Below are 56,312 nucleotides of genomic sequence, written 5' to 3' on the forward strand. Positions count from 1 at the left end.
CCGTGCAGAGCGACGTGTTCGCCCACGCTGTCGCCCAGGCCGTCACCGCGGCCGGCCGCGACGACATGCTCCCTGTGCTGACCGGCGTACGCCTCGAGATCGACGGCTCCACGATCTCGCTGCTGGCCACCGACCGTTTCCGGCTCTCCCAGCGCGAGCTCGGCTGGGACCCCGGCACCCCCGACGAGTCGCTGGCCGCCCTCGTGCCGGCCAAGGTGCTGGGTGACACCGCCAAGTCCCTCACCTCCGGCAGCGAGGTCACCATCGCGCTGTCCGCCGGCGGCACCGGCGAGGGCCTCATCGGGTTCGAGGGCGTCGGGCCCGGCGGCGTACGCCGCACCACCACCCGGCTCCTCGACGGCGAGTTCCCCAAGGTCCGCAGCCTGTTCCCGGCCGAGAAGCTCACCACCGCCCGGGTCGACAAGCAGGCCCTCATCGAGTCGGTCAAGCGCGTCGCCCTGGTCGCCGAGCGCAACACCGCGGTGCAGCTCAAGTTCAGCGACGGCGTCCTGACCCTCGATGCGGGGTCCGGCGACGAGGCCCAGGCCTCGGAGTCGATCCAGGCGACGATCGAGGGCGAGGACATCACCACCGGGTTCAACCCCCAGTTCCTGCTCGACGGTCTGGGCGCGATCGACCAGCAGGTCGTCGAGCTCGCCTTCACCCAGGCCTCGAAGCCGGTCGTCCTCAGCGGCATCACCGACGACGACGGGGCCGACTCCGGATTCCGCTACCTGCTGATGCCGCGCCGCCTGCTGTCGTAGATCCTGGTCCAGGACCACCGCACACTCACCGCACGGCCAGCACTCAGGAGGCAGCCATGGAGATCGGACTCGTCGGACTCGGCAAGATGGGCGGCAACATGCGCACCCGCCTGCGCAACGCCGGTCACACCGTCGTGGGCTACGACCGCAACCCCGACCTCGCCGACGTCGACAGCCTCGCGGCCCTCGTCGAGGCCCTTCCCGCCGACGGCCCGAAGGTCGTGTGGGTGATGGTCCCGGCCGGCGAGCCGACCAGGGCGACCATCGCGGAGCTCAACGACCTGCTCGGCGAGGGCGACCTCGTCGTCGACGGCGGCAACTCCAAGTACACCGACGACCAGGCCAACGCCGAGCTGCTCGGCCAGCGTGGCATCGGCTTCGTCGACTGCGGCGTCTCCGGCGGGGTCTGGGGCCTGCAGAACGGCTACGCCCTGATGTACGGCGGCTCCGACGACGACGTCGCCAAGGTGCAGCCCGCCCTCGACGCGCTCAAGCCCGACGACGGTGGCGCCGTCCACGCTGGCTCCAAGCCGGGCGCCGGCCACTTCGCCAAGATGGTCCACAACGGCATCGAGTACGCGATGATGCAGGCCTACGCCGAGGGCTGGGAGCTGCTCGAGGCCGTCGACCTGGTCGAGAACGTGCCCGCCGTCTTCGACTCGTGGCGCACCGGCACCGTCATCCGCTCCTGGCTGCTCGACCTCCTGGTCGCAGCCGTCGAGGAGGACGAGCACCTCGACAAGCTCCGTGGCTACGCCGACGACTCCGGCGAGGGTCGCTGGACCGTCGAGGCCGCCATCGACAACGCGGTCCCGATGCACGTCATCGCCGCGTCGCTGTTCGCGCGCTTCAGCTCGCGCCAGGACGACAGCCCGGCGATGAAGGCCGTGGCCGCGATGCGCAACCAGTTCGGTGGCCACGCCGTGCACACCGCGCCGCCCGCCGGTGGCGACGCGAGCCCCGACGCCTGACCTGCAGCACCTACAGCGCCAGGACCAGCCGTACGGCGCCGAAGGCCAGCCACGCGCCCACCACGGCGACGACCCACGGCCTGCGCACCAGGACGTCGAGGTCGGGCAACGGACCGCGACGGACGAGGGCGACCACGACCGAGACGACCAGGGCCACCGCCATGGCGACCGCGACGGGGCCGAACGGGTGGGCCGCGACGGAGTCGTGCCACTGCCCGTGGGCGAGGTAGACCCAGGAACGCGTCAGACCGCAGCCCGGGCAGGGCAGGCCGGTCAGGCGTCGGAACGGGCAGATGACCGGTCCGTCCTCGACGTGGTCGGGCGAGATCCAGAAGGCCGCGCCGAGCGCGGCCGCAGCCCCGGCCGCCACCAGGACGGTGGTGACCGGGGCGTGGTGGGGCCTCAGGTCAGCTGAGGGGGCGGCCCTGGGCATCGGGCACCTTGCGCAGGATGATCAGGACGAAGTCGATGATGGACCAGATCCCGAGTCCGCCGCAGGTCAGCAGCTTGGCCACACCGAGACCGGTGTAGCCGAGGTAGAAGCGGTCGACGCCGAAGCTGCCGAGGAAGAACGACAGCAGCACCGTCGTCAGCCACTCCTTGGCCGAGAACAGGCCGGGGACGTCCTTGGCCAGGAACCACTGGCCTCCGTTGTCGGCACGGACCTGGGTGTCGGGCTTGACGGTGCCCGCGGTCGCCATCTGGGCGAGCTGGCCGACCTGCAGCGGGCCCTGCTCCTGGCCCATGTGGGAGATGAAGTAGGCGCCGCCGGCGGGGGCGCCGTACCCCTGCTGGCCGTAGCCACCCTGCTGCGGCTGGCCGTAGGGGGATGTCGGCGGGCCGGCGGGCGAGGCCGGCGGGGGCTGCGACGAGCCGTAGGGGTCCTGCGGGGGCTGCTTGGCCAAGGGGTCTTCGCTCATGGCCGAACCATAGGCCCCGTAGGCTCCGATGAAACCTGACGCGCTCAATCGGAATCCAGGAAGGATCGTCGCGGTGCACGTCTCCCACCTGGCGCTGCACAACTTCCGGTCCTACGAGCTGGTCGACGTGCCCCTCGGACCCGGCGTCACGGCGTTCGTCGGGCGCAACGGGCAGGGCAAGACCAACCTGGTCGAGGCCGTCGACTACCTGTCCCGGCTCTCGTCGCACCGGGTAGCCGGCGACGGCCCGCTCGTGCGAGCCGGGACCGAGCAGGCCCTCGTCCGCGCCGCGGTGGTGCGCGACGGGCGGACGGCTGTGCTCGAGGTCGAGATCAATGTCGGCAAGTCGAACAAGGGACGAATCAACAAGTCGACATTGCCGCGGGTGCGTGACCTCGTGGGTCTCGTCCGGACGGTGGTCTTCTCCCCGGAGGACCTGATCCTGGTCAAGGGCGACCCCGGCGACCGGCGGCGGTTCCTCGACGACCTCCTGGTGCTGCGCACCCCCCGGCTGGCCGGCACGATCAGCGACCTCGAGCGGGTGCTGAAGCAACGCGCGACCCTGCTCAAGACCGCCGGCCACGCCCGGCGCGGGTCCTCGAGCCAGGACGCCGCCCTGTCGACCCTCGACGTCTGGGACTCCCACCTCGCGCGCGTGGGTGCCGAGCTGCTCGCGGAGCGGCTGACCCTCGTGGAGCACCTGCGCCCCTACGTCGGCGCCGCCTACGCGACGGTCGCCCGCGGGGCCGGGCGTGACGACGCGACGATCGCCTACAAGGCGTCCTTCGACCTGCCGCACTCCGCCGTCACCCAGCCGGACCGACCCGACCGCGACGACCTGGCGAAGGCCCTGCTCGCCGAGCTCGAACGCCGCCGCAACGACGAGCTCGATCGCGGGGTCTGCCTGGTCGGCCCCCACCGCGACGACCTGCTGCTCTCGCTGGGCCACTCGGTGGCGCCGGCCGACCCGGACCCCGACGACCCCGCCGCCGGCAACGGTCCGCCTGCCACCCGGCTCCCGGTCAAGGGCTACGCCTCCCACGGCGAGAGCTGGTCCTTCGCGCTGGCCCTGCGCCTGGCGTCGTACGACCTGCTGCGAGCCGACGGCGACGACCCGATCCTGATCCTCGACGACGTGTTCGCCGAGCTCGACGTCGAGCGCCGCGCGCAGCTGGCCGAGCTGGTGGCCGACGCCGAGCAGGTGCTGGTCACCGCCGCCGTCGCAGCCGACGTGCCCGCCGTCCTCGCGGGCGCCCGGTACGACGTGGGCGGGGGGAAGGTGACCCGTGTCGACGGATGAGTCGGCCGAGCCGGGCCCCGAGGCCACGCCCGTCACCCACAGCGACGACGGTCTCGACCTCGCGCGTCAGGTCACCAGTGCCACTGCCGGCTCGACGCCGGCCGCGCGCCGCCGCCGGGCGCGTCGTACGCCGCCACCGGGGGAGGCACGCCGGGGGCGCCTGTCGGGGGCGCACCCCGACGACCGCGACCCCCAGCTGCTCGGCGGCGAGGTGGGACGCCTGGTCGATCGCGGCGGCTGGGAGCTGCAGCTGCGCATCCGCGGGGTCTTCGCGCGCTGGCCCGAGCTGGTGGGGGAGGACGTGGCCGCGCACTGCGTGCCGGAGTCGTTCAGCGACGGCCGGCTCGTCGTACGCACCGACTCGACCGCCTGGGCCACCCAGCTCAAGATGCTGGCCCCCAGCGTGGTGCGCCGGCTCAACGAGGAGCTGGGTGACGGCACGGTCACCGTGATCGAGGTGCTCGGGCCCCACCTCCCGTCGTGGAAGAAGGGGCCGCGCTCGACGCGCGACGGCCGCGGACCCCGCGACACCTACGGCTGAGTCGGCGCGACGGGGTCGAGCCGCGGGCCGGTGCCCGCGCACCGCCGCAGTCGCCGCAGCACCATCACGCCGCCACGCCAGGAGCCGTGTCGCGACACGGCCTGGAGGCCGTAGCGCGAGCAGGTCGGCGTCATCGTGCACACCGGGCGGGCTCTGGGGACCGACACGTTGACCTGGTACGACCGGATCAGTCGGGCCGCGGCGCGGCCCAGCGGACCGACGGGGCGCGCGACCCACGGGTCGACGGCGTCGGCGCGGAAGGCACCGGGCACCACCCGTAGGAGGAGAAGGAGGGGCGAGAGCATGAAGGGCGAGCAGTCGGCGCACGCCGCGCAGTCCACGCACTCCTCCGTGCGCCCCTTGCGGCCCTGCTGCTTGCGGACCGCGCGCCGGTGGCGGTAGCGGGTGACGACGTTGCCCATGGTTGCTCCTGCGCCCGTGGGCCCGTGCCGGGCCCAGCCGGGCCCATCATCACGCAGGCCGGCGGCCCCCGGTGGCACCTGGCGCGAGGCGGCGGGCCGAGGACGGCCCTCGAGCCGCCCTCCCGGGCCGTCCGGCGTACAGGGACTAGGTCATGCCCCTCCCAGGACGCCTGAGAGCCGCCTATGGACCGCTGAGAGCCGCCTCGGACGACACCTCGTCCACAGGCCGGGAGCGGTACCGTGAAATGCGGGCCGTAGAGGGCTATCATGGACGTTGAGGTCGCGACCGGAGTGTCGCGGCCATCATCATGTCTGGCTCCTGCCCGTGAAGAGGTCTCGCGTGTCCGAACAGTCCCTGCCCGAGAGCACGTCCGAGCCCGTCGAGCCGACCGAGCCGACGCCGTCCCTGCCCTCTCCCGAGGAGACGGCCGAGGAGCTGCGGACCGGGTTGCGCAGCAACACCGTCGACGCCGAGTACGGCGCCTCCTCGATCCAGGTCCTCGAGGGCCTCGAGGCCGTGCGCAAGCGCCCCGGCATGTACATCGGCTCCACCGGTGAGCGCGGACTGCACCACCTGATCTGGGAGGTCGTCGACAACGCGGTCGACGAGTCGCTCGCGGGCCACTGCGACCGGATCGTGCTGACCCTGCTCGCCGACGGCGGCGTCCGGGTCGAGGACAACGGCCGCGGCATCCCCACCGACACCGCGCCCGGCCAGGAGCTCCCCGCGCTGACCCTCGCGCTGACCGTGCTCCACGCCGGCGGCAAGTTCGGCGGCGGCGGCTACAAGGTCTCCGGCGGTCTGCACGGCGTCGGCATCTCGGTCGTCAACGCGCTCTCCTCCCGCGTGGTGGCCGAGGTCAAGAACCGGGGACACCGCTGGCGCCAGGAGTTCGCGATCGGCGACCCGACCGGTCCTCTCGAGGAGGTCGGCACCATGGCCGACGGCGAGCGCACCGGCACCACGATCACGTTCTACCCCTCGCCCACGATCTTCGAGACGACCACGTTCAGCCTCGAGACCATCACCACCCGCATCCGCGAGTACGCCTTCCTCAACAAGGGCCTCGAGATCGTCGTACGCGACGAGCGGGTCGGCTCCGACGCCGTCGCCGACGCGGCCGGCGACGACCTGTCGACCGACGGCTCCGACGCCGAGGCGGCTGACCAGCCCGACGCGCTGGGCACCGCTGCGACCGGTGGCACCGAGCAGATCTTCAAGTACGACCGGGGTCTCGTCGACTACGTCGAGCACCTCAACCGCTCCAAGATCCCCGCCAACCCGAGCGTCATCAGCTTCGAGGCCGAGACCCCCGAGTCGGCCGAGAACCACATGAGCCTCGAGATCGCGATGCAGTGGAACACGACCTACTCCGAGTCGGTCCACACGTTCGCCAACACCATCAACACCCACGAGGGCGGCACCCACGAGGAGGGCTTCCGGGCGGCGCTGACGACGCTGATCAACAACGCCGGGTCCGAGTGGGGCCTGATGAAGAAGCCCGAGGACCGTGTCTCGGGTGACGACATCCGCGAGGGCCTGACCGCGATCATCTCCATCAAGCTCGGCGAGCCGCAGTTCGAGGGTCAGACCAAGACCAAGCTCGGCAACACCGAGGCCAAGGGCTTCACCCAGCGCATCGTCAACGACCAGCTGAAGATGTGGCTCGAGCAGAACCCCGCCGAGGGCAAGGACATCGTCCGCAAGGCCCAGGCCGCGGCCCAGGCCCGGCAGGCCGCCAAGAAGGCGCGCGAGCTGGCGCGCTCGCGCAAGGGCCTGCTCGGCGGCGGCGGCCTCCCCGGCAAGCTGTCCGACTGCCAGTCCAACCGCCCCGAGGAGTGCGAGGTCTTCATCGTCGAGGGCGACTCGGCCGGCGGCTCGGCCCGTCAGGGGCGTGACCCGCGCATCCAGGCGATCCTCCCGATCCGCGGCAAGATCCTCAACGTCGAGAAGGCCCGCATCGACAAGGTCCTCGGCAACACCGAGGTGCAGTCGATCATCTCCGCGCTGGGCACGGGCATCCAGGAGGAGTACAACGTCGACAAGCTGCGCTACCACAAGGTGGTGCTGATGGCCGACGCCGACGTCGACGGCCACCACATCAACACCCTGCTGCTGACGCTGCTGTTCCGGTTCATGCGCCCGTTGATCGAGGGCGGCTACGTCTACATGGCCCAGCCGCCGCTCTACCGGATCCGGTGGACCGGTCCGCCGTCCGACCACGAGTTCGTCTACTCCGACGCCGAGCGCGACACGATGATGGCCCACGGCCTCGAGAACGGTCGCAAGCTCCCCAAGGAGAACCCGGTCCAGCGCTACAAGGGCCTCGGCGAGATGAACGCCAAGGAGCTGTGGGAGACCACGATGGACCCCGAGCAGCGCCTGATGCTCCAGGTCACCCTCGACGACGCGGCCCACGCCGACGAGATCTTCTCGATCCTGATGGGCGAGGACGTCGAGCAGCGTCGTTCCTTCATCCAGCGCAATGCCAAGGACGTCAGGTTCCTCGATATCTAGTACGCCGAGCGCCCGGGGTCTCGACAGGCTCGACCACCGGGACGCTCGCTGATCGAGCTTGTCGAGATCCTCTGAACGAAACGAGTGGACATGACCGAGACACCCACCACCCCGCCGGGCGGCCGCATCGAGCCGGTCGAGCTGCAGACCTCGATGCAGCGCGCCTACATCGACTACGCGATGGCGGTCATCGTCGGGCGCGCGCTGCCCGACGTACGCGACGGGCTCAAGCCGGTGCACCGCCGCGTGCTCTACGCCATGTACGACGGCGGCTACCGTCCCGACCGCGGCTACTCCAAGTGCTCGCGCGTCGTCGGTGACGTCATGGGTCAGTACCACCCGCACGGCGACACCGCGATCTACGACACCCTCGTGCGGCTCGCCCAGCCCTGGGTGATGCGCGCCCCGCTCGTGCACGGCCAGGGCAACTTCGGCTCGCCGGGCAACGACTCCGCGGCCGCGATGCGTTACACCGAGTGCCGGATGGCCCCGCTCGCGCTCGAGATGGTGCGCGACATCAACGAGGACACCGTCGACTTCCAGCCCAACTACGACGGTCGCTCGCAAGAGCCCGTCGTGCTGCCGGCGCGGTTCCCCAACCTGCTGGTCAACGGCTCCGCCGGCATCGCCGTCGGCATGGCCACCAGCATCCCCCCGCACAACCTGCGCGAGGTCGCCGACGGCGCCCGGTGGGCCCTGGAGCACCCCGACGCCTCCCGCGAGGAGCTGCAGGACGCGCTGATCGAGCGCATCAAGGGCCCCGACTTCCCCAACGGTGCGCTGATCGTGGGCCGTCAGGGCATCGAGCAGGCCTACCGCACGGGTCGCGGGTCGGTGACCCAGCGCGCCGTCATCGAGGTCGACGAGGACGCCAAGGGCCGCACCTGCCTGGTGATCACCGAGCTGCCCTACATGGTCAACCCCGACAACCTCGCGGTGAAGATCGCCGACCTGGCCGACACCGGCAAGGTCCAGGGCATCGCCGACGTGCGCGACGACACCTCCGACCGCACCGGCCAGCGCCTCGTCGTCGTCCTCAAGCGCGACGGCGTCGCCCGGGTCGTGCTCAACAACCTGCTCAAGCACACCGAGCTGCAGACCAACTTCAGTGCCAACATGCTGGCCCTGGTCGACGGCGTGCCCCGCACGCTGTCGATCGACCAGTTCATCAGCAACTGGGTGGCCCACCAGATCGAGGTCATCCAGCGGCGCACGCGCTACCGCCTGCGCGAGGCCGAGGAGCGGGCCCACATCCTGCGCGGGCTGGTCAAGGCCCTCGATGCCCTCGACGAGGTCATCGCCCTGATCCGGCGCTCGCCCGAGGTCGACGACGCCCGCCAGGGCCTGATCGCCCTGCTCGACATCGACGAGCTGCAGGCCAACGCGATCCTCGACATGCAGCTGCGCCGCCTGGCGGCCCTCGAGCGCCAGAAGATCATCGACCAGCTCGCCGAGATCGAGGTGCTGATCGCCGACCTCGAGGACATCCTGGCCAACGAGGCCCGCCAGCGGCAGATCATCTCCGACGAGCTCACCGAGGTCGTCGACAAGTACGGCGACGAGCGGCGTACGCAGATCATCGCCGCCGACGGCGACCTGTCGATGGAGGACCTGATCCCCGACGAGGAGCTCGTCGTCTCCATCACCCGCGGCGGCTACGCCAAGCGGACCCTGCGCCACCAGTACCGCACCCAGAAGCGCGGCGGCAAGGGCGTGCGCGGCGCGACCCTGCGTGGCGACGACGTGGTCGAGCACTTCATCGCCACGACCAACCACCACTGGCTGCTCTTCTTCACCACGGCCGGTCGCGTCTACCGCACCAAGGCCTACAACCTCCCGGAGGCGTCGCGCGACGCCAAGGGCGGCCACGTCGCCGGGTTGCTCAGCTTCCAGCCCGACGAGTCGATCGCCCAGGTGCTGGCCATCCGCGACTACGACCAGATGCCCTACCTGGTGCTGGCCACCCGCGCCGGTCTGGTCAAGAAGACCCGACTGGGCGACTACAACTCCCCGCGCCAGGCCGGCGTCATCGCGATCAACTTCCGCCAGGACGACGACGAGCTGATCGGTGCCGAGCTGGTGGGTCCCGACGACGAGATCCTGCTGGTGTCGCGCCGCGGTCAGGCCGTGCGGTTCAAGGCCGACGACGGTCAGCTGCGCCCGATGGGTCGGGCCACGTCCGGCGTCACCGGCATGGCCACCGGCGAGGACGACTCGGTGCTCTCGATGTCGGTCATCCGTGCCGACCAGGCCGCCGTCGAGGACGCCGAGGAGAGCGCGGAGGTCAAGATCCAGTACGTCTTCACCATGACCGACGGCGGCTACGCCAAGCGCTCGCGCATCAACGAGTACCGCCTCACCAACCGCGGCACCAAGGGCGTGCGCGCGATGGGCCTGACCAACGCCGACCGCGGTGGACTGGTCGGTGCGTTCATCGTCGAGGACGGCGACGAGGTCATGTCGATCACCGCCACCGGTCAGGTGGTCCGCAGCCCCATCAACGCCGACTTCCGACCGCTGGGCCGCTCGGCCCAGGGCGTCAAGTTCGTCACGCCCAAGAAGGGCGACACGGTCAACGTCGTGGCCCGCTCGGTGGAGGCCAAGGTCGCCGAGGAGGAGGGCATCGCCGAGGAGCCCGAGCCCGGTGCCGAGGAGCGTGTCGACGGCCTCGAGGTTTCGGCGGATGTGGTAGCGGATGACACAATCGCCGACGAGATGTCCGCGACGGACGCCCCCGACCCCGGTGAGGATGAAGCCTGATGAGCGATCGGCCAGCACCACCGGCACAGCCGCCGGCTCCGCCGCGCACCCCTCCCCCGTCGGGACCGCCGGCCGGCTCCGGTGCGATGCCCGGTCCGAGTGACACCGCCGTACGGGCCGGCCTCGCCGAGCGCATCCAGGCCAAGCTCTCCTCGGCGACCCAGTCCGGCGAGGGCAAGGGCCGCGCCAAGGGCGCCGAGTCCCGTGGCCCGGCCACCGCGGCATCGACCAAGCGCTCGCGCTCCCGCGGCCCGCGTCGCGCCCGGCTGCGGCTGACCCGGGTCGACCCGTGGTCGGTGATGAAGACGGCGTTCCTGCTCTCGATCGCCTTCGGCATCGTCACCGTCGTCGCCGTCGCGATGATCTGGGAGGTCATCGGCGCGGCCGGTGTCTGGACCTCGATCAACGACACGGTCAAGGAGGTCATCGACGAGCCCGGCACCGCCGACTTCAACATCGAGGACTACGTCGGCACCCAGCGCGTCCTGGGGTTCACCATGCTGGTCGCCGCGGTCGACGTCATCCTGATCACCGCCATCGCCACCCTGGCGGCGTTCCTCTACAACATGTCCGCCGCGCTGCTCGGCGGCATCGAGGTCACCCTCGCCGAGGACAACTGATCGCCCCTACCGATTGGGAGCCCGCTCCCACGGTGGGATAAAGTCATGCCGCCCCGCACGGGGCGGTGCGGGCCTATAGCTCAGACGGTTAGAGCGCTTCCCTGATAAGGAAGAGGTCACAGGTTCAAGTCCTGTTAGGCCCACTCACGTACGACGCCCGGAGGCGACCACATGAAGAAGATCCTGCTGATCGCCCTGGCTGCTGCCGGCGCGGTCGTCGCCCGCAAGAAGATCACCGAGGGCCGCACCGAGCAGGCCCTGTGGGCCGAGGCGACCGACGCGGTCACCAAGTCCCGCTGACGCTCGCTTCCCTGACGTCCACGTTCCAGGGGCCTTGGCGCAATTGGTAGCGCACCTGCTTTGCAAGCAGGGGGTTAGGGGTTCGAGTCCCCTAGGCTCCACCAGCTCGTCACCCGCTCCTCGCGTCACCTCGCCGCACCGTGTGAGGATGACCCGGTGAGGGTCCGGTCCGTGCTCGTGCCGCTTCTCGTGGTGGCCGCCCTGACCGCCGGCTGCGCCGACGAGTCCGAGCCCGTGGTCGTCCGGCCGAGCGAGGTGGCCGCCGCCACGCCGTCGTACGACGCCCGGCTCGAGCCGGCTGCGGCGGTGATGGCCGTCGTACCGGCCGATGCGACGGTGCTCGAGGTCACCGACTTCGACGAGATCCGCCTCGCCCTGGGCTACGGCAGCCTCAACGGCCGGTCCGAGCCCGCCGTGCTCCGCCGGTTCTGGGCCCAGGCCGAGCGGGAGGCACCCCTGCTCAGCGACGGGATCCTGCGGGCCGGGGGCACCGACCTCGGCGGACCCGGGTTCACCCAGGACGACGTGTCGTGGGAGGCACACTTCACCGGTCCCTCGGGCGCGGGCTACGTCGTGAAGTTCCGTGACGGCCTCGACATGAGCGCCGTACGGCGCGCGACCAAGGCGTCCGGCAGCCCGCTGCGCGGCGCGACCGTGCTGTCCGAGGACCACCTCGCCGCCGTGGGCGCGACCCGTGATCCGGCACAGAGCTGGGCGGCGGAGCCGGAGCTGAGCGTTCTCGTGGGTGGGAAGGCGGGCGCGACCTACGTGTCGCGCGACTGCCTGACCGCGGACGAGGCGTTCGACGGCCGGGGCCCGGCCGCGGCCGAGCTGGCGTCCCTCGACGAGCTCGGAGCGTTCTCGGTGGGCTTCGGCGGCACGCTGATCACCGCTCGCCTCGGCGCCGGCCGGCCCGACGTGTTCGACCGGGCCCGGTTGGCCGGCACCATGGAGAGGACCGAGCCCGGGTTCGAGAAGGGCTACCGCACGCCCGTGGTGGGCGACCCCTCCAGCGGGCGGATCGGCTTCGGTCTGGGCGATGCCCCGGTGGCCGCGCGGCTGGCCCACGAGCGGCGGCTGCCGTTCGCGGTCTGCAGCCCCTGAGGCCTGCCCGCGCTACGCGTCGGTGAAGGCGGCGAGCTCGACCGGGTCGTGGGCGCTGAAGATGCGCAGCCCCGGGTGGTCGGCCTGCACCAGCTCGCGCAGTCGCGCCTGGTTGGCCCGGCGTACGACGTCGTCCTGGGCCAGGAGCCTCTGCACGACCCGCAGCACGCGCGGGGCCGTGGGCGGGGAGGTGAGGTCGCCGCGGTGGAAGTAGGCGTCGCCGGCGTGCACCTGCCAGCCGTCGGCCACCTCGGGGTCGCGGACCGCGACGAGCGTGTGGCCACGGCTGTGGCCGGCCAACGGCACCATGAGCACGTCGTCGCCGAGCACGGTGACCGACTCGAAGCCGTGCCAGTCGTCGCCGCCATCGGCGTGGTGGGTGGCGAAGCGGGCGTCCTGCCACTGCACCGGGAGGTAGCGACCGTGCTCCATGCCGCGGGGGTGGCGGGCGGCCTCGAGCTCGGCGTCGTAGACGTGCACCGTGGCAGCCGGGAAGTCGCCGACCCCGCCGGCGTGGTCGAGGTCGAGGTGGGTCAGCACGATGTCGGTCACGTCGTCGGCCTGGTATCCCAGCGCCTGCACCTGGGCCAGGGCCGTCTCCTGCTCGCGCAGCGCGGGGCGCATCATCGCCCGGAACGCGCGCCCGAGCCGCACCGAGTGGGCCACGTCGGCGGTGCCGAAGCCGGTGTCGACCAGCAGCAGTCCCTCGGGTCGCTCGACGAGCAGGACGTGGGCCACCATCGGCCCGACCAGGCGGGGGGCGAAGGACGCGCAGTTGAGGTGACGGATCACGGATGCATCGTGGCAGAACACCCTCGCGCCGTGGAGGGCCGCGACCGCGGGCCGCGGCCCCTCCGTACGCTGGACGGGTGCGGACCCTGCTGACCCCGAGGATGCTCGGCGCACACCTGCTCGCGCTGATCGCCATGGGGGCTGCGGTCGCGCTGGGCCTGTGGCAGTACGACGCGTGGCAGGAGCGTCGCTCGGCCGAGGCCGTCGACCTGACCCAGGACGACCCGCTGCCGCTGACCGACGTGATCGGCCCGAGCGACGGGTTCCCGGGCGATCGGGTGGGCCAGCCGGTGACCCTGGCCGGCACCTGGGTGCCCGATGCCACGGTGCTGATCTCGGGTCGGGTGCGCGACGGCGTCGACGGCTTCTGGGTCGTCACGCCGGTCGAGGTCGCCGATGCCGCCGTACCGGTGGTGCGGGGGTGGGTCGCCACGGCCGCCGACGCACCCGCTCCGCCCACCGGCAGTGCCGACCTGGTCGGCTGGTTGCAGCCGCCCGAGGGCAGCGGCGCGGTCGACGACGACCCCACCGACGACGTCTTCCCGCAGCTGCGGGTGGCCGACCTGGTGCAGCGCCTGGACGGTGACGTCTACAGCGCGTACGCCGTCGCGCAGGACGGCGTCGGCGGCCTGCCCGCCGCCGACCTGGAGGAGCTGCCCGACGCCGGTCGCTTCACCGCGCTGCGCAACCTGCTCTACGCCCTCGAGTGGTGGGTGTTCGCCGGATTCGCCGGGTTCATCTGGTGGCGCTTCGTGCGCGACGCCCAGGCCGAGGAGCGCATCGACCACCCGGTAGCGTCGGGAGCGTGAAGCTCTTCTCGGCCTACCGCGTGCTGGCCCTCGTCGTCGGGGTGCTGCTGGCCTTCTGCACCGTCGTCGCGCTGATGAAGTACCTGCTGCCCGACGGCAGCAGCCTGCAGCAGTTCGGGTCCGACGCCAGCGTCATGTGGGCCGTGCACGGCTGGGTCTTCATGATCTACGTCGTCGTGGCCTTCCTGCTGTCGCGCCGGGCCGGCTGGACCCCCCAGTTCACGATCCTTGCCCTGGTCGCCGGGCTCGTGCCCTTGCTGATCTTCTGGGTCGAGCACCGCGTCGCGGCGCGGGTCAAGGCCGAAAACCCAGAGCTCGCCGGCACCGCCTGAGCGGTACCGGCGAGCGGTGGGTGCTGCGCGGTCGAGCCCTACTTCGTGGCGTCGGGGTCGATCTCGACGACCTCGGCTGGCTCGTCCGGCGTGGTGACGACGTGCGGCGTCTCGGTGGCGTCGGCGATGGCCTCGCCGGGCCCGGCGCCAGCGGGGTCGTCGGTCGGCGTGACCGGCGACGGCGTGGCCGCCGCGGTGGCGGTCGGCGCAGGGGTCGGCGTGTAGGAGGACTGCCAGTTGTCGCTCTGGCCGCCGCCCTGGAGCTTCTTGGCGACGTAGGCCGCCACGGCACCGAGCAGCGCCACGACCGCGAGGGTCTTGATCTTGCTGCGCTTCTTGGGCTTCTCGCCCTTGACCTGGGCGACCTTGGCCTCGGCCAGGGTGCGCGCGGCGGTGGCCTTCTCGCTGGCGAGGGCGGCGCCGGACGCCACCAGCGGCGCTGCCTTGGCGCGCGCGTCGGCGAGCACGGGGGCAGCCTTGTCGCGGGCGTCGGCGAGTACCGGGACGGCCTTGTCGCGGGCATCGACCAGGGCGGGCACTGCCTTGTCCTTGGCGTCGGTCAGCGCGGGGACGGCGGTGTCCTGGACGAAGTCCTTGGCCTGGCCGTAGGCAGCCTCGACGTGGGGGCGCAGGGCGTCGACGTAGTCGCTTGCCTGGTCGCGCGCCTGGTCGACCAGTGACTTCTTCTTGCGGAGTCCCATGTCGAGCCTCCCTTTCCGGGCCTTGCGGCCTGCTGCGGGCTTGGGACTCCACCCAACCACGGGGCCACCGGCAGCGACCACCCCAGGTCGGGTGAGGACGGCGTGGCAGGATCGACCCGACCATCGTCAGGCACGACAACCGCACACGCGAAAGGGAGTCATGGCGGACCTTCAGGCCATCCTCAAGACCAACCGGGGCGACATCACGATCACCCTGTTCCCGAACCACGCCCCCGAGACGGTCGAGAACTTCACCGGTCTCGCGACCGGTGAGAAGGCCTACTCGACGCCCAACGGGCGCAGCGGGCCGTTCTACGACGGGCTCGTCTTCCACCGGGTCATCTCCGGCTTCATGATCCAGGGCGGCTGCCCGACCGGCACCGGCACCGGCGGCCCGGGCTACCAGTTCAAGGACGAGTTCCACCCCGAGCTCGTCTTCGACAAGCCCTACCTGCTCGCGATGGCCAACGCCGGACCGGGCACCAACGGCTCGCAGTTCTTCATCACGGTCGGCAAGACCCCTCACCTCAACCGCAAGCACACGATCTTCGGCGAGGTGGCCGACCAGGCCTCCCGCGACGTCGTCGACGCGATCGCGACCACCAAGGTCGGGGCGGGCGACCGCCCCGTCGACCCGGTCGTCATCGAGTCGGTCGAGATCACCGGCGGCGAGGGCTAGGACCCCGATGTCCGAGCCCGCACCCGGCGTGACGGTCTGCTACCGGCACGCCGGGCGCGAGGCCAACATCCGCTGTCAGCGCTGTGAACGTCCCATCTGCACCGAGTGCATGCGGGACGCGGCCGTCGGGTTCCAGTGCCCGTCGTGCATCAAGGAGGGCGCCCGGTCGACCCGCCAGGTCGTCGGCCCCTACGGCGGCACCCGGTCGAGCAACCCGGCGCTGACGTCGTACGTGCTGATCGGGATCAACCTGGCCGTCTGGCTCGGCGTGATCGCGACCGGGTGGCACTCGAGCCGGCTGCCCGGGCTGCTCGGCCTGGCCCCGCGCGGGTTGTGCGAGTCGGTCGCGGAGCCCGGCCGCTTCTACAGCAACGCCGCGTCGCAGGCGCTGTGCTCGGGTAGCGACATGCGGTGGGTGCCCGGCGTGGCCGACGGCGCCTACTGGCAGCTGGTCACCAGCATGTTCCTGCACATCGAGATCTGGCACATCGCCGCCAACATGCTGTCGCTCTACATGCTCGGACCCACGGTCGAGGCGGCCCTGGGACGGACCCGCTTCCTGGCGGTCTACCTCATCGGCGGGCTCGCCGGCGGCGTGACCGCGTTCTGGCTGTCGGCGTCCGACGGCTTCACGCTCGGTGCGTCCGGGGCGATCTACGCCGTCTTCGGCGCCCTCGCGATCCTCGTGCTGAAGGTGGGGGGCGACCTCCGGCCGATCGGGATCAACCTCGCGATCAACCTCGTCATCACCTACGCCGTCCCCAACATCTCCTGGCAGGCCCACCTCGGCGGGTTGCTCGGCGGTCTGGTGGTGACCGCGATCATCGTCTACGCCCCGCGCGGCGTACGACGTCCGACGATCCAGTGGTCGGCGCTCTTCGGCGTCACCGCCCTGATCGTCCTGGCCGTGGTGCTCAGGTCGGCCGCGCTCGCCTGAGCTCTGTCCACAGCTGTGGACAGACCGGTGGACAACTACACCGTTGTTATTCGTTCCACAGGTGGGGATAACCCTGTGGATAACTACGGCGGCGACGGGTCCGGTCGGACGGCCGGATTCCGGGTCGTGTGCCTGACGTCGGTCCCCGGACCGCTATGGGGCACACGCCTCTGAGCCGGACGCCCGATGCCACGCGCACCGGCACGGGCCATGATCGCCGGCCCCGGGGAGCCTGTGGATGACGCGCACGCACCACCCCGGTCAGCGCGCACCATGACGCGATGGACAGCACCGACCCGGACCGACGACTCCGCACCGCACGCCGGGCGTGGGGAGAGCGGGACCTCGCCGTCCTGGTCGCCGACCAGGCGGGCATCGTCGCCCGCCGCCAGCTGACCGCGACCGGGGTCGACCGGGACGCGGTCGAGGCCAACATCGCCGCGCGCCGATCGATCGGCTGGTGATCCGGTGCTCGGGTCACGAGCTGCGCCACGAACCGACCGAGGTCGCGCTCGATCTCATCGCGCTCGGTGTACCGGGTCAGCTGCTCGACTCGGTCGCCTGACTCCGCTTGGGAGATGGGGTCGTGTGTCTGGCGGTGGGTCGGGGACCGGTGTCAGGCACACGACCCCCCAACCCGGGGCTCACACGACAGGTCGCCCGCCGCCGGAGCGCCGAGCCACGAGGGCCGGGGTCACTCCCAGCGCGTGGCGAAGGTGAAGCCGACCGCCATGAAGGCGATGCCGACGACCAGGTTCTTCTGGTCGAGGTCGTTGAAGACCGGGACGTTGGAGGTGTCCTGGGCGATGGCGTAGTAGACGCAGATCCAGGCCAGGCCGATCAGGAAGCAGCCGAGCATGCCGACCACGACGCCGCGGCCGCGGCCGAGGGGGGTGGCCGGGTGGGCGGTGAGGATCAGGCCGACGAAGAAGACGCCGAAGCCGATCACGTAGTTCCAGCCGCCGAGGTCGCGCATGAAGCCGGGCCCGGTCGACTTGGGGTCGAGGACCTCGGGGGACGGGTCGGGGGCGCGGACGCCGAGGTAGTAGAACGCGATGTAGGCGATGCCCACCACGATCAGCAGCAGGGCGATCCCGAATCGGATGCTGAGGACCGGCCCCCGGTCGGGGTCGAAGGTCTGCTGCTTCGCCTTGAGCTTGGCCACGTGATGGATTCCTTCGGGTCGGTGAGTCGCGGGTTACCTTAGTCGGGTGCCGCCCCCCGACCGAAACGACCCCGGCGCCGAGCCCGACGTCGAGCCCGACGTCGAGCCCGACGTCGAGCAGCGCACCCCGCCCCGCACCGACCCACGCCGACACACCGGCTGGGGCTGGCGACTCGGCACGCCCGTGGTCGTGACCGCCGTCGGGGCGCTCTTCGTCATCAGCGCCACCAACAGCCAGGGCACCGACCTGCGCCCGGGGCGCTACACCGACCTGGCCAGCCTGACCGACAACGAGTCGCGCGCCTACCAGCAGCTCCAGGGCCGGGCGAGCGACCTCAAGACCGAGGTCGACCGGTTGACCCGCGACGTCGACGACAAGCGCGTACGCCGCACCGAGCGTCAGGCCGCCGCGCTGCGGTCGTCCGCCGGGCTGCGGGCGGTATCGGGCTCGGGGGTCAAGATCGTGCTGTCCGACGCCCCCGAGGACGTCTTGGAGGCGGCCCTGGCCGAGGCCGGCAGCGACGACCCCGCCGCCGACGTCAACCTGCAGCCGCTGGTGGTGCACCAGCAGGACATCCAGGCCGTGGTCAACGCGCTGTGGGCGGGCGGGGCGCGAGCCGTGACCGTGCAGGGCCAGCGGATCGTCACCACCACCGGCATCAAGTGCACCGGCTCCGCGGTCCAGCTGCAGGGCGTCCCCTACCCGCAGCCCTACACGATCGAGGCGGTCGGCGACCCCGCCGAGCTCGTCGCGTCGATCGACTCCGACGCCTGGACCACCGGCTTCCGCGCCGACGCCGGCCGCCCCGAGGTCGGGGTCGGGTGGGACCTCAGCGAGCAGGACCGCGTCGAGGCGCCGGCGTACGACGGCCTGCTCGACGTCGACCTGGCCAGGCCCCAACCCCGCTGACCCGCCCGGCCCCCGGGTCAGGGCGGCGGCGGTGTCGTCTCGGGCGGGTTGTCCGGAGGCGGCGTGGTCTCCCCCGGTGTGCTCGGCGGCGGTGACGTCGTGGTGGGTGCGGTGTAGACCGCGACGAAGACGGTCACGATGCCGCCCTCGTTGAGCAGGGTGCCGGGAGGCTGGGCCTGACGGACGACGCGGTTGTTCTCCTCCGGCTTGTCGGTCGGCTGCTCGACGATGTCGGGCTCGAACCCACGGCCCTTGATCTTGCGCTGGGCGAGGTCGCGGCTGTCGCCGACGACGTCGGGGACCTCCTCCTGCCCGTCGGAGTAGAAGAGCGTGATCCGGGTGCCCTTGGCGACCTCGGTGCCACCGGCGGGGTCCTGGCGCAGGATCTCCCGCTCGGGCTCGTCGCTCTCCTCCTCCTTCTTGGTGACCACGAACCCGGCCTGCTTGAGCTCGGCCTCGGCGTCCTCGAGCGACTTGTTCGTCACGTCGGGCACGGACACCTCGGCCTGACCGATCGAGATGGTCAGCTCGATCGCGGTGCCCGGCTCCTGGTAGGAGTCGCCGGCGGGGGACTGGTCGATCACGTTGCCGCTCGGCTCGGTGTCGCTGTTGACCGAGGTCGGGGGCTCCTTGACCGAGAAGCCGGCCGCGCCGATCTCGGTGCGGGCCTGCTGCTCGGTCATCCCGACGACGTTGGGCACGGCCTTCGTCTCGGGCGAGTCGGGGAAGAGCGAGTCCTTGACCAGGAACCACCCGGCGATGAGCAGCGCCACGGTGAGCAGTCCGAGCACGAGCCACAGGCCCGTGCGCGGTGGGCTGTCGTCCGGCGCCAGCGGCGTCGGCTCGGGGCGGCGCGGCGGGGTGGCGGCCACCGCCGGGACAGGAGTGGGGACGGGGACCGGGCGCGGGGGCTCGGGGGCCGCCACGGGGTGCGCCGCCGCCTCGACCGGTCGTCCGGCCAGGTAGCGCTCGATGTCGGTGCGCATCGCCGCGGCCGACTGGTAGCGGTCCTCGAGTCGCTTGGCCAGCGACTTCATCACGATGGCGTCGACGGCCGGGCCCAGGTCGGTGTCGTGGTCGGACGGCGGGTCGGCCTGCTCGCGCACGTGCTGGTAGGCGACGGCGACCGGGCTGTCGCCGACGAACGGCGGCCGGCCGGTGAGCAGCTCGTAGAGCAGGCAGCCCGCGGAGTAGACGTCGGAGCGCGAGTCGACCTGCTCGCCCCGGGCCTGCTCGGGGGAGAGGTACTGCGCGGTGCCGACGACCGCGGCGGTCTGGGTCATGGAGTTGGCGGCGTCGCTCATCGCCCGGGCGATGCCGAAGTCCATCACCTTGACGTCGCCGCTGGGGGTGAGCATCACGTTGCCGGGCTTGATGTCGCGGTGGATGATGCCGGCGCGGTGGCTGTAGTCGAGGGCCGAGAGCACGCCGCTGGTGATCTCGAGGGCCCGCTCGGGCAGGATCTTGCGGCCCTCGCGCAGGATGTCGCGCAGGGTGCGCCCGGCGACGTACTCCATCACGATGTAGGGCTGGGCGACGCCGCTGCCGTCGGTGGCGGGCTCCTCGCCGGTGTCGTAGACCGCGACGATCGAGGGGTGGTTGAGCGAGGCAGACGACTGCGCCTCGCGCCGGAAGCGGGCCTGGAAGGTGGCGTCGCTGGCCAGGTCGGTGCGCAGCCGCTTGACCGCGACGATGCGACCGAGGCGGGAGTCGGTGCCCTTGCGGACCTCGGCCATGCCGCCGCGCCCGAGCAGCTCGCCCAGCTCGTAGCGGCCGCCGACCACGGTGGGGCCGGACTCGTCGGACCTGTGGTCGTTCACGGGGTGGGCACTCCCTCGGTGGGCGGTGTGACGGGATCGCTGGGGGGCGGCGACGAGGGCGGGGAGGTCGGCGGGGACGACGGCGGCGACGAGGGCGGGGAGGACGGCGGGGACGACGGCGGCGACGAGGGCGGCTCGCTCGTCGGGGTCTCCGGTGCGTCGTCCCAGTAGGTCACCGTGATGGTCTCGCCGGGCTGGACGTCGCCGCTCGGGGACACGGCGGTGACCTGTCCGTCGAGGTCGGGGTTGTCGTTGTCCTGCCCGTTGCGCTGGACCCGGAGGTCGAGCTCGCGCAGGTCGGCCTCGACGTCGTCGACCTGCTGGCCGACGTAGAGGCCCTCGTCGACCGAGACCGTGCCGGGTGCGGTGCTGGTCGGTGTCGTCTCAGTAGGCGCTGTCGACCGGCCCGTGGTGCTGGGGGGAGTGGAGGCCGGTTCGGAGTCGTCGTCGTTGCCGGTGAGCAGCAGGATCACGACGACGGCCAGCGCCACCACGAGGAGCACGACGAGCACGAGGGGCCAGGGGTTGGTGCGCTCGTCGTCGGCGACGGGGGTGCTGCTCGTCGCCGGGGCGGCCGCGGGCTCGTGGGCGGGCTCGTAGGACGGCTCGTAGGGCGTGGCCGCGAGCACCTGGGTCTGGGTGGCGTCGGACGCTGGCACCACGGGCGCGACCGCGGGCGGGCGCTGGACGGCCGCCGTGGCCGGGTCGCGCAGCGCCGCGGCGAACGCCGCCCCGTCGGGGTAGCGGTCCTCGGGGCTCTTGGACAGCGCGCGGGTGACGACCGCGGCCAGGTCGGCCGGCACCCGGGCGGGCAGCGACGGGACGGGCTCGCGGATGTGGGCGAGCGCGGTCGCGACGGGCGACTCGGCGTCGAAGGGTCGTCGTCCGGCCAGGCACTCGAAGGCCACGACCCCGAGGGCGTAGACGTCGGAGGCGGCGGTGGCAGGGCGGCCCTCGGCCTGCTCGGGGGAGAGGTACTGGGGGGTGCCCATGACCGCACCGGTGCGGGTGATGCCGACGCCGTCGGCGGCGCGGGCGATGCCGAAGTCGGTGACCTTGACCTTGCCGGCCGGGGTGACGATCAGGTTGGCGGGCTTGACGTCGCGGTGGATGATGCCGGCGCGGTGGGCGGCACCGAGGGCCTCACCGACCTGGGCCAGCAGGTCGCGGACCGCCACCGGGTCGAGGTCGCGCCCGGCCCCGATCAGGGCCGAGAGCGGCTGGCCCTCGACCAGCTCCATCACCAGGAACGGGCGGGGGTGGCCGGAGCCGTCGGTGGCGTCACGCTCACCGACGTCGTAGACGGCCGCGACCCCGGGGTGGTGCAGGGCGGCGGCGTGCCGCGCCTCGGTCTCGAAGCGGGAGCGGAAGACGGGGTCGTCGGCGTACTCGGTCTTGAGCAGCTTGACGGCGACCTCGCGCCCGAGGGCGGTGTCGGTGGCCCGCCACACCTCGCCCATGCCGCCCGTGGCGATCCGGGAGTCGAGCCGGTAGCGGCCGGCCGTGTCGGCGAACTCCTGCGACTCGGTCATCTCGTACTCCTCACCCTGGTCTGGCTCACTTGTCGAGCACCGCTTCCATCACGGCCTTGGCGATGGGACCGCCCAGGCGTCCGCCGGCGATCTCCTGGCCCGGCGCCTCCTCGATCATGACGGCGACCGCCACGTCGGCGTCACCGGCGGGGGCGAAGGACACGAACCAGCCGTAGGGAGGCTTGCCGGCCACGCCGCGCTGGGCGGTGCCGGTCTTGCCGGCGACCTCGACGTCCTCGATCTGGGCCGGCGTGGCCGTGCCCTCGTCGACGGTGGAGACGAGCACGTCGGTGAGGGTCTTCGCGGTCTCGGAGGAGATGGCGCGCGACAGCTCCTCGGGCTCGGTCGTCTCGGCGTCGTAGTCGGCCTGCTGGACCTCGTCGACGATGTAGGGCCGCATGACGACCCCGTCGTTGGCGATCGCGCCGGCGACCATCGCCATCTGCAGCGGGGTCGCCTGCACCTCGAACTGGCCGATGCCGGTCTGGCCGACCTCGGGCGGGGTGAGGTCGGAGGGGAACGCCGAGCGGACCTGGCCGTCGAGGTCCTCGAGGTAGTCGCTGTTGAACCCGAACTTCTCGGCCTGGCGCAGCATCCCCTCGGAGCCGACCTTGATGGCCAGCTGGGCGAAGGTCGTGTTGCAGGACTGCTCCATCGCCTTGCGCAGGGTGAGCCCGTCGGCCGGGCAGGAGCGGCCCTCGTTGTCGATCTGGCCCGTGGCGCCGGAGGTCTGCGGCAGCTGGAAGGTGTCGCCGCCGGGGACGATGTCGTCGGGGCCGTCGTAGTCACCCGACTCGAGCGCTGCCGCCGCGGTGACCAGCTTGAACGTGGAGCCGGGCGCCAGGCGCTTCTGGATGCCGCGGTTGAGCAGCGGCTCGCTGCTGTCGCGCTCGAGCGTCTGGTAGAGCTTGTCGCGGGCCGCGAAGTCGTGGGTCGCGAGGCGGTTGGGGTCGAAGCTCGGCACCGAGACCATCGCCAGGATCTTGCCGGTCTTGGGCTCGATCGCCACGACGGAGCCCTCGACCCCGTCGCCGAGCGCCGTCAGCCCCTTGTACGCCGCCCGCTGGGCGTCGGGGTCGAGCGTCAGCTGGACGCTGCCCCCCTTGGGCGGCTTGTTGCCGAGCAGCTCGACCAGGTTGCTGATGAACAGGCGCGGGTCGTCGCCCGAGAGCACCTTGTTCTGCGACGACTCGATGCCGGTGCTGGAGCCGAACGAGAAGTAGCCGGTGACCGGGGCGTAGAGCCCGCGGTCGGGGTAGGTGCGTAGGAACTTGAACTCGTCGTCGACGGCCTTGCTCTGCGCGATCGGGGTGCGCCCGACCAGGATGGCGCCGCGCTCGCTGGAGTAGGCGGCCTCCTTGACGCGGCGGTTCTCGGGGCGCTTGTCGAGGCTGTCGGCGGCGACGAACTGGTAGTAGGTCGCGTTGAGCATCAGCGCCAGGAACAGCAGCATGAAGAAGATGGAGACGGTGCGGATCGGCTTGTTCATCGCGAGACCTTGATCAGCTGGGTGGCCTCGTTGGCCTCGGCCTGCTCGTCGACGGGCTCGAGGGCGGGCAGGGGGCGGCGGGCCTGGTCGGAGATGCGCAGCAGCAGCGCCACGACGACCCAGCTCGCCACCAGCGAGGAGCCGCCGTAGGACAGGAACGACGTGGTGAGCCCGGTGAGCGGGATGAGGCGGGTGACGCCGCCGATGACGACGAACACCTGCAGCGCGATGATGCCGGCGAGCCCGGTCGCCATCAGCTTGCCGAACCCGTCGCGCGAGATCACCGCGGTGCGCAGGGCCCGCTCGACGAGCAGGCCGTAGAGGACCAGGACGGCCAGGACGGCGGTCAGGCCGAGCTCCTCGCCGATCGAGGCCATGATGAAGTCGGACTCGGCGTAGGAGGTGCGCGCCGGGTCGCCGCCGCCGAACCCGCGGCCGATGAGCCCGCCCCAGGCGAACCCGAAGAGACCCTCGACGAGCTGGTCGCTGTTCTGGCCGAGCGGGCCGCGGTAGTACTCGAAGGGGTGCAGCCAGGTGTCGACGCGGACGCGCACGTGGCCGAACAGCCGGTAGGCCGCGGTGGCCCCGGCGAAGAACATCACGCCGCCCACGATGATCCACCCGGGCCGCTCGGTGGCGACGTAGAGCATCAGCAGGAAGAGGCCGAAGAAGAGCAGGCTGGAGCCGAGGTCCTTCTGGAACACCAGGATGCCGAGGCTGACCAGCCACATCGCCACGATCGGGCCCAGGTCGCGCCCGCGCGGCAGGTCGACGAACAGCACCCGGCGCCCGGCCAGCGCCAACGCGTCGCGGTGGAGCACGAGGTAGCCGGCGAACGCGACGACCAGCAGCACCTTGGCGACCTCGCCGGGCTGGAAGCTGAAGGGGCCGACGCCGATCCAGATACGGGCGCCGTTGATGTTCTTGCCGATGCCGGGAAGGATCGGCATGAGCAGCAGCACGATCGCGAGCAACCCGAACGTGTAGGTGAACCGGGCCAGCACCCGGTGGTCGCGCAGCACGAGCAGGGTGCCGGCGAAGAGGATGACGCCGACCGTCATCCAGGTCAGCTGCTGGCGGGCGAAGGTGTGGTCCTCGGCCAGGTCGATGCGGTGGATGACCGCCAGGCCCAGCCCGTTCAGGGCCGCCACGACCGGCAGCATCACCGGGTCGGCGTACGGCGCCACGAGCCGCACCACGACGTGGGCGCCGACCATCAGCGCCGCGAGCCAGCCGCCGTAGCCGATGATGTCGGGCGGCACCTTGCCCTGGACGCCGAGACCGACCGCGGCGTAGCCGCCCACGCCGACCCCGAGTGCGAGTACGAGCAGGAACAGCTCGGCCCCTCGACGCCGCCGGTGGACGAAGCCCATCAGCGTCGACGGGTTGCCCGGTGTGGTGGCCATCTGCTCAGCCGCCGGTCTCGTCGGTCTCGTCGGGCAGCCGCTTGGCGCCGAGCTCGTCGACCCGGTCGCGGGCCTCGGCGAGGTCGTCGACCGGGATGCCCTCGCGGACCAGGTTGCGGTCGAACTCCGCGAGCTCGTCGACGCGCAGCGTCGTCACGACGACGACCTCGGACAGGTCGAAGCCCGGGAGCGAGGCGTCGAGGCCGTGCTGGATGACCACCACGCCGTCCTCCTCGCCTACGTAGTACTGGCGCTGCACGTAGGACCACGCGGCGGCCGCGCCGATCCACAGCAGGCCGACGACGATCACCAGGACCATGACCCGGCGCAGCCACGTGTAGCGGGGCCGCGGCTGCGGGGCGTAGCGGGCGGCCTCGGGGTCGACCGGCCGCAGCGGGTCGGAGGCGACGGCGAACGGCAGGTTGGCGGGGAGGTCGGCCTCGACCGGCTCGAGCTCGCCGGTGTCGCCGGAGCGGTGGCCGCGGAACAGGCCGCGCGGCAGCTTGCGCTTGAGCTCGGCGGCCGCGCCGACGAGCATCGGCTCGAGCTCGGCGTACGCCGGGTCGGCCGCGGCGGCCTCGGGCGTCACGACGTCGGCGACGACGCACGTGACGTTGTCGGAGCTGCCGGCCTCGAGGCTGGCGCGGACCAGCTCGACGGCGGCGAAGTCGGGGGTGCCCATCGAGAGGATGTCGGCCAGCCGGCCGTCGTCGAGCACGCCGCAGGCGCCGTCGCTGCACAGGAACAACCGGTCGCCGTCGACGAGCTCGAGCATGAAGAGGTCGGGCTCGGCCTCGTGGATGCCGTCGAGCGCCTTGAGGATGAGGTTGCGGTTGGGGTGGACCCGCGCCTCGGCCTCGGTGATGCGGCCCTCGTCGATGAGGCTCTGCACGAAGGTGTGGTCGGTGGTGAGCTGACTGATCTCGTTGTCGCGGAAGAGGTAGGCGCGGCTGTCGCCGACGTGCCCGATGCCGACGCGACGGCCGTCGAAGAGCGCGACCGTGGCGGTGGTGCTGGTGCCGCTGATCGTGGGGTCGGCGTCGACGAGCCGCCCGATCTGCTCGTGGGCCGAGTGGAGAGCGCGGGTGACCCGGTCGAGCAGGGGTCCCTGGCCGTCGGGCGGGTCGGCGTCGAGGTTGCGCAGCTCGGAGACCGCGGTCGAGGAGGCGATGTCGCCGCGGGCGGCGCCACCGACGCCGTCGCAGACCGTCAGCAGCCACGGACCGGCGTAGCCGGAGTCCTGGTTGTCCTTGCGGACCCGGCCGACGTCGGAGATCGCCGAGTAGTGCAGCAGCAGGGGTTCGACCGGGGCGGGTGCGCCCGAGACCGTGGCGCTCTCGCGGGTGGCCTCCGGGTCGGCGCTCGCCTCGGCGGCCGCGTCGGGCTCCTGGGGGGTGCCGGTCACTTCTGCAGCTCCAGGATCGTCTTGCCGATGCGGACCTGGGTGCCGAGGGTGATCGTCGTCGGCTGGGTGATCCGGACGCTGCCGATGTAGGTGCCGTTGGTGGAGCCGAGGTCCTCGACGAACCACTGGTCGCCGGAGGCGGCGATGCGGGCGTGCCGGGTCGAGACGTAGTCGTCGTCGAGGCGGATCGCGGCGTCGGTGCCGCGCCCGATGAGGATGGGTGCGCGGTCGAGCCCGGCCGTCGCCCCGGTGTTGCTGCCCTGGGTGACCGCGACGCGCGTCGGCGAGCCGCGCCGCTTCGATGCCTTCTGCTTCGGCGGCTTGGGGGCGTCGGGGGCGCGCACGGTGCGCTGGGCCTCGGGCACCCGCGCGCCGAACATGTCGGAGCGGATCACCGAGATGGCGGCCAGCACGAAGATCCACAGGATCGCCAGGTAGGCGATCCGGATCAGGAAGTAGGTCAGCTCAGACACCGTGGGCCTCCTCGCGCACGATGCGCAGCGTCATCGTGGTGGTGCCGACCTTGACCTGGGAGCCCTCGCGCAGCGTGGCGCGGGGGACCTTGCGGCCGTCGACGGTGATGCCGTTGGTGGAGCCGAGGTCGTGGACCTCGACGAGCGGGTCCTGGCCCTCGCGGCCCAGGGTGATGTTGAACTCCAGGTGGCGCCGGCTGATGCCCGGGTCGTTGATGCGCAGGTCGGCGTCGGTTCCGCGGCCCACGACCAGCCCCGGCGGCAGCAGCGGGTGCTGGCTGCCGTTGACCTCGATCAGGGCCTGGGCCCGGGTGACCTGCGTGTGGGTGGCGGTGCCGACGACCTTGGCCTGGGCGGCGCTGCGGATGCGGAACCGGCCGGTCGTCAGGTCGCCGGCCTCCTCGAACCCGATCCGGATCGGACCGGGGAAGACGTAGGACTGCCCCTGGGCGTGCTCCTGGAGCTGGTCGGACAGCTCGCGCGCCAGCGTGGAGTCGTACGGCGCCAGGCGGCCCAGGTCGGTCGCCGACAGCTCGACGTGGAAGTCGTTGGGCACCATGCGCCGGTCGCGCGACAGGATCTGCGCGTTGTTGTCGATCTCGCGCTCGAGTGCGGCCGCGATCTCCACCGGCTGCACCGCGCTGCGGAAGGCCTTGGCGAACGCGCCGGAGATCATGGACTCCAGGCGTTGCTCGAAGCGCTGCAATCCCCCCACGACCCACCTCCTCGACACGGCACGCGCCACGAGACCCTCGCGTGGCATGACAACAGCCGGTCGGACGACCGGAAGTTCGCTCGATGGTAGCGAGACGAGGCCCGCGAGCCACGCAAGCAGGACCGGGGCGACCCGGCGTGTGCCGGGTCCGGGACGCTCACGGCGCTACCGGTTTGGGTGGTGATCGTGGGCTGGGCTAGTCTTCAGCGGCTACTTGCGCGAGTGGCGGAACGGCAGACGCGCTGGCTTCAGGTGCCAGTGTCCGAAAGGGCGTGGGGGTTCAAATCCCCCCTCGCGCACACAGACCGGCGCAGGGAACTTCCTGAAACGGTTTACGCAATGGAGAGGCCCCTGACCTGGGACGATGGTCAGGGGCCTTCTCCGTTCGGCCGGCAGAAGAGGAGGCGGAGTTGAACCCGCAAGCTCTACCTGCCCGCTGTGGGCCGCTATGGGGTCTGCTCCGCCCAGGCCAGGCGAAACTGAACACCCCACGACGGCCCCGCCGACCCCGGGGAGCATCCTCACCGATGGGGCAGCCGCGTCGTCCTGACCCGCACACCACACTCCACGCCGTGCCAGAGTCACGCGCCGATGACCGTCCGGCTCCCGCCCTTCCCGGTTGAATCGTTGGGTTCTGGTCGGGTCGCCGTGCGCTGGTGCGGTGCGGTGCGGTGCAGTCAGGGGGGTCCGTCGAGTGGGGAACTGGCCAACTGGTGGTTAGACAGGATGCGTTTAAACAGTTGCGTCGTGAGCCGAACGCGGACAACACCCCCTGCTGCCCATCTGCCCAGCTGCCGACCTGCCAGCCCCTGCCGGCCTGACCCAGCTCGCTGGACGACGTGGAGCGACCGACCACGGAATCTCTCCGTTTCGCGCAACGAAGTGGTGCTCGACGAACCGGCCCTCGCCCACGGCCGATGCAACGAGGACGGCCGCTAGGTTCGCCGCCGCATACCGGCATCGCTCAACCACCAAACTGTTTAAACAGTTGGTCGTACACTTAGCCAGTGCACAGCGACCGAGGGATGACGCGATGATCGAGGTGGACAGCGTCGAGACACTGGACGAGCTGCTAGGCGAGCTCCGCACCCTCAAGGTCGACCATCAGGTCGTGGAAGCCAAGGCCTCCCGCAAGGCACTCCCAGATTCCCTCATGGAGTCCGTCAGTGCCTTCGCCAACACCGACTCTGGCGGTCTCATCCTCCTCGGAGTGGACGAGAACGATGGCGCGTTCGACGTCGTAGGGGTCGAGAACCCCAAGCCAGTGCACGACACCTTCGCTGCGCGATGTGCGCTCCTCGACCCACCGATGCGCCTGGCCATCTACGCGCTCGACCACCCAGACGGTGTCGTCCTCACTGCCCGGGTCCCGTCGGTTCCGAGGCACCAAAGACCATGCCATCGCCAAGGCGAGCCCTACACCAGCTCCTACATCAGAGTCGGTGACCGCGATGACCTGATGAGTCGACCCGAGGTCGATGACCTGCTCGCGAACCGGACGGGCAAAGACCACAGTGCCCGCGCCGCACCCGAGGCAGCGATGCTCCGAACAGATCTCGTTGAAATGTTCCTCACTGCCGCCAGGCAGGTAACGCCTCGCAACGAGGAACTGCCCCCCGACCGCCTCATGCACAAGTACCGAATCACAGACGACGCCGGTACGCCGACGCTGGCGGCCATCCTCGCCCTCGGAGACAGCCCCGAGTCACAAACCCCAGCGGCCCGCGTTTCGTACCAGGTCGCGCCTGCGGCGGGCGACGACTCCGTCCGTTTTGCGACAGCAACTCACCTCGAGGGGACTATCGGGGAAATCCTCGACGAGGGCATCGCACTACTGCGCCGCGACCTGAGGAGCAGTGTCGCGTCGCGTTCCGACGGCCACGTGGTGAACCGCTTGGAGGTACCGGTCGAGGCGCTTCGAGAGATCCTCGGCAACGCACTTGTCCACCGCAGCTTCGCCCCGGGTCAAGACCAGTCCTCGTCGCGGCTCGTCGTCCAGGACGACTACGTCTTGGTGACGAGTCCCGGCGGCATCCACGTCGACGTCGACCCCCGCGACCTAGGTCATGCCGCCACCCTCAGCACCCCCCGCAATCTCACGCTTACCAGGATCTGCGAACTGCTCACGACACCGAGTGGTGCCCGGCTGACCGAGGGTCAAGCCTCGGGTATCCGGGCAGCAGACCGGGCCTGCCACCAGACTGGCAACGCCCCGGCATTGTTTGCTTCCCGGCCGGCCCGCTTCTGCGTCGCCCTCTTCCGGGGTCCTCTCGACACAGCACGCACCGCCTCGCTCTACGACTCGTCAGGCTTCTCCCTGAACGTTCGCGAAGCTCGGATCGTGGCCTTCGCTCGGCGGCTCGAGGACTTCCTCGCTCAGGACCTCAGCTCGGACTTCAATGAGGTCCGCTTGGACGCACGCCTAGCGGCACGTCTCTTCGAGCGCACCGACCAGGAGCGAGTCACAGTTGAACTCGCCGGGCTCGAGGAACGGGGAATCCTCCGCAGCCGCCGTATCGCCGACCGCGTCGCTTGGTCACTCACCCCGACCGAAGAGCTACGCGGCGGCGCGCCGGGAGAGCCGGACGGCGGCGATTCCGGAACCAAGCGCCCCCGCCGTAAGAGTCGCTCTGAGCAGATATCAGTCCTCCTCAGCGCGATCACCGAGGCAAGACATAGCGAGGTGAGGCTGAGCGACGCCATGGACGCGCTGGGAGTGTCGCGCGCGACGGCAAACACCGTCATCCGGATCGCCGCGGAAAAGGGTCTCGTCGAGGCAACGACTGATGTGGTCCACTCCCCGAATCGTGCATACCGCCTGACTCCGACTGGCGAGGCTGCCGCAGCCCGCAGGCGCCGCTAGGTAGTGGTTTCGATCGATGTCGCCCACGCGGACTGCGTATCCGATGAGGTGGCGTTCTGAGATCATGAAGACCTCGTCAATCCATGTGGCATCAGCGAGAGCGGTGGCCGATCTCGGTGAGTCGGTGACTTGGAGCGAGTGCGCGCATGCACTCGCCGAGTAGGTGGACGGTTTCGTAGGCGATGCGAGGCCCTGTGGTCCGATTTCCGAGTCAGCTGGGACGGACCGCCGGATCAGACCCGGGGCGACTCAGTCGCCGCCACCAACCCGTTGGCCGACGAACTCCCGATGATCACGCTGCGTCGAGGGCTCGACCGCGCCAACTCGGTGGCCCCTGCGCTCACGGCGGCCGGCATTGAGAGGAGAGCGGTCCGTCCGTCCGCGGCCGGCGGGCGCACGGGCTAGACCACTCGGGGTGGAGCCGATGAAAGATTGCCAAACATGCCATCAAGGGTTGACGTGACTGGCAAGTCTTGTTCTGATCGTCATCCACCCCTGATCGAAGGCCGCGATGACCCAGACGACCGACGCCACCAGCTCCTCGACTCCGACGCCCATCGAGCAGATCTATCACCAGCTGATGGGCCTGTTCGGCGGCACGAATCCGAACCAGTTCCTCAACATGAGCCTGCCGGGCACGGTGCTGACGCAGTCGGACTTCGCGTGGGACGTGACCACGTCCAAGCCCGCGCTCGTTGCTGAGGCCGAGTCGCGGCTCGTGGACCAGATGTACGACGTCGCGCAGATCTCCGGGGCGTCCAACGGCCAGACGCTGTCGTCGCAGTACACCCAGGCCCTGAGTGCGCTGGTGCCCCGGTTCGAGCCGGGTGTGGCCGCCATGAAGAACAAGCTTCGCGAGTTCCTGACCTCGGCTGCGCCGCCCGCCTCCACGGTCAACGGCACGCCGTTCACCGGCACGCTGCAGGAGCTGTACTTCGCGCTCTACGAGTCGTGGCTGGAGAAGAAGTCCGAGTGGGACACCCTGGTCGTCCAACAGCGGTCGGGCCTCAGCTCGGAAGAGTTCCTGAAGTGGTACGAGGAGGTCGCCGAAGGGCACCTCGCGCGCATCGACGCGGCGGAGGGCCGGCTGCTCGCGGTGCTCTCGCCGTCCGACATGGACGCCATCCTGGGCGCGCTCGCCGCAGGGCCGGGTGGCCAGATGCAGGAGAGCCTGGATCAGGTGCTCGACCTGAGGCTGCCGTCGCCCTCGGGCGGCTACGTGTACCCCGTCGACCTGACGCCGACCGACTGGTTCCTCGGTCTCGCGTCCGACCTGGACCCGGTGGACCTCCTGGGTGATCCCCAGTTCATCGCCTTGACCCTCAGTGGGCGGACCCAGGCCGTGATGGCGAGCATCAGCCAGGTCCAGGCGTTGCTGGCCCAGGTGCCTTCCAGTGACGCGGCCGCCAGGGCGGCGGCCGCATTCACGACCGCCCAGACCACGTTCACCTCGGCGCAGAACTCGCTGATGAACACCTACACCTCGAACACCGTCACCGCGGTGCAGATGGTCATGAGTGCGGTCGGTGGTGGTGAGATCGCCGCAGGTGCGAAGGGTCTCGAGGAGCTCGACTCCGCCGTGACCTCGGTCAGCACGGCCAACAAGGACGAGGCGGTCGAGACTGCGGCTGCGCGGGCCGATGGCAGCCCGTTGACCCCCGAGGACTTCGACAAGCTGGTGGCCGGGCAGCAAGCGGCGATCGCTGCACAGTCGGCACTGACCAGCAGCGCGCAAGCGCTGTCCGACGCGGGAATGAACCTGGCGTCGACCCAGGCCCGCCAGTTCGGGAACCTGCCGGTGCTCCTTGCTCGGCTCCAGAGCCAGCTCGCAGACGTGCAGACACTTCAGAGCCAGCTCGCCGCCTCTGTCTCGTCCGGCTCGACCACGCGTGCCGTGGTTCCGGTGACGTACGCCGACGCCGACAAGCCCGCCATCGCCAGCGTCGCCGCGCTGCTGACCCCGACCGACCAGCCCAGCCCGATCGCCTGGCTCACCAGCGTCTGGGCTGCCATCACCCCGACGACCACAGGCGCCACCCCTCCGGCGGAGCTGTTGCCCCTCTACCGTGGGGCACTCCGAGCGTGGGCCCAACCGTCGGCGGACGCCGTACGGGCAGCCGCCGCCAACCTTGCCGGGCTCGTCAACGCGGCTGAGGACGCGTTCCGTACGGCCACCTCCACGCCTTCGCCGGCCCTCGAGGACGTCCTCGATGCGCTGAAGAACGTGGTGAACGCGCCCGCCGTGCCCAGTGATCTCCAGGCCGCCAGCGCCTCGCTCCTCATGTCCGATCAAGCTGACGTGTCGTCTGCCGAGACGGCGTTCCCGGCCAGTGCCGCTGCCCTCCGCACGCTCATCCAGGCCGCCACGGCGGCAGTCGACACGGGGCTGAACGACGTGAACTCGCCGGTGGCCCCGACCGCGACAGACGACACCCCCGTCGTCGCGGAGGTCAAGAAGATCTCTCCGCTCCCGAGCGAGGCGTTCAGCTACCTGGTCGCGCAGGGCACCACCCCGCAGGCAGCGTCGTCGACCTTCGCGACGATGACCAGGGCGGTCCAGGGAGTCCTCGCCGGCTACACCAGCGGCGCACCCGCATCCACCAAGGCCGCGGCCGACGACCGCTGGATGCAGGTCCAGATGTCGTTCTCCCAGTCGGAGATGCAGAAGCAGTCGTCGGAGGCATCCCTGGCGAGCACCTCGTCGTGGAGCTGCGACTTCTTCTTCGGGAGCGCCGGCTCCAGCTCCAGCTCGAGCTCGTCCTCGGTGTCCGACCACAGCTTCGAGGAGGGCTCGACCATCGCGATCGGGTTCAACGCCACGAAGGTCAACGTCAACCGGGGGTGGTTCGACCCCGGTGTCTTCAAGCTGTCCTCCGACATGTCGCGACTGACCACGGCGCCGGTCTCCGTCGGTGCCGTCGAGTTCGACGGGGCCTCTGCGAAGCAGACCCTCGAGGCGGCCAATGCTGCTCTGCTGCCGTGCTTCCCGGTCGCGTTCCTCGTCGTGAAGGACGTGACCCTCCGGTTCAGCGTCCACGAGTCCCAGCTCGACGCGGTCCAGTCCGTGGTGGACAGCCGCTCGGCCTCGGGCGGGGGCTTCTTCTGCTTCTCCTCCGCCAGCTCGTCCTCGTCGCACTCCGACAGCTCGTCGATGAGCAGCGTCTCGTCCGACAATGCGATCTCGGTGACCATTCCCGGGCCTCAGATCCTGGGTTGGTTCCTCGAGTTCACCCCGAAGGACGACAGCACCCGCCTGATGGACGAGGTCCCCGCCGCCGGCCAGGAGCTCGACATCACCCAGTTCGTCGAGGAGCTGCGCCGCTACCAGGACCCGGACGTGCCGGCCGCCGTGACCGACGGTGGACCGTCGGGGCGACACGCCTCCGAGTAGGGCTGGCCGTCCACCGCTCGGGACCGCCTTCAGACCGCAACCTCCGCTCCCACCCCAGCCAGAAACCAAGCGCAACCCACCACAGATTGGAAGACCATGCCGCTACCGACCCTCAACACCCCGGTCACCGACGAGCAGGTGAGAGCCTGCATCAACCTCGAGCACTTCCCGGAAGCGACCCCCGGTTCGAAGGGGTGGCACGAGGGCCTCTTCGAGCCCTGGACGAGGTCGTACGGCTATCCCGGCGGCATGGCCGTCTACGGTTCGGTCACGGTCGGCGACAGCGAACATCACATCTACTACCTCAACGATCGCCGGCAGTGCCCCATCATCCTGCGCCGCGGAGAGACGCCGCAGAACTACGGGGTGGATCCGGAGGCCTAGTGGCAGTAACCGCAGTGAGCCGGTCGCCCCTGTCCGCGCGGCTGGTCTCTCACGAATGACGTCACCTCACGGGTGATCCGAGCCGATCCCCATCCATCACCAGGAGACCCGCCATGCCGCTCCCCGTCAAGCAAGCCCTCCAGCGCGCAGCCGCGCAGTCCGCACACGGTCCGGCCTTCGGCGTCAACGAGTGCCAGATGCAGTGCCGTCTGCTGTACGAGGTGCCGTCGAACGGCACCCTGACCGCCGCCGACGACTGGAACAAGTCGAAGAACAAGCACACGGGCAACCCCCACGACGCGCCCGTGGGCGCGTTCCACCGATGGACCGGTGGATCGACCGGAGCCGGTCACGTCGCCGTCAGCCAAGGAGCCGGGAGCGTCTGGTCCACCGACATCAAGCGCCCAGGCTACTTCGACCTCACCACGGTGGACCACATCAATCAGGCCTGGACCCACCTGCACTACGTCGGCTGGACCACCGACATCGACGGCGTCGTCTGCGTCTGACCGTTCAGGCTGCGCGAGGCGGGCGCGGAGCGAGACCTCCGGCCGGCTGCTCCCGCATCCGACGGACCGGGTCCCGTCGTACTCCGAGCGTCAGCCGCAGCACCAGTGCGGGTCAGAGCGCCGGGGCGGGACGACCGGCCCACCTGTCGGCGGGTCCGTCGGCAGGTCCGTGGGCGACGATGTGGTCCCCGAGGGGGACTCGTCCGGAGTTGCCGACGCCGGGACAGCAATCACCCCGCCACACCAGGCCACCACCGGTGCGGTGACACAGACCAGAGCGGCAGCGGCGATGCCGTGAGCGAGTTTCGTGGGCAACGGTCGGTCCTCACCTTGGATGCGGGCCGCACTGGAAGCCGACCGCGAGGACGGCAATAAGACAGCTCCTGCACCGGTGCCATGCGACGAACTACCCAAGATCGCTAGAGCGGGCCACGGTGACCAGCCCGAGCAGACGGCGAAGTGTGACCGGTCGGCGGTTGACGTACGCCGCTTCGCCACGGCCATGGCTCGATGCCACCGCCACCGCCACCGCCGCCCAGGCGGCACGGTCTCGGCGCACGTGGACCGGCCCCATCCTCTCCACTTGCTGATCGGGCGCGACAATGCCCACGTGCGCTCAGAGCTGTGGGAGGCCATCGCGGCCGTCGACCCCGTCCTTCTTGGACGGCGACTCAAGGAAGCGCGGCTCGAGGCAGGTCTGACCCAGCCGGAGGCCGTGGGCGACGGCATGTCGGCGGCGTACCTGTCGCGCGTGGAGCGAGGACAGCGCCGCCCCAGCCCGGCAGCCCTGGAGAAGCTCTGCGACCGACTCGGTGTCTCGATGGACCTCGTCGTCCGTGGGACCGACCGGACCGACCCGCGCGCCGTCGAGTGCGAGGTCGGGTTCGCCGAGCTCGCGGCACTGTCAGGTGCCTCCCACGACGCCTTGGCACGAGCCACCCGGCTGCTCGAGAGCGGCGAGCTCGACGGGTCGACGCACCTGCACGGTCGCATCCTGATGGTCCTGGGCACCGCCCAGGCCGCCCTGGGCAACCCGGCAGACGCCGTGGAGACCCTCACTCGGGTCCTGGCCTCGAGCCCACCGACGCACCTCCGCGCGCAGGCCAGCCTCCGACTGAGCCGACTGCTCCGCGAAGGCGGCGACCTCCCCCGAGCGACCTCGGTGGCCGAGGACGCGATCGACGTCCTCGACAACGACGGCGGGCGCTCGGCGCAGGTCGCCGACGACACCGCCCACCTCAAGGTCACCCTTGCGGCCGCCTGCTGGGAGAGCGGTGACGTCGAGCGCGCTCTCCTCATCTGCCGCCAGGTGGCCGCCGAGAGTGAGATCGGTGGCTCCCCGGCAGGCCGGGCCGCGGCCTACTGGAACACCGCGATCATCGAGTCCGAGGCGGGCAACCTCGACGAAGCGCTGACCCTCACCCGGAAGGCACTGCACCTGTTCGAGAACGAGACCGATCTCAGGCTCTACGCGAGGCTGCGGACCCAGCTCGGGGAGCTTCTCCTCCGTATCGACCCGCCGGAGACCGACGAGGCCTTCGAGCACCTGACGGCAGCCAGCCAGGCGCTGGGCCTCACCTCTGCCGACTCCTACGACGTGCTCCACAACACGATGGCGCTCGCCCGCGCCAGCTTCGCCCGCGGTGACCTGGAACGAGCTCGACGAGACGCCGCGGCCTGCCTGGACCAGGCCGACGGCCACCCCTACGTGGCGGCCACGGCTGCGACCCTGCTGAGCCGGATCGCCGGGCAGGAGTCCGACCGGAGCGCTGAGCGAGACCACCTGCTCGCGGCCGTCGGCTACCTCGCACACGCGGGTGCCGACCGGCGCATAGCCCAGCTCTGGTTCACGCTCGCGAGCTCGCTCGACGAGGTCGGCCTCACCGAGGAGGCCAAGGACGCCTACCGACGCGCCGCCGCCTCGACCGGTCTGACAGCCACCTACTCGAACGCCGCCAAGGCGCAGCACATCTAGCCATCCCGGGGTCGCTGACCTCGCCGAGCACGGCCTGCGGACGCAAGGTCATCGTCAGCTCAGCGCGCGCCGAGCAGCTCCTCGACGAAGAACGGGACCACGACCTGCTTGGTGCGCTGCCGCTGCTGGGCGGGAGTGAGGGCCCGGTCGCACGGTTCGAGCGCGTCGTCCTCGCCGCCGATGCGGCCCGGTGACCACCACGTGTTGAAGAAGTTGTGGTTCCCGCCCACGATGCGCGCCTGGGACGCGCCGGGGTTGGACCCGCGTACGTCGTCGACGTAGGCACTGCCTCGCTCGCCGACCGCGCCGTCGCAGCTGGCGGTGACGACCTTGAAGGGCACCTTGGTCACCAGCGTGTCCTTGTTGCTCTCGCCGGGCGGGACGAAGTAGACGGGCGCGAGCGGCAGCACGGCGCGGACCCGGACGCCCTTCGGCCACTCGGAGCGGTGCTGGTCGGAGGCCTGCCACATGACGGCCTTGCCGGCGCGGGAGTGACCCAGCGTGCCGACGTTGCGTGTGTCGACGTGGCCGCGGAAGGCGGGGTGGGCACGCTTGCCGGTGCGCTGGTTCCAGAACCGTCCGGCGAGCGGACCCTTGCCGGTCGTGACGAGCGTCTGCCACATCGCGAGGTGCTTGTTGATCAGGTGGGCCCGGCCCCAGTAGCCGGGGTCGCCGAGGGCGTGCGCGTTGATCGCGTTCGCGCTGATGGAGACGACGACGAAGCCGCGTGCGGCCAGGCTCTTCGCCAGGTAGTCGTAGCCGCGGTAGCTCGGCAGCGGTGTGGTCCCCTTCGTGCAGGGCCAGTCGTTGGTGGGCTTCCCGGCCCGCTTGTCGAGGCAGGTCCACCAGCTGCCGTGCTCCATCACGATGAGCGGGTGCTCGGTCCGACCCAGGCGGGTGGGGTAGTGGACCACGGCGGCGAGCTCCTGGCGCACCGGTCGGTCGGGGTGCTCGATGTCGGTCACCGTCGGGTCGACGAAGACCTCGTCCCCCAGGTCGTAGGCGACGGTGGAGACCGGCACCCACCGGGTCCGCGTGGGCGCCTCCTGCGCGGCGTACGACGGGGCCTGGGCCTGGGCGACCGTGGCCGGCCCCAGGGTGATCAGGATCGTCGCCAACGCCGTCAGCCATGCTCGTCTCATCAGTCCTCTTTCGCATCGGTGAGCTGTCCCGATGGAGCGTCACACGCTGATGTCAGGAACTTGTCCGGGTCCTGTGGGCCTGGTGTCCGTGCCCGCGACGGGCGGCACGTCGGGCCAGAGCGGCTGCGGTGCGACTCCTTATAGTCGCCGCCATGTGCGCCATGATCCTGCTCGCCGAGGACGACCGGAAGCAGGTCGAGCTGGTGCGCCGCTACCTCGAGCGCGAGTCGCACCAGGTGGTCGCGGCCCACGACGGGCAGCAGGCCCTCGACGTCCTGCGGCGGGCCCGCCCGGACCTCCTGGTCCTCGACGTGATGCTGCCGGTGGTGGACGGCCTCGAGGTCTGCCGGATCGTCCGGGCCGAGTCCGACCTGCCGATCCTGATGCTGACCGCTCGCAGCGAGGAGGACGACATGCTGGTCGGCCTCGACCTGGGCGCCGACGACTACATGACCAAGCCCTTCAGCCCGCGCGAGCTGGTCGTCCGGGTCCGAGCCCTGCTGCGCCGGGTCCGGGTCGCCGACGGCCAGCCGCCGGACCGGGCCCGGGTCGGCGCCGTCGTGGTCGACGCCCGCGCCCACGAGCTCTACTGCGACGACGTGCGCGTCGACGTCACGGCAGGCGAGTTCCGGCTGATCGCGGCCCTGGCCGCCCGTCCGCACGGTGTGCTGACGCGCAGCCAGCTGCTCGAGGAGCTGCACGGCATCGACCGCTACGTCAGTGTCCGCACCATCGACACGCACGTGCTCAACCTGCGTAAGAAGATCGAGCGCGACCCTCGCCGGCCGACGCGGCTGGTGACGGTCTACGGGGTGGGCTACAAGCTCACCGACGAGCAGCGCTGAGGTGCGGGTCCGGGCGCGGCACAGCCTGCTGGTCCGGCTGGGCGCAGGAGCGGTGCTGGTCGCGGTCGCCTCGACCGCGGCGACCGCCTGGCTCGTGGCGCGCAGCACGACGGTGGCGATCGAGCAGCAGCAGGGGGAGGCCCTGAGCGACGACACCCGGATCTACTCGGTCCTGCTCGACTACGCGGCGACCCACCCGGACTGGACCGCGGTCGGGCCGGTCGTCGCCGCACTGGCCGAGTCGACCGGGCGCGACATCACCCTCACCACCGAACGACGCGAGCCGATCACCGGGGGTCCCGGGCCGCTGGCCCGCAACGCCTCGTCGGTGGTGGACCCGCTGGCCGTGGACCCTGCCCTCGTCGCCGACAGCCCCGCCAACCGGATCGACCGCGCGGTGGTCGGTCCGTACCGGCTCACGCCGGGTGAGTCCACGCGCCTGGCCGCCCTCGCCCGGCGCGACCTGGCGTGCGTGCGCGCGCAGACCGGCGCGGGGAGCATCGCCACCAGCCCGGGCGGCCGACCCCGCATCGTCGGGGTCGACCTCGACGTGGTCGCCACCTGCCCCGCGGCCGCCGACGCGACGAGGGAGCAGGGCCCTGTCCGGGGTCGGCTGGACCGGCCCACGGCGACCGAACGGGCCGCGCTCGGTGAGCTCACCCGGCTGACCAACACGTGCCTGGCGACGCGAGGCGCGGGCCGCGTCGAGGTGAGCCTCGGCTTCACCTGGAGGGCCCGGTCGAGTCATACACCCCCCGCCCGGCGAGCCGTCGAGACGTGTCTGGCGACCAGCCGGCGGAGCCAGCTCGAGCCGTACGTCGCGCCACCGGCCCTGCTCTTCCTCGGCTCGCCCAGCAGTGCGACCGCGACCGTCGACCCGCTGACCGACGTACGGCGGGTGGCCGGGGTCGCCGGCATCGTCCTGCTGGCGACGCTGGCGATCGCCCTGGTCGGGGCCCACCAGCTGGTCCGACCCGTGCGCGCGCTCACCGGCGCGGCCCGCCGGCTGGCTGCGGGCGACGAGACCGCCCGGGTGCCGGAGCGCCGACGTGCCGACGAGGTCGGTGAGCTCACCGCGGCGTTCAACGACATGGCCGACAGCCGAGCCCGGGCCGAGTCCCTGCGTCGCGCGATGGTCAGCGACATCGCCCACGAGCTACGGACACCGCTGAGCAACATCCGTGGCTGGCTGGAGGCGGTCGAGGACGGTCTCGCCGAGCCCGACGCCGAGCTCCTCGCGTCCCTGGGCGAGGAGGCGGCGCTGCTCCAGAGCATCATCGACGACCTGCGCGACCTCGCCACCGCCGACGCCGGGCGCCTGGTGATCCACCCCGAGCAGCTCCACCTCGCGACGCTGTTCGAGCAGTCCCTCGACGCGTTCGGCTACCAGGCCACGGCGACCGGGGTCCGCCTGGAGGCCTTGGTGGACGACGAGCTGGAGCTCGAGGCCGACCCGGTACGCCTACGCCAGGTCCTCGCCAACCTGCTCGGCAACGCATTGCGCCATACCGATCGCGGCGGTTCGATCACGCTCACCGGCCGCGCCGAGGGCGACTGGGTGGTCCTGGAGGTCACCGACACCGGGACCGGCATCCAGGTCGCGGACCTGCCGCACGTCTTCGACCGGTTCTGGCGGGCCGACCCGTCGCGCAGCCGCCACCACGGCGGCAGCGGCCTGGGACTGGCGATCGTGCGCAGCCTCGTCGAGGCGCACGGCGGCACGGTCGGCGTGGCCAGCACCGTGGGCGCGGGAACCACCTTCACGCTGCGCCTGCCCCGACGAGGGCCGGGACCTGCTTCTTGAGCAAACGTTTGGTTGCGGATCCGGCATGCCCGGCTGTGCGCTCGGTTAGCCTGGGGCGCCGTCCCCCGCTCGACCGTGGGGGGAGAGCGGGGGGCGGCTTCGTCCCCCTCCTCGTGGGACGGCACCACTAGGTTCAGGTCATGCGCATCCCGCCGCCGCGGCTGACCGCGTTCGCCGACGCGGCACTCGATCGGTCCCTGGTCCTCGGCTACACCCGGATCGGGCCGGCCCTGCGGCGCCGGTGGTGGCCGGCCGACCCCGAGCCCGGGTGCCTCGACGGCCAGCGGGTCGTCGTCACCGGGGCGACGTCCGGCATCGGCGAGGCGATGGTGACGCTGTTCGTGTCGCTCGGCGCGACCGTGCACGTGCTGGGCCGCAACGCCGCCAAGGTCGAGACCGTCCTGGCCGACGTACGCCGCGCGCTGCCGTCGGCCGACCTGGTCGCCGAGGTCTGCGACGTGAGCGACCTCGACGCGGTCCGGGCCTGGTGCGACGACCTGTCGTCGCGGGTCGACAGCCTGCAGGGCCTGGTGCACAACGCGGGGGTGCTGACCCGGGCGCGCGAGGAGTCGGCCCAGGGCCACGAGCTGGGGCTCGCGGTGCACGTGCTCGGCCCCCACCTGATGACCGAGCGGTTGCTGCCGCTGCTGGGCGCCGACAGCGCTCGGCCCGGCAGCGTCGTGTGGATGTCGTCGGGTGGGATGTACAGCGCCGGCCTGCGCAGCACACCCGACGAGATCGAGTACCGCGAGCCGGGCAAGGCCTACGACGGTGTGCGCGGCTATGCCCGCACCAAGCGGATGCAGGTCGAGGTCGTCGATGCCTGGAACGATCGGTTGCGCGGCGGTGCGGTGCGCGTCGAGAGCTGCCACCCGGGCTGGGCGGCGACGCCTGGCGTGACCGACAGCCTCCCCGGCTTCGGCCGGCTGATGGGGCCGCTCCTGCGCGACGCGGCGTCGGGTGCCGACACGGCCGTCTGGCTCGTCGCGACCCGACCCACCTCGGCGGGCACCCACCACTTCTGGCACGACCGGGCGCCGCGCCCCACGACGTACCCCGTGCAGCGGCGACGCGACCCGGTGGCCCGGCGGGCCTTCCTCGACCACGTCGCGGCGGCCACGGGGACCGTCTGGCCCTGAGGCCTCGGCGCCCGCAGGTCAGTCGGGGCGGGGGCACCTGGTCAGGCGGCGACGCTCGTCGGCGGTGAGCCCGCACAGCCGGGCCCGGAGGGTGGCGACGTCGACCCCGAGGTCCTCGGCGACCTCGGGCAGGTGGGGTGACCACTGGACGGCGCAGGCCAGGTCGTCGAGAGGGATCAACCGACGCGCCGCCTCGTGGCGCACCGCCCGCTCCTCGCGCGGCACGAGCCAGCGGGGCACCCCGCCGCGCTCGTCGTGGACGAGCTCGTGGGCCACCACGCACCGGCTCTCGTGACGCGGCATGGCACGGCGCATCCGGATCTCGCCGGTGGCGAACTCCAGGCAGCCCCGACGACCCCGATCGGTCCACACCAGCCGCAGGTGGGTGCGCCGGGCCAGCTCGGCCCAGGGGTTCCACGGGGTGACGGACTCCGGCATGCCGGCACCCTAGGGGCGGGCACCGACACGGGCCCTAGGAGAGATCGGCCTCGGGGCCTTCGTCCGGGCCTTCGTCGGCCCCTTCGTCGGCCCCTTCGTCGGCCCCGTCGTACGCCGCTCGCTCGGCGGGGGTGGCGTCGGCCTGCAGGCGTCGTCGCCGCGAGCTGCGGCCCTCGTCGAGGCTGGGCAATCGGGCACCGGGACCGGCCCGCCGCGCTGCCAGCTCGTCGAGGAGCTCATCCAGGGTGGCCTCGTCGAGCCGAGGTGGGAGCCCGTCCGGGGCGCCGGTCGTCTCGGGACGCGGGTGGCCGTGCTCGTCGAGCCCGAGGACCTCGAGCACGGTGGCGCGCTTGGTGTCCTGGACCGACTCGCCGGCCTCGACCTTGCGCCAGGTGTCGCGGGCGATGCCGGCCTCCCGGGCGGCGGCCTGCACGCTCCAGCGAAGCGCGACGCGTCGGGCCGCGACCCGGCGTCCGAGATCCGTGGCCCACGTCATGCCCGCATGCTGCCAGTCACGCCAGGTCACCTCCAGTCACAGGTCGGTGACGAGGGCTCCCGCACCAGATAGTGACGAGAACTGTCATTCTTCCTGGTCAGTACTTGCCACCATGTTCAGAGTTGTCTAACTTGTTAGTCATGCCTGCCACCGACCGCACGATCGAGGTGCACGGGTTCGCGCTCCGGGAGATCCGAGAGCTGCGCGGCCGCACCGTGACCGACCTGGCCGACGCCCTCGGGGTCGACCGGTCCTACATCACCCACCTCGAGATCGGCAGCAAGCGACGCGTCAGTCCCGAGCTCTACCACGCCTTGTGCGCCGAGCTCCTGGTCCGCGACGCCCGGGCGCTGCTCGCGGTCGCGCCGGTGCGCCAGCACGCGTCCGCATAACCGCGCCGACCTCGGTCGGCGCCCCGGATCCGGCGCGGGAGCAGCCCACGCCAGGGCAACAGAAGGAGTTCTCGGGTGAACACACAGCGACGACAGCGATGGCTGGTCCTGGTCGGGGCGGCGGTCCTGGTCGGCACCGGCCTGGGTCCGGTGGCGACGCCGGGCCCGGCCGGGGCCGACGACGGTGAGCAGCGCACCACGCAGCGGACCGCGGACGGCATGGTGGTCGAGACCATCACCCGCGGTGACACCACGGTCACCACCTACGGCGCCAGCGGCGCCCAGGTGCAGTGGGAGGCCGCGGGGCCCGACGAGGCACTGGTCGGCGTCACCATGCCGACGTCCCCCTCGTCGGGGTCGACGCTCGCGTCCGACGCCGTCGCTCCCACCGTCTACGAGATGTCGCTGGCCTCGGGGATGTCGGCGGCCCAGGCGTGCGAGTTCGCGCGTGACCTGGACGCGCAGGGGTGTCGCACCTCCGCCCAGGTCGAGGCGGCCGCGACTCGCACGGCCGCCACCCCGACGGCGGCCACCCCGACGTCGGCCACCCCCACGGCTGCGACCCGCACGGCCGGGGTCTCGGCGGCGGCCAGCTCGATCCACGACTCGTTCTGCTACGACTTCAAGACCACCAAGGGCGACGGCACCAAGTACAACCACGCCTGCGTGGTGCGTTACCTCGACGCATCCAACTCCAAGTACGTCTGGATGGCCAACAAGATGAAGGCCACCGGCTGGGTCAAGAACCCCGGCGCCATGTACGACCGGCTCAAGGGCGTCGGCATCCGGCTGGAGTACGTCAGCGAGCGATCGACGGCGGTCGACTGGGATCCCTACTCCAGCGAGTCGATCGGCTCGTGCCGCAGCACCGACGTGTCGGTCGAGGGCAAGAACGGCGCCAGCTACTCCTCCTCCACCGAGATGTGCCCCGACCGGCTCAACCCGTGGGCCTCCGAGGACTTCCAGTACTTCGGGGCGAAGTGGACCTCCAGCGGCCAGGCCCCCGCCGACGAGACCCGCGGTGTGGTCGCCACCTCGCTGCAGCGGATCTCCAAGGGCAGCGCCGGCGGGTCTCGCGCCAGCATCCACGCCTGGCTCAAGTGGAGCTGAGCACGAAGCGGCTCCGTCGGGCGCTGGTCGGGGCGATCGCCATCGCGGTCGTGCTCGCGATCGTGGTGGTGGTCCTGGCCCTGGCCCTGACCGGGCGCTCCGACGGCCGCGCGCGGGAGGGGAAGACCGTGACCGCCGAGGTGACGGCCGTGAGCTCGAGCGGACGGAGCCTGTGCGTCGATCGCGCCGACAGCGACGACGACTGCGGGTTCCCGGTCGTGCTCCCCGGCAGCAAGGGCCGCCTGGTCGCGGGCAGCACGATCACCGTGACGGAGCTGTGGATCACCCGGGACGGCACCACTCGGCTCGCCTGGCTGGTCGAGTAGCGCGCGGACGTCCCGCGTCACCCGGCCCGTGATCGGGCACCATGGGCCGGGTGACGGAGCAGGGTGAGGGATCAGGCGGCCACGCACCGATGCCCGGGGCCGAGGGCTTGGCCGAGCCGCTGCGGTCCCGCTGGAGCCCCAGCGTCCTCGACCCGACCCACGAGCTGTCGGCCGACGACGTCGCCACCCTGCTCGCCGCGGCCCGCTGGGCCCCCAGCGCCGGCAACAGCCAGCCCTGGCGCTACGTCGTCGCCCCCCGCGGCAGCGCCGCCCACACCGCCTTCGTGCCGCACCTGACCCGCGGCAACGCGGGATGGGTGCCGCGGGCCTCGCTGGTGCTCGTCGCCGGCGTCGAGGTCGTCGACGTCAAGGACCCCGACATCGCGCGCCACGACCTGGGCCAGGCCTCGGCCCACGTGACGCTCCAGGCCCGGGCGATGGGGCTGCACGCCCACCAGTTCGCGGGGTTCGACAAGGAGGCCGCCGCGCGCGCGCTCGGCGTACCCGACAGCGTGCGACTGATGGCCGGCATCGCGATCGGGGTGCTCGGCGACCCCAGCCAGGTGCCCGAGAGTGACGCCGAGCGCGACCGGCGCGAGCGGGTCCGCCGTCCCCTCACCGAGATCGCGTACGACGTCGGCTGGCGGCCGTGGGCCGACTGAGGGCGAGCCGATGGGGCAACAAGGGCGCGCTGGCCGTCCTGCTGCTGATCGTCGTGGTCAACCTGCCCTTCGTGCACGGCGCCTGGGTGGGGCGCGACGTCGAGCGCCACGGCGTCGACGTCACCGCGACGGTGACCGCCTCCCGTGCCTCGGGTGACGACGGTGGCCTGGTCGACTTCCGCTTCGACCAGCAGATCGACCCCGACCAGGACACCTGGACCGCCGCGCTCGAGGCCGACGCCTACGACGACGCCACCGCCACCAAGACGATCCAGGTGCGCGTGGTGCCGGGCTCGCCGAACCGCTCCCGGGTGGCAGGTGAGCAGGGGGCCGGAGTGCTGATGGTGCTCACGGTCGTCGCCGACGTCTTCCTGCTCCTCGCCCTGGTGCTCGTCTGGCGGCGGCGACCCGCCGGGCTGCTGGGCCTGGTGGCACTCGAGGACGTGAGCCGGGCGCGCCCCGGCGGCCGACTCGACCGGCTGTCGCCGACGACGTACCTCGTCACCGGCGAGGTGAGCGCGATCGAGGCCGACGCGGTGGTGCTCGACGTGGGCACCCAGCACGTGCGCATCCAGCTCGGCGGCTTCGACAACCCCGTGGGATACGAACAGCCCGCACAGGTGAGGGCGCGCCTGCCAGAATCACCAGCATGACCTCACTCCAGGACTTCAGCGCTACCACCCTCGACGGGGAGCCCGTCGACCTCGCGGCGTACGCCGGCAAGGTGGTGCTCGTCGTCAACACCGCCTCCCAGTGCGGCTTCACCCCTCAGTTCGAGGGCCTGCAGAAGCTGTGGGAGACCTACGGTGAGCAGGGCTTCGTCATCCTCGGCTTCCCGTGCGACCAGTTCGGTCACCAGGAGCCCGGCGACGAGGCCGAGATCGGCGCCTTCTGCCAGAAGAACTACGGCGTCACCTTCCCCATGATGAGCAAGGTCGAGGTCAACGGCGACGACGCCCACCCGCTCTACCAGTGGCTCCGCAAGGAGAAGAGCGGCCTGCTCGGCGGCAAGATCAAGTGGAACTTCACCAAGTACCTCGTGGGCAAGGACGGTCAGGTCGTCGACCGCTACGCCCCCACCACCAAGCCCGAGAAGATCTCGGGCGACATCGAGAAGGCACTCCAGGCCTGATCCTTGAGCACCTTCTCCTCCTCCACCACCGCCGAGGCGGTCGTGCCCGTGGAGCGCGAGCGGGTCTGGGCGGCGCTGACCGATCCGGCCCTGGTCGCGGCGTTCACGCCCTTCATCTCCCAGATCACCGTCGAGGGTGACGACCACTGGATCTGGCGCCTCTCGGGGCTGCAGGTCCTCGGCAAGGGCTTCTCGGCGACCTTCACCGAGCGGATGACGCTCGAGGAGGGCAAGCGGATCGAGTTCACCCACGACCCGCCCCCGGGTGCCAAGGAGCGGGCCGGCGTCCACGGCTGGTACGCGCTGGCCGACCACCCCCGGGGCGTCCTGCTCGAGACCAGCATGGAGATCTGCGTCGACCTCCCCCTGCCCAAGGTGTCCGGCGGCGCGGTGCGCACGACGATGCGCGGGGTCATCAACCAGATGGGCGACCGGTTCAGCAAGAACCTGCTCCACCACCTCGGCGTGTAGGACGCGCCCTCGGTGCGCTCAGGACCACAACGACCGCAAGGTGCCCCTACTCGCCCGTAACGGGGCCGCGGTGACAAGGTGGCGGGCGTGACCCGGACCGCCACCACCTCGTCGTACTCGATCACCATGCGTCTCCACACCGCGCCCGACCACGGGGTCGTGGGCGCCGTGGCCACCGCGATCGCGGCGGCCGGCGGCATCGTGACCGCCATCGACGTGGTCGAGTCGTCCCACACCCGGCTGGTGCTCGACGTGACCTGCTCGGCGGGCGACGCCGACCACGCCGCCCTCCTCGAGGAGGCCGTCGACGCGGTCGAGGGCGTCGAGGTCCACAAGGTCAGCGACCGCACGTTCCTGCTCCACATCGGCGGCAAGATCGAGGTCTCCTCCAAGGTTCCCCTGCGCAACCGCGACGACCTGTCGATGGCCTACACGCCCGGGGTCGGCCGGGTGAGCATGGCGATCTACGAGAACCCCGAGGACGTCAGCCGGCTGACGATCAAGGGCAACTCGGTCGCCGTGGTGACCGACGGGTCCGCCGTCCTCGGCCTGGGCAACATCGGTCCCGGTGCCGCGCTGCCGGTGATGGAGGGCAAGGCGGCGCTGTTCAAGCGGTTCGCCGACATCGACGCGTGGCCGATCTGCCTGGCCAGCCAGGACACCGACGAGATCGTCCGGGCCGTCGAGATGATCGCGCCGGGCTTCGGCGGCATCAACCTGGAGGACATCGCCGCCCCGCGCTGCTTCGAGATCGAGCGGCGGCTGCGCGCCAGCCTCGACATCCCGGTCTTCCACGACGACCAGCACGGCACCGCGATCGTCGTCCTCGCCGCCCTGACCAACGCGATGCGGGTCGTGGAGAAGGAGCTGGCCTCCGCCCGGGTCGTCGTGGCCGGCGCCGGCGCGGCCGGTACGGCGATCGTGACGCTCCTGCTCGCCGCGGGGGTCACCGACGTGGTCGTCTACGACCGGGTCGGCTGCCTGGTGCCCGGCCTCGAGGGCCTCTCCCCGGCCCAGGAGGAGCTCGCCCAGGCGACCAACCCCCGTCGGGTGACCGGCGGGCTGCACGACGCGCTGAAGTCCGACGGCGGCGCCGACGTCTTCGTCGGGGTCAGCGCCCCGGGCATCCTCGACGCCGAGTGGATCCGCGACATGGCCGACCGGGCCGTGGTCTTCGCCCTGGCCAACCCCGACCCCGAGGTCGACCCCGCCGAGGCCGGCAAGTACGCCGCCGTGGTCGCCTCGGGCCGGTCGGACTACCCCAACCAGATCAACAACGTGCTGGCCTTCCCGGGGGGTGTTCCGCGGGCTGCTCGACGCCCGGGCCAGCGAGATCACCGTCGACATGCTGCTGCGGGCCGCCCACGCCATCGCCCTCGTGGTCCGCGACGACGAGCTCAACTCGAGCTTCATCATCCCGACGGTCTTCCACCCCGACGTGCCCAAGGCCGTGGCCGCGGCGATCCGGGGCAGCTGAGGTCAGGACTGGCGGACGACCACCTGGTCGGCGGGACGGAAGGTGACCAGCTCGTCGAGCGCCGTGTCGCGCACCCGCCGGTCGGGGGCCTCGACGGTGACCGAGAACGGGTGGCCGGCGTAGGCCACCGTCACCCGGTAGAGCCCGTTGCTCCCGGCACTGGACCCTCGGAACACCAGCCGCTCGCCATCGGCCTCGCTGACCGGCTTGGCGCCGTAGGAGGCGCGTAGCGCCTTGAGCAGGTCGTCGGCCGAGGACCGCGCGGTGTAGGTGACCGTGACCGGGCGCTGGTCGAAGCGCAGCGCACACGCGACCTGGTAGGGGCTCGAGCTGCCGCGGCGCTCCAGCGGCACGCAGCGCTCGTCGCGGATCTGGTAGCTGGGGAAGACCCAGTGCAGGCCGCGACGACCCCGCGGCTCGGTGCAGTCGGTGACCGGGGCGCTCTGGCCGTCCCAGCAGGTGACGTCGGGGCCGGTCAGCTGGCGATCCGGGATGTCGGCCCAGAGCATGCCCGCCCCGATGGCGGCCGCGATCAGCAGCCCGGCCAGGAGGGGGACCAGCACCAGGACCGAGCGGAGCCGGAGCAGCGTGCGCAGCACGACGTTGCGCTCGCCCGTCTCGCCGTCGGGGGCGTCGCCGCCGAAGCGGGTGGGGGGAGCCGGGTCGGACATGGGGCCATTGTGACGTGTCCGGCCGGGTTGAGCGCGATCGATTCCAGCAGCCACTTTACAAACGGCTACCTCTTGTCAACGGGGTTTACATGTCCTACGGTCCTGTAAACCCGCGACGACGCAGGAGGCGCGATGACCGACCCGATCCGCAACAGCACGGTGCCCGAGGGCTCGAGCGCGACGTGGCGCGACGGCAAGCGCTACCTGTGGCTGATCGGGCTGGTGGTGCCGTCGCTGGCCTTCGTGGCCGGCGGCCTGTGGGCGCTGACCGGCTGGGGCGTGTGGTTCTGGATCGGCCCGATCGTCGTGCTCGGCGTGGTCCCGGCCATCGACCTGGTCGCCGGCCTCGACCGCAGCAACCCGCCCGACGACGCGATCGAGGCCCTCGAGAAGGACCGCTACTACCGGTGGATCACCTACCTGTTCCTGCCGATCCAGTACGTCGGCTTCGTGGCCGCCTGCTACGTGATCGCCGAGGGGGCGCCGTACGGGCTCGGTGAGCTGACCCTGGTCGACAAGATCGGGCTGGCCATCTCGATCGGCACCATCGGCGGCATCGGCATCAACACCGCCCACGAGCTCGGCCACAAGCGCGAGGCCAACGAGCGGTGGCTGTCGAAGATCGCCCTGGCCCAGAGCTTCTACGGCCACTTCTACATCGAGCACAACCGGGGCCACCACGTGCGCGTGGCCACCCCCGAGGACCCTGCGTCGTCCCGGCTGGGCGAGAGCTTCTACGCCTTCTGGCCCCGCACCGTCCTCGGCTCGCTGCGCAGCGCGTGGAGCCTGGAGAAGAAGCGCTACGCCCGCAAGAAGACGCACCCCTTCCACCTCGGCAACGACGTGCTCAACGCCTGGCTGATGTCGGCGGTGCTGTTCGGCGGGCTCGTCGCCTGGCTGGGCGTCGAGCTGGTCCCGTTCCTGCTCATCCAGGCGGTGGTGGGCTTCAGCCTGCTCGAGGTCGTCAACTTCATGGAGCACTACGGGATGCTGCGCCAGAAGGTCGGCACCGGCGCCCGCCAGCGCTACGAGCGGGTCGACCCGTCGCACTCCTGGAACTCCAACAACATCGCGACCAACGTGCTGCTCTACCACCTGCAGCGTCACAGCGATCACCACGCCAACCCCACCCGCCGCTACCAGACCCTGCGCGACTTCGAGGAGAGCCCGGTGCTGCCGACCGGGTACGCCGGGATGATCGTGCTCGCGCTGGTCCCGCCGCTGTTCCGCGCGGTGATGGACCAGCGGGTCGTGCGCCACTTCGGCGGTGACGTCACGCTGGCCAACGTCCAGCCGCGCCTGCGGTCCCGCTACCTCGAGCGCTACCCCCGGCCCGCGACCGTGCTCGAGGCCGAGCGCGTGGCCCGCGAGGACGTCGCCCTCGCCGCGGCGGCCGCCGCCGCCACGCAGGAGGTGCTGGCGGCGCGCTGCCCCGGCTGTGGCTACACCTACGAGGTCGAGACCGGCAACGAGCTCGAGGGGTTCGCCGCCGGGACCGCCTGGAAGGACATCCCCGACGACTGGTGCTGCCCCGACTGCGGGGTGCGCGACAAGGTCGACTTCGTCGCCCTGTCCGACACCGAGCGACAGGAGGCGTGAGGTGGCCGCGCGCATCGTGGTCGACCGCGAGCGGTGCGAGGGGCTCGGCATGTGCGAGGCGATGGCCTCGGACTACTTCGAGCTGACCGAGACCGCCGACGGCGAGGACGAGCTGACCGTCCTGCACGACGAGGTCCCCGACGCCGATCGTGGACACGTGCACGCCGCGACCCAGGCCTGTCCCGTCCTGGCCCTCACCCTGACGGGATAGGACCGCTGCCTACGCTGGTCGACGTGAGCGACACGGCAGCGGCCCCGGGCACCTCCACGCCGGGCACCACGACGCGCGAGCGCGTCGTCGACGCCGCCGTCCGGCTGACCAGCGAGATCGGCTGGTCGCAGGTGACCATGGCCAAGCTCGCCGACGTGGTGGGCGTGAGCCGTCAGACGGTCTACAACGAGATCGGCACCAAGCCGGGGCTCGCCGAAGCGATGATCGCGCGCGAGCTCGACCGCTTCCTCGCCGTCGTCCAGCTCGCGTTCGACCAGCACCCCGACGACCTCGTCGAGGCGATCCGGCTGGCCTCGCGCACCGTGCTCGAGAACGCCGAGGACAACCCCCTCCTGCACGCGGTCGTGTCGGCCACCCACGGCGCCGACACCGAGCTGCTCCCGCTGCTGACCACCCACGCCCAGTCGCTGCTCGTGGTCGCCAAGGCCGTCATCTCCGAGCGCATCGCGCCCTACGGCGTACCCCTGGACGCCCCGCGGCTCGACGCCGCCACGGACATGGTGGTCCGGGTCGTGCTCAGCCACGTGATGCAGCCCAGCGGTCCGGCCGCGGCCACGGCCGACGACATCGCCTGGATCGCCGCGCGCGTCCTGCGCTGAGGGCCGTTCGGAGCACACACGTTGCCCGGCCCAACTACGCTCGGCTCGGAGGGAGGGGTCGATGACGATCTCGCGTGCACGCAGCACCGCCGCCGTGGCCGCGGTGCTGCTGGTGTCCGCCTGCTCTGGTGACCCCGGCGCTACCGCTCCGGCCACCGACTCGGCCACCGGCCCCGCCACTGCTTCGTCGTCCGGCACGTCCGACCCCACGGGGTCGTCGACCCCGCCGCCGCCGACCGCCACCACCCCCGGCGCCGCCTCGACCGCTGCGGTCCTCGATCCGGCGTACGCCGTGGCCGCGCCGGGCAAGCGCCGGGGCCCGCTCGGGGCCGCCGACATCCTGATCTCGGCCAAGCAGACGCTCAGCCCCGAGCTGGTCGCCCGGCTGCGCGACCTGCAGGGCGTCACCGCCGTCACCACGATCTCGCTGGCCAACGTGCCGCTCGAGAACAAGGTCTACAACCTCGCGGCCGTCGACCCGGCCCAGTACCGCCGGTTCACCTCGCAGGAGAGCGCCGACCTGCAGGCGCAGTGGGACCGCGTCGCCGCCGGGGAGGTCGCCGTCTCCGACGACCTGCGCAAGCGGCTGCCGGTCACCAAGCAGGGCGTGCTCACCCTGGGCCAGGAGGCCGGCGCCGACGTGCACGTCGGTGCGTGGGCGCCCCAGGCCGAGAAGATCGACATGGTGGTCAACCGCAAGCGCGGCGCGGCCCTGGGCATGGTGGCCGACAACGCGATGCTCATCAGCACCGGGCAGACCGCGCCCGAGTCGCTGCGCAAGCCCATCGCCCGCCTCGTCGGCGACACCGCGGTGGTCCAGAACCTCGACGCCGTGGCCCGCTACGGGCTCGACCCCGGCAAGTTCGACAGCGCGGTCCTGGTCGGCGACTTCGCCGACGCCGTCGGCGTCTTCGACTACACCCCGACCGGCGGCGGCCGGATCACCCCCGACCCGTCGTGGGTGCGCAGCCACATCGTCACCGAGACCGTGCCGATCCTCGGCTCGGTCACCTGCAACAAGTACCTCATGCCGCAGCTCAAGGCCGCCCTGGCCGAGGTCGTCCAGCTGGGGCTGGCCTCCACGATCAACCCAGACCAGTACGCCGGGTGCTACTACCCCCGCTTCATCGCCGGCTCCACGACGCTGTCCAACCACTCCTTCGGCCTGGCCCTCGACCTCAACACCCCCGGCAACCAGCGCGGCACGGTCGGCGAGATGGACCGGGGCGTGGTCGCGGTGTTCAAGCGGTGGGGCTTCGCGTGGGGCGGCGACTGGCGCTACACCGACCCCATGCACTTCGAGCTGTCGAAGATCGTGACGCCGGGCTGATCCCCTCGGTCCGGCCCGGCGTACGACCCACGATCCCTCACCCGACGGTGACGCTCCCGTCGGGCTGGCGCCGGCAGGTCAGGGCCGCCGCGCCACCGGTCCACGCGGCGCTCAGGCACTGCCCGAGCACCTGGTGCCCGGCCGCGCTGGGGTGCCACGACTCCTGGCAGGTCTGGTAGTAGTCGGAGCAGGTGTCGGTCACCCGCTTGATGTCGAGCTTGTCGAACGGACCGAAGCTGTCGACCTTGACGCCGGTCGGGCCGTCCATGACGCGCAGCGGCGTGGGCAGCGCGCCGGCGGGGCTCCCCGGGTTCTCGCACAGCCGGGCGCCGTCGAAGGCGTGCTGGACGTCGAGGTAGGCGATGTCGCTGCCGGGCCGCTCGGCCTGCAGGGTGGTGGCCACCCCCGCGACCAGCGCGCCCAGCCCCTCGCTGAAGCGGTGGGCGGGGGCGAGCGTGGCGACGTCGGCCGGGCAGCCGGCGGCGTACCGCTCGTCGACCAGCGCGCGGTACTTGTCGCGCTCGTCGTCGCGACCGTCCTCCTCGAGGTAGTCGGCGGCGTAGGTCTCGGGCAGCGGGTTGACGTAGTCCTGCAGGACGACGCGGTGCTGACCGTCGGGGTCGATCTCGTCGAGGGCGTCGAGCACCTGGCGGAGCGCGGCCGTGGTGTCGGCCTGGGCGGCGGAGAACTGGGCCGGGGTGGCGAGGTCGTCGTCGGTGCAGGGCTCCTGGTCGAGCTCGGTGCCGCTGATCCAGTTGATCAGGTCGATCCAGACCTCCCACCAGCCGGTGTAGCCGTCGCCGACGAACCGTCCGGCGCACTCGGCCGCCACCGTGCCGAAGGTGAAGTGGGCGTTGTTGGACCCCAGCCCGATCAGCACCAGGTCGATGTCGTGGGTGGTGGCCACCTGGCGCAGCTGGTCGATCTGGCTGGCGACGCTGCGTCCGCCCGGACGGGCGCTGGAGGGGTTGGCCATGTCCTGCGGCTGGCCGCCGCTGCAGGCGAGGTTGACCCGCTCGGTGATGCCAGGGAGGTCCGCGACCGCGATGCTCGCGTGGGGCGAGCGGTGGCAGAAGTAGGGGTTGGCGTTGTCGGCGTCCCAGCCCGGGAAGCCCTGGCTGGCCCCGCTCTGGTCGGTCACGGCGAGGTAGTCGCCGGCACCCTCGCCGCTGATGAACGAGTCGCCCAGCGCGACCGCGGTCGGGGGCAGGACGTCGGCCCGGGCGGCCGGGGCCTGGGTCGTCTGGACGACGGTCAGCGGGGCGAGGACGAGCGCGGCCGCGGCGGCGATGGCGCGGACGGGTCGGCGTAGGGACATGTGGGGGACCTCCCGAGAGGGGCCCGTTCCCGAGAGCGGGCCGTTCTCCGCACCCTCGTCCTGCCCCGCCGGGCGGTCAACGGGAAGGTTCCGGCCACCACCGGGTGGGCCCCGCCCCGACGTGGGCGGGCTGGTTGGATCGGGGTCATGCGCGCAGTCCAGGTCATCACGCCCACCGGTCCCTCCGACGTCGTCGTCCGCGAGGTCGACGAGCCGATCCCCGGTGCCGACGACGTGCTGATCGAGGTGCACCGCGTCGGGGTCAGCTTCCCCGACCTGCTGCTGAGCCGCGGCGAGTACCAGATGAAGCCCGAGATGCCCTTCTCGCTCGGCGTCGACGTCGCCGGAACCGTGGTGAGCGGTCCCGGGTTCGAGCCCGGGCAGCGGGTCGCCGCCGTGGGCGGCTGGGGTGGCGCGCAGGAGCGCGCCGTCGTGCCGGCGATGTTCACCTTCGCGCTGCCCGACGCGACGTCGTACGACGAGGGGGCGGCGCTCCCGATGAACTACCTGACCGCGGAGTTCGCCCTGTTCGAGCGGGGTGGCCTCGAGCCCGGCGAGACCGTGCTCGTGCACGGTGCCGCCGGCGGGCTCGGCACCGCCACGATCCAGGTGGCCAAGGGCATGGGCGCCACGGTCATCGGCGTGGTGTCGACCGAGGCGAAGAAGGCCACCGCGACGCAGGCCGGGGCCGACCACGTGGTGCTGCTCGAGGGGTTCAAGGACGCGGTCAAGGAGCTGACCGGCGGCGCCGGGGTCGACGTGGTCGCCGACATCGTGGGCGGCCCTGCCTTCACCGACTCCCTGCGCTCGCTGGCGACCCAGGGACGCCTGCTGGTGCTGGGGTTCGCCTCCGGCGCGGGCATCCCCGAGGTCAAGGTCAACCGGCTGCTGCTCAACAACGTCGACGTCCGCGGGGTCGGGTGGGGCGCCTTCGCGATGATGCGGCCGGGCTACATGCAGGAGCAATGGGCGCGACTGGTGCCGATGATCGAGGCCGGCCACGTCAAGCCGACGGTCGGCCGGGTCTACGAGCTCGAGGAGTTCGGCCAGGCGCTCGTCGACATGGACGAGCGGCGCACGCTCGGCAAGTCGGTGGTGCGTGTCCGCGACTGACTCCTCGGGCATCGACCCGGCTCACCGGCAGACGGCGTCCGCCGTGCGCCTGGAGTGGGGGCCGACCGGCGCCGGGGCCGTCGCGGCCGGGTGTGACGTCGCCGTGGTGGTCGACGTGCTGTCGTTCACGACCACGCTGACCGTCGCCCTCGACCTCGGCATCACCGTGCTGCCCTACGCCTGGAAGGACTCCCGTGCCGAGGCGTACGCCGCCGAGCGCGACGCCGTGCTCGCCGTCGGTCGTCTCGAGGCGCGGCAGTGGCGCGCCGGAGTCTCGCTCTCGCCGGCGTCGCTGGCCGCCCTCGGACCCGACCACGGCATCGAGCGGATCGTGCTGCCGTCGCCCAACGGGTCGGCCATCTCGTTCGCGCTGCGCGACTCGGGCTGCACGGTCGTGGGCGCCTCCCTGCGCAACGCGCTGGCGGTCGGCGCGTGGGTCGCGTCCCAGGTCGAGAGCGGCGCTCTCGTCGCCGTCGTACCTGCGGGGGAGCGGTGGTCCGACGGCTCGCTGCGACCCTCGGTCGAGGACCTGTGGGGTGCCGGAGCAGTGCTCTCGTCGTTGGGTCGACTTGTCGACATGTCGTCTTGGTCGCCGGAGGCGCGAGCCGCGGCGACGGCGTACGACGCGGTGCGGGCGACGATCAAGGACGAGCTGATCGCCTGTGCCAGTGGGGCGGAGCTCGTCGACAAGGGTTTTGCGAGCGACGTCTGGATCGCCGCCGAGACGGGCGTGTCCGAGGTGGTGCCGGTGCTGACCGACGACGCGTTCGGCGACGCGACCCGGGAGTGACGGGCGCCGACGCCTACCGGCCGTCGCGCGGGCCGAAGGCGCCCAAGGCCTCGACATCGCCCGCGGGCCGGCGCACCATCTCGTCGAGCCAGTCCACGACGCCGGGCATCGTGGACAATCGAGCCGTGGTGTCGACCAGCTCGGTGGGATCGATCAGCGTGCGACGCAGGGTCACAGCGCCGTCGTGGAGCAGCGCCCAGTGGGCACCGGGCCGGCCGTAGGGAAGGCCGACGCTGCCCGGATTGACCACGAGGCGGCCGCTGGCCAGACGCACGAAGGGCATGTGGGTGTGGCCGCAGACGACGGTCTCGATCTCGGGCGGCAGGTCCTGGAACACCTCCGCCCACCGCTCGACACGGCTGTCGACCAGGACGACCTCCTCGTCGTCTCGCGGCGTCGCGTGGCAGAACCGGACGGCGCCGAACCCGGGGACCTCGAGCGTCACCTGCTCGGGCATGACGCCGAGAGCCTGCTGGTGCCCGGGACGGAGCTGGGTGGCGCCCCACGTCGACACCGGGTCGCCGCCCAGTCCGAGGTCGACCCCGCGCGACATCTCGAGCAGCTCGCGGTCGGCGTTGCCGCGGACCAGCACGGCCCGGTCGCCGAGGCCCAGCAGGCGGTCGAGCACCTCCGTCGGCTGAGGCCCCCACACGTGGTCCCCGGTGACGACGACCAGGTCGGCCGCCGCCACCGCGGGCTCGGCGAGCACCCGGTCCAGG

At 71.5% G+C, this 56,312-nt stretch carries 55 protein-coding genes, 3 tRNA genes and 1 pseudogene (2 of these 59 running past the window's edge); 40 read left to right on the forward strand and 19 right to left on the reverse strand.

Going from position 1 to position 56,312, the window contains the following annotated elements; genetic code table 11:
• Together dnaN and gnd are read left to right on the forward strand one after the other, a co-directional pair.
• On the forward strand, positions 1-764 hold the 3' portion of the coding sequence (dnaN, locus tag FJQ56_RS10085; RefSeq protein WP_140009272.1) for a DNA polymerase III subunit beta. 376 nt of this gene lie to the left of the window's left edge; the window shows 764 of its 1,140 coding nt (coding positions 377-1,140); its start codon lies off the left edge, out of view; it ends in the stop codon at positions 762-764.
• Between the two features lie 56 nt (positions 765-820).
• Positions 821-1,735, forward strand: a complete 915-nt coding sequence (gene gnd / locus FJQ56_RS10090) for a phosphogluconate dehydrogenase (NAD(+)-dependent, decarboxylating) (RefSeq protein WP_140009273.1) — start codon at positions 821-823, stop codon at positions 1,733-1,735.
• A gap of 10 nt (positions 1,736-1,745) precedes the next feature.
• Here the strand turns inward: gnd and FJQ56_RS10095 are convergent, their stop codons facing one another.
• Positions 1,746-2,168 carry a DUF2752 domain-containing protein gene (locus FJQ56_RS10095; protein ID WP_140009274.1) on the reverse strand — a complete coding sequence of 141 codons (423 nt, stop codon included), beginning with the start codon at positions 2,166-2,168 and terminating at the stop codon, positions 1,746-1,748.
• Entirely contained in the window at positions 2,143-2,655 is a 513-nt protein-coding gene (locus FJQ56_RS10100; protein WP_211350826.1) for an NINE protein, read from the reverse strand. Before FJQ56_RS10100 ends, FJQ56_RS10095 begins: the two co-directional genes overlap by 26 nt.
• 73 nt (positions 2,656-2,728) lie before the next feature.
• On the opposite strand from FJQ56_RS10100, the gene recF reads away from it, so the two are divergent.
• Together recF and FJQ56_RS10110 are read left to right on the forward strand one after the other, a co-directional pair.
• Positions 2,729-3,955: a DNA replication/repair protein RecF gene (recF, locus tag FJQ56_RS10105; protein WP_140009275.1), complete on the forward strand. Its 1,227-nt coding sequence runs from the start codon at positions 2,729-2,731 to the stop codon at positions 3,953-3,955.
• Positions 3,942-4,496: a DciA family protein gene (locus FJQ56_RS10110; RefSeq protein WP_140009276.1), complete on the forward strand. Its 555-nt coding sequence runs from the start codon at positions 3,942-3,944 to the stop codon at positions 4,494-4,496. Before recF ends, FJQ56_RS10110 begins: the two co-directional genes overlap by 14 nt.
• On the opposite strand, the gene yidD is transcribed toward FJQ56_RS10110, so the two are convergent.
• Positions 4,487-4,918, reverse strand: coding sequence for a membrane protein insertion efficiency factor YidD (yidD, locus tag FJQ56_RS10115; protein WP_140009277.1), 432 nt, complete (start codon positions 4,916-4,918; stop codon positions 4,487-4,489). The genes FJQ56_RS10110 and yidD overlap by 10 nt on opposite strands.
• Positions 4,919-5,273: 355 nt before the next feature.
• Between yidD and gyrB the strand changes: the two genes are divergently transcribed.
• The 7 genes from gyrB to FJQ56_RS10145 all read left to right on the forward strand — a co-directional run bounded on the left by gyrB (position 5,274) and on the right by FJQ56_RS10145 (position 12,220).
• The gene (gene gyrB, locus FJQ56_RS10120) at positions 5,274-7,436 is read left to right on the forward strand and encodes a DNA topoisomerase (ATP-hydrolyzing) subunit B (protein WP_379142698.1); all 2,163 of its coding nucleotides are present in this window, start codon (positions 5,274-5,276) and stop codon (positions 7,434-7,436) included.
• A 90-nt stretch (positions 7,437-7,526) separates the two neighbouring features.
• Positions 7,527-10,196, forward strand: coding sequence for a DNA gyrase subunit A (gene gyrA / locus FJQ56_RS10125; protein ID WP_140009278.1), 2,670 nt, complete (start codon positions 7,527-7,529; stop codon positions 10,194-10,196).
• 86 nt (positions 10,197-10,282) lie between these two features.
• Positions 10,283-10,816: a DUF3566 domain-containing protein gene (locus FJQ56_RS10130; protein WP_140009279.1), complete on the forward strand. Its 534-nt coding sequence runs from the start codon at positions 10,283-10,285 to the stop codon at positions 10,814-10,816.
• A 69-nt stretch (positions 10,817-10,885) separates the two neighbouring features.
• Positions 10,886-10,959 (forward strand) — tRNA-Ile (locus FJQ56_RS10135).
• 28 nt (positions 10,960-10,987) lie between these two features.
• On the forward strand, positions 10,988-11,116 hold the full coding sequence (locus FJQ56_RS22420) for a DLW-39 family protein (protein WP_211350827.1): 129 nt from the start codon (positions 10,988-10,990) through the stop codon (positions 11,114-11,116).
• Positions 11,117-11,144: 28 nt separating this feature from the next.
• A tRNA-Ala gene (locus tag FJQ56_RS10140) sits at positions 11,145-11,220 on the forward strand.
• 52 nt (positions 11,221-11,272) lie between these two features.
• Positions 11,273-12,220 (forward strand): hypothetical protein, encoded by a 948-nt coding sequence (locus FJQ56_RS10145; RefSeq protein WP_140009280.1) that lies wholly within the window; start codon positions 11,273-11,275, stop codon positions 12,218-12,220.
• A 12-nt stretch (positions 12,221-12,232) separates the two neighbouring features.
• On the opposite strand, the gene FJQ56_RS10150 is transcribed toward FJQ56_RS10145, so the two are convergent.
• Positions 12,233-13,012, reverse strand: coding sequence for an MBL fold metallo-hydrolase (locus FJQ56_RS10150; protein ID WP_211350828.1), 780 nt, complete (start codon positions 13,010-13,012; stop codon positions 12,233-12,235).
• A 77-nt stretch (positions 13,013-13,089) separates the two neighbouring features.
• Between FJQ56_RS10150 and FJQ56_RS10155 the strand changes: the two genes are divergently transcribed.
• Together FJQ56_RS10155 and FJQ56_RS10160 are read left to right on the forward strand one after the other, a co-directional pair.
• Positions 13,090-13,821, forward strand: a complete 732-nt coding sequence (locus tag FJQ56_RS10155; RefSeq protein WP_170215336.1) for an SURF1 family protein — start codon at positions 13,090-13,092, stop codon at positions 13,819-13,821.
• Positions 13,818-14,153 (forward strand): DUF3817 domain-containing protein, encoded by a 336-nt coding sequence (locus tag FJQ56_RS10160; RefSeq protein WP_140009282.1) that lies wholly within the window; start codon positions 13,818-13,820, stop codon positions 14,151-14,153. Before FJQ56_RS10155 ends, FJQ56_RS10160 begins: the two co-directional genes overlap by 4 nt.
• 38 nt (positions 14,154-14,191) lie before the next feature.
• On the opposite strand, the gene FJQ56_RS10165 is transcribed toward FJQ56_RS10160, so the two are convergent.
• The gene (locus FJQ56_RS10165) at positions 14,192-14,854 is read right to left on the reverse strand and encodes a hypothetical protein (RefSeq protein WP_140009283.1); all 663 of its coding nucleotides are present in this window, start codon (positions 14,852-14,854) and stop codon (positions 14,192-14,194) included.
• Positions 14,855-15,014: 160 nt separating this feature from the next.
• Between FJQ56_RS10165 and FJQ56_RS10170 the strand changes: the two genes are divergently transcribed.
• The 3 genes from FJQ56_RS10170 to FJQ56_RS10180 all read left to right on the forward strand — a co-directional run bounded on the left by FJQ56_RS10170 (position 15,015) and on the right by FJQ56_RS10180 (position 16,934).
• Positions 15,015-15,533 (forward strand): peptidylprolyl isomerase, encoded by a 519-nt coding sequence (locus FJQ56_RS10170; RefSeq protein ID WP_140009284.1) that lies wholly within the window; start codon positions 15,015-15,017, stop codon positions 15,531-15,533.
• A 7-nt stretch (positions 15,534-15,540) separates the two neighbouring features.
• The gene (locus tag FJQ56_RS10175) at positions 15,541-16,470 is read left to right on the forward strand and encodes a rhomboid family intramembrane serine protease (protein WP_140009285.1); all 930 of its coding nucleotides are present in this window, start codon (positions 15,541-15,543) and stop codon (positions 16,468-16,470) included.
• 281 nt (positions 16,471-16,751) lie between these two features.
• Positions 16,752-16,934 (forward strand): hypothetical protein, encoded by a 183-nt coding sequence (locus FJQ56_RS10180; protein ID WP_140009286.1) that lies wholly within the window; start codon positions 16,752-16,754, stop codon positions 16,932-16,934.
• A 230-nt stretch (positions 16,935-17,164) separates the two neighbouring features.
• Here the strand turns inward: FJQ56_RS10180 and FJQ56_RS10185 are convergent, their stop codons facing one another.
• Positions 17,165-17,635 (reverse strand): cell division protein CrgA, encoded by a 471-nt coding sequence (locus tag FJQ56_RS10185; RefSeq protein WP_140009287.1) that lies wholly within the window; start codon positions 17,633-17,635, stop codon positions 17,165-17,167.
• A gap of 46 nt (positions 17,636-17,681) precedes the next feature.
• Here FJQ56_RS10185 and FJQ56_RS10190 point away from each other — a divergent pair, with 46 nt between their 5' ends.
• Complete coding sequence (locus FJQ56_RS10190; RefSeq protein WP_246084068.1) at positions 17,682-18,545, forward strand: DUF881 domain-containing protein; 864 nt, start codon at positions 17,682-17,684, stop codon at positions 18,543-18,545.
• Positions 18,546-18,562: 17 nt separating this feature from the next.
• Here the strand turns inward: FJQ56_RS10190 and pknB are convergent, their stop codons facing one another.
• From pknB to FJQ56_RS10225, 7 genes are read right to left on the reverse strand one after another with little or no spacing between them, the layout of a single operon-like run.
• Positions 18,563-20,365, reverse strand: coding sequence for a Stk1 family PASTA domain-containing Ser/Thr kinase (gene pknB, locus FJQ56_RS10195; RefSeq protein WP_140009288.1), 1,803 nt, complete (start codon positions 20,363-20,365; stop codon positions 18,563-18,565).
• Positions 20,362-21,897, reverse strand: a complete 1,536-nt coding sequence (locus FJQ56_RS10200; RefSeq protein ID WP_140009289.1) for a serine/threonine-protein kinase — start codon at positions 21,895-21,897, stop codon at positions 20,362-20,364. The genes pknB and FJQ56_RS10200 overlap by 4 nt, the downstream gene beginning before the upstream one ends.
• 25 nt (positions 21,898-21,922) lie before the next feature.
• The gene (locus FJQ56_RS10205; RefSeq protein WP_140009290.1) at positions 21,923-23,386 is read right to left on the reverse strand and encodes a peptidoglycan D,D-transpeptidase FtsI family protein; all 1,464 of its coding nucleotides are present in this window, start codon (positions 23,384-23,386) and stop codon (positions 21,923-21,925) included.
• Positions 23,383-24,792, reverse strand: a complete 1,410-nt coding sequence (locus FJQ56_RS10210) for an FtsW/RodA/SpoVE family cell cycle protein (RefSeq protein ID WP_140009291.1) — start codon at positions 24,790-24,792, stop codon at positions 23,383-23,385. Before FJQ56_RS10210 ends, FJQ56_RS10205 begins: the two co-directional genes overlap by 4 nt.
• A 4-nt stretch (positions 24,793-24,796) precedes the next feature.
• Positions 24,797-26,197 carry a PP2C family protein-serine/threonine phosphatase gene (locus FJQ56_RS10215; protein ID WP_246084069.1) on the reverse strand — a complete coding sequence of 467 codons (1,401 nt, stop codon included), beginning with the start codon at positions 26,195-26,197 and terminating at the stop codon, positions 24,797-24,799.
• Entirely contained in the window at positions 26,194-26,670 is a 477-nt protein-coding gene (locus FJQ56_RS10220; RefSeq protein WP_140009292.1) for an FHA domain-containing protein FhaB/FipA, read from the reverse strand. The genes FJQ56_RS10215 and FJQ56_RS10220 overlap by 4 nt, the downstream gene beginning before the upstream one ends.
• Positions 26,663-27,385: an FHA domain-containing protein gene (locus FJQ56_RS10225; RefSeq protein ID WP_140009293.1), complete on the reverse strand. Its 723-nt coding sequence runs from the start codon at positions 27,383-27,385 to the stop codon at positions 26,663-26,665. Before FJQ56_RS10225 ends, FJQ56_RS10220 begins: the two co-directional genes overlap by 8 nt.
• Before the next feature lie 216 nt (positions 27,386-27,601).
• On the opposite strand from FJQ56_RS10225, the gene FJQ56_RS10230 reads away from it, so the two are divergent.
• From FJQ56_RS10230 to FJQ56_RS10255, 6 genes are all read left to right on the forward strand, one after another.
• Positions 27,602-27,684, forward strand: a tRNA-Leu gene (locus tag FJQ56_RS10230).
• 734 nt (positions 27,685-28,418) lie between these two features.
• Positions 28,419-30,248 carry an RNA-binding domain-containing protein gene (locus FJQ56_RS10235; protein WP_140009294.1) on the forward strand — a complete coding sequence of 610 codons (1,830 nt, stop codon included), beginning with the start codon at positions 28,419-28,421 and terminating at the stop codon, positions 30,246-30,248.
• A 511-nt stretch (positions 30,249-30,759) separates the two neighbouring features.
• Positions 30,760-33,639, forward strand: a complete 2,880-nt coding sequence (locus FJQ56_RS10240; RefSeq protein WP_140009295.1) for a hypothetical protein — start codon at positions 30,760-30,762, stop codon at positions 33,637-33,639.
• Positions 33,640-33,735: 96 nt separating this feature from the next.
• Entirely contained in the window at positions 33,736-34,023 is a 288-nt protein-coding gene (locus FJQ56_RS10245; RefSeq protein WP_140009296.1) for a hypothetical protein, read from the forward strand.
• A gap of 113 nt (positions 34,024-34,136) precedes the next feature.
• Positions 34,137-34,532 carry a hypothetical protein gene (locus FJQ56_RS10250; protein ID WP_140009297.1) on the forward strand — a complete coding sequence of 132 codons (396 nt, stop codon included), beginning with the start codon at positions 34,137-34,139 and terminating at the stop codon, positions 34,530-34,532.
• A 610-nt stretch (positions 34,533-35,142) separates the two neighbouring features.
• Positions 35,143-36,507: a helix-turn-helix domain-containing protein gene (locus tag FJQ56_RS10255; protein WP_170215337.1), complete on the forward strand. Its 1,365-nt coding sequence runs from the start codon at positions 35,143-35,145 to the stop codon at positions 36,505-36,507.
• 59 nt (positions 36,508-36,566) lie between these two features.
• Here FJQ56_RS10255 and FJQ56_RS10260 read toward each other — a convergent pair whose 3' ends face one another.
• Positions 36,567-37,649, reverse strand: a complete 1,083-nt coding sequence (locus FJQ56_RS10260; protein ID WP_140009299.1) for an alpha/beta hydrolase — start codon at positions 37,647-37,649, stop codon at positions 36,567-36,569.
• 152 nt (positions 37,650-37,801) lie between these two features.
• On the opposite strand from FJQ56_RS10260, the gene FJQ56_RS10265 reads away from it, so the two are divergent.
• The 3 genes from FJQ56_RS10265 to FJQ56_RS10275 all read left to right on the forward strand — a co-directional run bounded on the left by FJQ56_RS10265 (position 37,802) and on the right by FJQ56_RS10275 (position 41,437).
• Positions 37,802-38,494, forward strand: coding sequence for a response regulator transcription factor (locus FJQ56_RS10265; RefSeq protein ID WP_140009300.1), 693 nt, complete (start codon positions 37,802-37,804; stop codon positions 38,492-38,494).
• A 1-nt stretch (position 38,495) separates the two neighbouring features.
• Positions 38,496-40,298, forward strand: a complete 1,803-nt coding sequence (locus tag FJQ56_RS10270; protein WP_211350829.1) for a sensor histidine kinase — start codon at positions 38,496-38,498, stop codon at positions 40,296-40,298.
• Between the two features lie 140 nt (positions 40,299-40,438).
• Complete coding sequence (locus FJQ56_RS10275) at positions 40,439-41,437, forward strand: SDR family NAD(P)-dependent oxidoreductase (RefSeq protein WP_140009301.1); 999 nt, start codon at positions 40,439-40,441, stop codon at positions 41,435-41,437.
• An 18-nt stretch (positions 41,438-41,455) separates the two neighbouring features.
• Here the strand turns inward: FJQ56_RS10275 and FJQ56_RS10280 are convergent, their stop codons facing one another.
• Entirely contained in the window at positions 41,456-41,875 is a 420-nt protein-coding gene (locus tag FJQ56_RS10280) for a hypothetical protein (protein WP_140009302.1), read from the reverse strand.
• A 34-nt stretch (positions 41,876-41,909) separates the two neighbouring features.
• Positions 41,910-42,371, reverse strand: coding sequence for a helix-turn-helix domain-containing protein (locus FJQ56_RS10285; protein ID WP_140009303.1), 462 nt, complete (start codon positions 42,369-42,371; stop codon positions 41,910-41,912).
• 140 nt (positions 42,372-42,511) lie between these two features.
• On the opposite strand from FJQ56_RS10285, the gene FJQ56_RS10290 reads away from it, so the two are divergent.
• From FJQ56_RS10290 to FJQ56_RS10325, 8 genes and pseudogenes are all read left to right on the forward strand, one after another.
• Positions 42,512-42,763, forward strand: coding sequence for a helix-turn-helix domain-containing protein (locus FJQ56_RS10290; protein WP_140009304.1), 252 nt, complete (start codon positions 42,512-42,514; stop codon positions 42,761-42,763).
• Between the two features lie 75 nt (positions 42,764-42,838).
• Positions 42,839-43,873, forward strand: a complete 1,035-nt coding sequence (locus tag FJQ56_RS10295; protein ID WP_140009305.1) for a hypothetical protein — start codon at positions 42,839-42,841, stop codon at positions 43,871-43,873.
• Positions 43,864-44,199, forward strand: a complete 336-nt coding sequence (locus tag FJQ56_RS10300; RefSeq protein ID WP_140009306.1) for a hypothetical protein — start codon at positions 43,864-43,866, stop codon at positions 44,197-44,199. Before FJQ56_RS10295 ends, FJQ56_RS10300 begins: the two co-directional genes overlap by 10 nt.
• Before the next feature lie 50 nt (positions 44,200-44,249).
• Positions 44,250-44,861, forward strand: coding sequence for a nitroreductase family protein (locus tag FJQ56_RS10305; protein WP_246084070.1), 612 nt, complete (start codon positions 44,250-44,252; stop codon positions 44,859-44,861).
• Positions 44,849-45,514, forward strand: coding sequence for a hypothetical protein (locus tag FJQ56_RS10310; RefSeq protein ID WP_140009308.1), 666 nt, complete (start codon positions 44,849-44,851; stop codon positions 45,512-45,514). The genes FJQ56_RS10305 and FJQ56_RS10310 overlap by 13 nt, the downstream gene beginning before the upstream one ends.
• A complete protein-coding gene (locus FJQ56_RS10315) occupies positions 45,511-45,993 on the forward strand; it encodes a glutathione peroxidase (protein WP_140009309.1) in 483 nt (160 codons plus the stop codon). The genes FJQ56_RS10310 and FJQ56_RS10315 overlap by 4 nt, the downstream gene beginning before the upstream one ends.
• Positions 45,994-45,996: 3 nt before the next feature.
• Positions 45,997-46,464: an SRPBCC family protein gene (locus FJQ56_RS10320; protein ID WP_140009310.1), complete on the forward strand. Its 468-nt coding sequence runs from the start codon at positions 45,997-45,999 to the stop codon at positions 46,462-46,464.
• 126 nt (positions 46,465-46,590) lie between these two features.
• Positions 46,591-47,941, forward strand: a pseudogene (locus FJQ56_RS10325) (NAD-dependent malic enzyme).
• Between the two features lie 2 nt (positions 47,942-47,943).
• On the opposite strand, the gene FJQ56_RS10330 reads toward FJQ56_RS10325, so the two are convergent.
• On the reverse strand, positions 47,944-48,612 hold the full coding sequence (locus tag FJQ56_RS10330; protein WP_140009311.1) for a hypothetical protein: 669 nt from the start codon (positions 48,610-48,612) through the stop codon (positions 47,944-47,946).
• A 132-nt stretch (positions 48,613-48,744) separates the two neighbouring features.
• Between FJQ56_RS10330 and FJQ56_RS10335 the strand changes: the two genes are divergently transcribed.
• The 4 genes from FJQ56_RS10335 (at position 48,745) to FJQ56_RS10350 (ending at position 52,372) form a co-directional block, all read left to right on the forward strand.
• Positions 48,745-50,211: a fatty acid desaturase gene (locus tag FJQ56_RS10335; RefSeq protein WP_140009312.1), complete on the forward strand. Its 1,467-nt coding sequence runs from the start codon at positions 48,745-48,747 to the stop codon at positions 50,209-50,211.
• A gap of 1 nt (position 50,212) precedes the next feature.
• Positions 50,213-50,422, forward strand: a complete 210-nt coding sequence (locus FJQ56_RS10340) for a ferredoxin (protein WP_246084071.1) — start codon at positions 50,213-50,215, stop codon at positions 50,420-50,422.
• 23 nt (positions 50,423-50,445) lie between these two features.
• Complete coding sequence (locus FJQ56_RS10345) at positions 50,446-51,042, forward strand: TetR/AcrR family transcriptional regulator (RefSeq protein WP_140009313.1); 597 nt, start codon at positions 50,446-50,448, stop codon at positions 51,040-51,042.
• Positions 51,043-51,103: 61 nt separating this feature from the next.
• Complete coding sequence (locus tag FJQ56_RS10350) at positions 51,104-52,372, forward strand: M15 family metallopeptidase (protein ID WP_140009314.1); 1,269 nt, start codon at positions 51,104-51,106, stop codon at positions 52,370-52,372.
• A gap of 37 nt (positions 52,373-52,409) precedes the next feature.
• Here FJQ56_RS10350 and FJQ56_RS10355 read toward each other — a convergent pair whose 3' ends face one another.
• A complete protein-coding gene (locus tag FJQ56_RS10355; RefSeq protein WP_140009315.1) occupies positions 52,410-53,690 on the reverse strand; it encodes an SGNH/GDSL hydrolase family protein in 1,281 nt (426 codons plus the stop codon).
• A gap of 147 nt (positions 53,691-53,837) precedes the next feature.
• Here FJQ56_RS10355 and FJQ56_RS10360 point away from each other — a divergent pair, with 147 nt between their 5' ends.
• Both FJQ56_RS10360 and FJQ56_RS10365 read left to right on the forward strand, forming a co-directional pair.
• A complete protein-coding gene (locus FJQ56_RS10360) occupies positions 53,838-54,803 on the forward strand; it encodes an NADPH:quinone oxidoreductase family protein (RefSeq protein WP_140009316.1) in 966 nt (321 codons plus the stop codon).
• Positions 54,790-55,593, forward strand: a complete 804-nt coding sequence (locus FJQ56_RS10365; RefSeq protein WP_246084072.1) for a 2-phosphosulfolactate phosphatase — start codon at positions 54,790-54,792, stop codon at positions 55,591-55,593. The genes FJQ56_RS10360 and FJQ56_RS10365 overlap by 14 nt, the downstream gene beginning before the upstream one ends.
• 13 nt (positions 55,594-55,606) lie before the next feature.
• On the opposite strand, the gene FJQ56_RS10370 is transcribed toward FJQ56_RS10365, so the two are convergent.
• Positions 55,607-56,312: the 3' portion of a metallophosphoesterase family protein gene (locus FJQ56_RS10370; protein WP_140009317.1), read on the reverse strand. 50 nt of this gene lie beyond the right edge of the window; the window shows 706 of its 756 coding nt (coding positions 51-756); its start codon lies off the right edge, out of view; its stop codon occupies positions 55,607-55,609.

Source organism: Nocardioides plantarum, from assembly GCF_006346395.1.
In the GTDB taxonomy this organism is placed as follows: Bacteria; Actinomycetota; Actinomycetes; order Propionibacteriales; family Nocardioidaceae; genus Nocardioides; species Nocardioides plantarum.

Coding starts and splice junctions, on each gene's coding strand:
- FJQ56_RS10180 (WP_140009286.1), top strand. CDS start 16,752: ATGGACAGCACCGACCCGGACCGACGACTCCGCACCGCACGCCGGGCG.
- FJQ56_RS10315 (WP_140009309.1), top strand. CDS start 45,511: ATGACCTCACTCCAGGACTTCAGCGCTACCACCCTCGACGGGGAGCCC.
- FJQ56_RS10290 (WP_140009304.1), top strand. CDS start 42,512: ATGCCTGCCACCGACCGCACGATCGAGGTGCACGGGTTCGCGCTCCGG.
- FJQ56_RS10245 (WP_140009296.1), top strand. CDS start 33,736: ATGCCGCTACCGACCCTCAACACCCCGGTCACCGACGAGCAGGTGAGA.
- FJQ56_RS10285 (WP_140009303.1), bottom strand. CDS start 42,371: ATGACGTGGGCCACGGATCTCGGACGCCGGGTCGCGGCCCGACGCGTC.
- yidD (WP_140009277.1), bottom strand. CDS start 4,918: ATGGGCAACGTCGTCACCCGCTACCGCCACCGGCGCGCGGTCCGCAAG.
- FJQ56_RS10095 (WP_140009274.1), bottom strand. CDS start 2,168: ATGCCCAGGGCCGCCCCCTCAGCTGACCTGAGGCCCCACCACGCCCCG.
- FJQ56_RS10335 (WP_140009312.1), top strand. CDS start 48,745: ATGACCGACCCGATCCGCAACAGCACGGTGCCCGAGGGCTCGAGCGCG.
- FJQ56_RS10350 (WP_140009314.1), top strand. CDS start 51,104: ATGACGATCTCGCGTGCACGCAGCACCGCCGCCGTGGCCGCGGTGCTG.
- FJQ56_RS10235 (WP_140009294.1), top strand. CDS start 28,419: ATGATCGAGGTGGACAGCGTCGAGACACTGGACGAGCTGCTAGGCGAG.
- FJQ56_RS10170 (WP_140009284.1), top strand. CDS start 15,015: ATGGCGGACCTTCAGGCCATCCTCAAGACCAACCGGGGCGACATCACG.
- FJQ56_RS10355 (WP_140009315.1), bottom strand. CDS start 53,690: ATGTCCCTACGCCGACCCGTCCGCGCCATCGCCGCCGCGGCCGCGCTC.
- FJQ56_RS10280 (WP_140009302.1), bottom strand. CDS start 41,875: ATGCCGGAGTCCGTCACCCCGTGGAACCCCTGGGCCGAGCTGGCCCGG.
- FJQ56_RS10200 (WP_140009289.1), bottom strand. CDS start 21,897: ATGACCGAGTCGCAGGAGTTCGCCGACACGGCCGGCCGCTACCGGCTC.
- FJQ56_RS10250 (WP_140009297.1), top strand. CDS start 34,137: ATGCCGCTCCCCGTCAAGCAAGCCCTCCAGCGCGCAGCCGCGCAGTCC.
- FJQ56_RS10275 (WP_140009301.1), top strand. CDS start 40,439: ATGCGCATCCCGCCGCCGCGGCTGACCGCGTTCGCCGACGCGGCACTC.
- FJQ56_RS10260 (WP_140009299.1), bottom strand. CDS start 37,649: ATGAGACGAGCATGGCTGACGGCGTTGGCGACGATCCTGATCACCCTG.
- gyrA (WP_140009278.1), top strand. CDS start 7,527: ATGACCGAGACACCCACCACCCCGCCGGGCGGCCGCATCGAGCCGGTC.
- FJQ56_RS10240 (WP_140009295.1), top strand. CDS start 30,760: ATGACCCAGACGACCGACGCCACCAGCTCCTCGACTCCGACGCCCATC.
- FJQ56_RS10175 (WP_140009285.1), top strand. CDS start 15,541: ATGTCCGAGCCCGCACCCGGCGTGACGGTCTGCTACCGGCACGCCGGG.
- FJQ56_RS22420 (WP_211350827.1), top strand. CDS start 10,988: ATGAAGAAGATCCTGCTGATCGCCCTGGCTGCTGCCGGCGCGGTCGTC.
- FJQ56_RS10265 (WP_140009300.1), top strand. CDS start 37,802: ATGTGCGCCATGATCCTGCTCGCCGAGGACGACCGGAAGCAGGTCGAG.
- FJQ56_RS10360 (WP_140009316.1), top strand. CDS start 53,838: ATGCGCGCAGTCCAGGTCATCACGCCCACCGGTCCCTCCGACGTCGTC.
- FJQ56_RS10130 (WP_140009279.1), top strand. CDS start 10,283: ATGCCCGGTCCGAGTGACACCGCCGTACGGGCCGGCCTCGCCGAGCGC.
- FJQ56_RS10205 (WP_140009290.1), bottom strand. CDS start 23,386: ATGAACAAGCCGATCCGCACCGTCTCCATCTTCTTCATGCTGCTGTTC.
- FJQ56_RS10330 (WP_140009311.1), bottom strand. CDS start 48,612: ATGTCCGACCCGGCTCCCCCCACCCGCTTCGGCGGCGACGCCCCCGAC.
- FJQ56_RS10165 (WP_140009283.1), bottom strand. CDS start 14,854: ATGGGACTCCGCAAGAAGAAGTCACTGGTCGACCAGGCGCGCGACCAG.
- FJQ56_RS10210 (WP_140009291.1), bottom strand. CDS start 24,792: ATGGCCACCACACCGGGCAACCCGTCGACGCTGATGGGCTTCGTCCAC.
- gnd (WP_140009273.1), top strand. CDS start 821: ATGGAGATCGGACTCGTCGGACTCGGCAAGATGGGCGGCAACATGCGC.
- FJQ56_RS10100 (WP_211350826.1), bottom strand. CDS start 2,655: ATGAGCGAAGACCCCTTGGCCAAGCAGCCCCCGCAGGACCCCTACGGC.